This is a genomic window from Marinomonas sp. TI.3.20, from assembly GCF_038155025.1.
GTDB classification, from domain to species: domain Bacteria; phylum Pseudomonadota; class Gammaproteobacteria; order Pseudomonadales; family Marinomonadaceae; genus Marinomonas; species Marinomonas flavescens.
Genome location: NZ_JBAKAS010000012.1, coordinates 57,672 through 115,342, shown reverse-complemented (window position 1 = coordinate 115,342; position 57,671 = coordinate 57,672). Strand labels below are relative to the sequence as shown.

The following is a 57,671-nucleotide window of genomic DNA, read 5'->3' as shown; positions in this document are numbered from 1 at the left end:
CTTATATCGGGTTGTGCACTTCATTTTAATTACAGCCATTTGGCCTGGAGTCAGCGAAAGCAGTTGTGATTGAATTTTGCACTTATTAGATCTGTAAAACGTGGTTCCGTCTTCGATAAACATAGATACTCTGCTAGCGTTACGCATACTAATCCTGTTATCGATAACTTCGTTAATCTCGTCCACCAGCGTGTTATAACCTACAGTAGCACGAGTAATATCATCGATAATGTCGATTTTGTTATAGAGTATTTTGTTGAGTAGAGGAACCTTATAGTCGAATGTGTTCCCTGCGATAAGTTTGAGAATGTTGATGTTCCGGTTTAACCCGTTGATTATTTTGGTTCGAATTGAAACGAGCTCATTTCTGCTTTTGTTAGTAAGATCGCTTGAGCTGTAATGTTCGGAATGTGAATAATGAGTATCTGGCTGTAAGATGACCGTCGTAGTTGAGATGCCAATTGCATAAGAAGATGTAGTAGCAACTAAAAGTGCTACATTAAGTAGTTTTTTAATAATGCTCATTACCGAAGTCCTTTTTATTTAATTGTTGAATTTAATCGTTATTTTAGCGAGTTCAGAGCAAAATTTCCTCACATAGGGCACTACAAACTATTCGCATAACAAAGAGTTAAAGCCTTGGCTACTGGAAGGGTATGTAACGAAGAGAAAAGTCGGTGTACAACCTGCTCGATCGCTTTTTATTCCAATCAACTAAAACGCCTATTCTTAGGTCTTTAAGCACTTTCTCAAACAGCAGGGGCAATTTAGCTTTGTGTGGTAAGCGTATTTTGTATTGAGTCTTATTTGCGGGGACAGCAATCACTAGTATGTTTTCTGTGACTGTGGCGTTGATGCGCTTCGTACGGCTTTGTGTAGGCATATGTAGATAATTAATATTAATGTTAAAATTGCAATTATCTACATTATGCCCATTATATCAATTAATAACTTATTGAAGAGTTATATTGCTTGTTTGCATATCGTGAAAGGGTTGGTGGACCCTATTAGTTAGCGTGGAGTGTGTGGACTCAGCATCATCGCGTACTGTTAAGATATTTGTTAAGCGAGCTAGCGGGTCCATAATTTGTTGCATCGCCTCTTTGTGACGGGTGGGATTAACTGTTGCGAACGGCGGTCTATTCATACTCGCAATTGTTCGCTTTAGATCTAATCCCAGCACAGCTAAAGTCCGAATGTTATTTGATAGATTGGCAATGTGTTGGATCTCTGTGAAATCCAATTGATTGGTAAGCCAATGGATCAAATTTAGACGATGAAGCTCTTCAATCAGTAAGTGCGTCTGTTGATCGCATGTGTCTATAATACTTGTAAGTTCTGCAATTAGAGATCTATAGGAGTGGGTTCTTTGTTGCATTGCTAAGTTCGCCTCGTCTAATCTAATCTAACAATGATCGTTGTTGGACAATATCTTTATAACAAACCATTAAATTTTTATAACCATCATGTAATGATTCTCTAATCGATTTCATTGCAATTGAAGATGGATGTTTTAACACGAAACCTGTGACATTTAGCTTACCTTCCACTGAAATGCCGTCTTTAGTTTTTTTAAGCGAATCAATATGCAATTGCCAGCTCTGTATCAACTGAGAAATGTCTGTGCTGTCTTTGACTGCATTTTTATTATCTGATGAATTTATATTATGGCTGACATTTTTGCTAAATTTTTGTTTTGCTTTCGTCTCTACTATTTTTCTAAATCGTGAAGATTGAACAGTGCAGTCATCAGTAGAATAGATATAGTAGTTGCTAAGTGTAATATTTTCCCCCATAGCGAAAAGATTTTGAAGAGTCTGTGCAGATAGTTTAAGTTTTTGAGCAGTATCATCATTGAAATTTATAGTAATGGAAGGCGGCTTTTCTTGCTGAAAAAAGCTTTTGATGCCATCTAAAACCCCACTAGTTGCGGCATGCACTGGTAAGACAGAGCAGAAAAGAACGGATACAGCTAAAATGTTTGGTTTCAAAATTCTCTCCAAAAATCTAATGGAAAATTCATTAAAATTTAGTGTACTACTAAATTAATATGTATTTATGTCGTTGTTTTGAGTCAGTGTTTCCGAGGGGTTCTGGGTCATTTTAGTAGTTTTCTTAGTGTTCGGCCTTTTGCGCGTCCGTTTTTGTTCTTGAGGGTTCTGTAGTTCTTTAATTATCTGAAGCGCCTGTGAGTCAGATACATGGCTGAAAGAAGGTAAACGCTGCATAAATTCCATTATTGATTGTTGATCAAGCGCTTTTTGTTCCTCGGCACGTTTTTGAGCTAACGCTTCTTCTTCTTCACGTTGCTTTGCTTGTATGGCCGCTGCATTTAAAAGGTCGCGTAGTGTCTCAATAGCGTGAGATTCACTTTCTGCAATAGTAGTAATAAACGAGCTAGTGCTATGTATTGCGTCTATATTCGATAGTATTTGCTGAGTGTTGCTAATAACTAATTTTTCTGGAATTTTTCTCGTTTTCGACATTGTTAGTTCCTTTAATTATATGGATCTGGTGTATTTGAGTAGACGACTCTAAATCAGTGGTGAATGTTATTTCATGACTACTTAATGATTTATATGAGACTGTTTGCCCATCTATACTTAGTTCATTCTTATTAACTAGATGTGTAACGAATGAGTCTAGGTCCAAGCGACTGGGGTCGATAAGGGCTACACCAGAGTTATTGCTATTAATTTCACTACATAAACTAATACAGCTATTAGTACCTCGAAGTATTTCTGTAGATAAGGCGCCAGAAACGGCAAAAAGTGCTCTAGATGAGTTTATAGAGAATATCTCCTTAAGGTCTGCAGGGCTGATGGTAAAAGCCATTCGGTCTAAGGGTGACAAAATTAGGACGGGGTGGGATGCGTATTTAGTCATTTGCTGAGCGTCACAGTCCATGTGAAAGGGTCTGTGTGAACGCCCCAAAAAGAGAGTGAATATCCCTGATCTATGTACTTCTTAATGAGATTGTCACGTTCAGCCATGTCATCAACTATTTTAAACGACAATGTTTGTCCGGCTTGAACTTTATTAAACCATGATTTGTCGCTAGGAAAGGGGCGGGGCGCATCACCTAGCGCGGCAGGTCGGTACAGTCTCGCTAATAAGTTTTGTGCATTCACTTTACTGTCAAGACCTTGAATATCTAATTTCCAATCGCCATTTGTCTGCATCGCATAGAAATCGCGTAGATTCTGACGAGTGCGTTTAATTTTTACGTAGAAATAAATGTTCTTTGGTGATTCCTGGAACCACTTACCAATAGATTGTGTTGCACCAAATGCCGGTTCTATTGAGCAAAACCCACATATGGCGGATACCAAACCCACTGTCATCACTGTTTTAGTAAAATGCATAACCGATACCGTGTTGTCACGAACTAAATAGTCGCTTCAAAAATTTGTTTTTCAATGAGATAATACCATTAATAAATCTAATTGCGATATCGCATTTAGTACACTTATGGCATTTGGGGCGAAAGGCGTGATAGGAAACGGGATAAAATTGATGGCTACTCGAGTAGACACCTCATATGTCACTCGTAAGAGCAGTAGAATGACAGCCGCAGGTTATAGAGCTCTGTGGGACCTTCTTGGTTTTGGTATGGCTGGCTATTTTTCTGCACTCATAATGCTGTGGATGTTTTATAAAACAACATTCCATGAATATGTAATGATGTTGAATGTACATCCATCGTTTGCGATGGCGGCGTCGGGGGTAGCAGTCCTTGCATGCGGAATAATCATATACGTTAAATTTCTTATAATTCGGCTTTTATGGTCGGATGGTGTCAAAAGTGCAATAAAGATATTTTGGCTGTGTAAAAACCCAATATATTACTACAGCTCCTATGTCGTTTTGGTCTTTGCCGCGATCTTCGTCAAGATCAAGCCATTTGCGAAAGCTTTAAAAAACTTCCTCACAATTTGTTTCATCCTCGCCTTTATAGCTCTACCAAATACAACAAATACCTATGCAGATGCCTCGTTTTCAACAGCACAAAAGACTTATCTAGAAGGTAAGGTACGGGCGTTGACAGCTAATGATGCTACCGTCACATTTATGACATATATATTTGGTAGTGCGATAGAGCACATAAAAGCAAACGTTCTCTCTCTGAATTACATCACGGCATCAAAAGGCGCGACAGCTGACCTGAGTGGTGGAGGGTTGCTGGATTTAGATTACAAGGATCTATTGACGCCCCCTAGTAACAAATCAGACATTTTATCCAAAGACGATGGTAGTGGCACTCCAGATGGCCCTCTTGGAATAACATCGTTATACATTGGTCAATGCTTAATGATACTGCTGGTATTTGCTAGTGCCTACCGGCTAACTGTCATGTATGCCATTGAGTCCGTCGATTCGATTGGTGACCCGCGCTCACAAACAGCCATGTTTAAGCGAATGGGTGTATCGGGTGTATCTGCATCATTGTCTTCGCTAATAGCTACACCAATTTATAAGGGTTATACAATTCTTACCCTATTCCTTTTTCATGTTGTTCTAATCGGCGTGGCATTTTCAAATGCGTTTTTGATGAATTACTTTGAAAATGCTATAGCGAATACGTCCCCCACACCATATGTTACGGACAATGGAGACCTGTTGTATTCCAATATGGCAGAGAAAATGCTGTGTGTTCAGGCTGCAAAATACTCCTCACAAATTACGATTCAGACTGGTATAGAGCCTCATATTACGGATGATAAAGCGCAAATCGTTCTTGATTATGGTGTTTGTGGATTATTAAACATTAACTCAGAGGAAGACCTGATAGGTCCTGATAAATTAGGTCGAGCCGTCTACGCTAACAATGGTTGGGATACGACTAAAGTTACACAAGTAAGGACGTATGTAGTAGACAAATACATTGGTATTCTTTCGGATTTTCAAAATGCAATAAAGTTAATTGTTGATAAATACGCGAAAGTTTCTCAAACCTACCAGTTTGATGATTTCATAGCCGCATGTAATCAAATACAGAGAACAGGTGTTGCAGAAGGCGGTGAAATTAAATGGGACGAGTGGAAGAAGTTCGACAAAGATGGTACGTGGACAAAGTCCTGTACGATGACAGATACCTCTATTTCGGACGTTGCCACGGCTAAAGCAAATTATCGAAAAGCCATGGTCAAGCTGCGAGAGCAAGTAGTGCAGCTAATGGCGGACAAATTAAAATTAACTACTGATAAAGATGGTAAAAGGGATATCGTAGAGTTTAATGATTCAAGTTCTAGCGAATCTCCAGTCGATATAGATGACCCAAGTACATATCAATATTACTCGCTAGGATGGGTGGAGTTTCCTTTCCATATGGCCTATAGGAACTATATTTCACGTAGAACGGCCAACTGGTTAAAATTTTCCCTTGATAACCCAACTGAAGATATATCAGGTGTGAACGATTATGCGCTTGTGGATGCGGTAAAAACCGATGCTATCAAAGTCTATATAGAGAACCTTCAGTCCAAAAAGAATTCTTTAAACAGCCTGAGCGGCTCATTAGATAAGGCAAATGCCCTTTTGGGGAATGAAGGTTTTAGTTGGTCAAGATTAACGAATCTAGATGCGGCAGCTTCTAACGCAATAGCGATACTGATAGCTGATTTTTTCATGGTCGATCCTGGTGAGAGTGTCATAGCGGAGTATGCTGACGCGGGGAATACTATAATTAATATCTGGATTGGTCTTCACGCTGCAATGGGTGGTGTTAGCGGCGCTTTGGATTCCGGTGGCGGTATTATGTCGGCTGTTACAGGGTATTTGGGTGGTGCAATTACAGGGAATGCTAATAAATCTGATTTAAAAACAGCATTAAAAAACCGTGCGGGTAATGAGCCTAAATCGAAAGGCGGAATGCTTAAGTCTGCAATGAGTACTGTTGCTAAAGTAGGTTTGAAATTTGTGGGAGGCCCGATCGTTGGTGCGATAATCGGTTCTCTTGTGGGTGCTTTTCAAGCCTACAAAACGATGTTGAAACCTTTGCTCGAGGCGGTAATTCCATTTGCAATTTTTTGTGCTTATGTATTGCCATTACTTCATATGTTTTATTTCTCCTCCTGTGCTCTTAAATGGCTTTTACAGGTAGTAAAAATGTCAATTCTATCATCAGTTGCAGCTATCAAAGTTTGGGCAAATGATGGACGTGATTTATTCTCAACGGGCGTGAAAGATATTCTAATGGGGGCAGTAGCTACCGCAGTTATACCCATGATAATTATGGGCCTCTTCATAATGATCGATGGATTAATGACCCCGCTGACCGTCTTCTATCAACAAATGGCATATAAGGTCGTAAACGTGACCTTTGCAGATACGGCACAAGGTCCGCTCTATATTGTTGTCATGGTTGGCACAATAGTTGTTCCTGTCGTTTATATGATGCTTTATTTGTTCTCTTTTCCTGGTTTGATTCAAGATGCAATTATCCAATACATGAGTTTAAACCTTGGGTTTGCTGGCAGTAGTCATGGTATGAACTCATTGGGTAGTGCCATGGGTGCAGTGAAATCAATGAAACCTAACTTAACTGGAGGCGGAGGAGGTGGAGAAGGTGGTGGTGAATCCGGTTCCGGTGGTGGGCGCGGTACGGCCAAAGGGCTAATGGATAGTATTAGTGCAGCTCAAGCATCCCCAGAAAATGCTGCTACTAAAAGTGCCGCTGCTGCAAAAGGTTCCGCGCACAACGCCGCCGCTCGAAGTGCGGCGAGCAAAGGGGCTGCTGGTTTGGGTCGTGCTTTTAAAAACATAACAGGTTCAAATAAAAAGATATGATAAAAATGAAAAATACAATTTGTTTTATCTCCGTATTTGCTGCCCTTGTTACGGGGTGTGCAAGCAGAGAAGAATATTATGCTCAGCCAAATGAAGAGGCAGAGCTCTTCAAAGTGGTGGATGTCGTAACCCCGACGCGCGTCATCGTTAAGCGTTACAAAAAATACGCGGTTGATCTGGCGTATTTTTACCCAAGCACAGTGGAGTGTTCAAAAGTTCCTGAAGCTTGTGCTGAAATCAAATCGCTTGTACTTGATAAAAACGTGTGGGTAGAGCGTGTCTATGATCGTTTTGGTTTGCCAATGCATACATTATGGCTAGCTGATTTGGGCGTTAAACCAAAGCAACCAATTAACATCGGTCTTATAGAAGATGGAGGGTATTCTCGAATGGTAGATTTTCATAATTTACCTAATGGTAAGTCTGAACTGGTTTCTAAAGCCTATGACTATGGCTTCAACAAATACCGTTTAAACCATAGTTTGGAACAAGCCCCGCAATGGAAGCGTGATTTATTTGTAGGAGAACTTAAAAAATGATCGGCCTATTGAGTAAGTTCACACCACGACGTATCTCTGAATTTGACCAAGATAAATTCATTCACGGTGTGGAGTCACAGAAGCTGAAGCCGCTGGGCCAAAATGAGTCATCAGAGGGCTTCGAATCTCCAGACGGCGCCGCCGGTGAGCTGTATTTAAAGGGAGGGCAAGTCGCAATAATGGCGAAATTTGTTCTTTTAACACACGATTATGATAAGCACAAAGTTAAATCGATTGTGCAGCAGCTTTTATCTAAAGTTGATGATAAAGAAGAAAAAGGATTGGCCAAGAAATTAAAGGAGCAAGCTGAAGAAAGGCTGCGTAAAGAAGGTAAGACGTTCACTAAAGAGGCAGTAATTCACCTGGTTATCTACAAAAGCAGGGGTGAAAAATACCTGTATGTTGATGCCGATTACAACAGTGATCTCTATGAAACTGTAACAAACCTATTTCCTATAATAGGCATAGAAGGTGTCGAAAAAGATGAAGTGGTTGAATTCGATGATGTTAACCCTCTGTTCTCTAATGCTTATACTGAAATTCTAAAAGACTCCAGTCTACTCGACGATTTTAAAGTTGTGTCACCTATCAAAATGGATGACACAGTGAAGATTGATATCGGTGGAGATTGCGTACTCGTTGAAGCTGATAATGACGGTGATAGTAAGGAAAAGGCTACATTGGTCGACTTTGATCTTATAGATAGAGACGACGTGAAAATACACCTTGATCGTAAGCGAGCTACGGTCTGTCAGTTCAAATTTTCACTAAACGACATTCAGTTTAAATTCTGTCACAGTGAAAAGCATGTGTTTAGTGGATGTAAACTACATAAAACCACTGGCGCTAAAGTCGATGTAGGGGACCCTAATGACCAACTAATATTGTCTGCATATGCCATGCGAGCCATGCACTTAGCATCTCAAAGCATGATTGATCTAGTATGATTAAAACGTTAGGCGTGGAGGTGTCGACCTTAAAAACTTACCGATTAGCGCAAAGTCTAATTCTATGCGAGAAAGGTCCAATAATTTCGTATTAGTAAATAAGATTCTCATTAGTGATTTTGAGTCGTCTGATGCTGAATTGATAAATTCGGCATCTAACTTACCTTTAGCTAAAATTGTGTTTCGTAATGAATTTAGCCCAGTTTTTATTTTGCTAAATTGAGTGAATGCACAGCAATTAGCAACCGTCTTGCTTAGCTCTTGCATCGCCATTTTATGAGCAAGAGCAGTTCCTTTCACTACCTTATCGCCTAATTCACTTATTTCTAGGCTAGGTGCAACCTTTGCGTCATAGACTAAGTAATTAGGAATAGCCTCGACAAATGTTGATTTTTTACCGGTACGGCCAATCATGTAAGATAAGTGTCTTGCTCGAGTAATGGCCACAAAGGCTAAGTTAGCTTCTTCTATATCGTTAGAATTGTGGCTATTAATGGGAAATGATCCGTTATACATGCCTGGTACAAAGACAACGTCAAACTGTTTCCCTTTTGATGCGTGAATAGTCATGATCGTTAAGCGGTCTACGTTAGCTGACTGGGCATTCAGGCCATTAAGCATAACCTCGTTTAAAATATCCTCTGTAGTGCTTCCAGTGCAAGCCATGATGCCTTTGCCTAGCAGTTCGAGGTTATGAAGTCGTGAGTCGCTTTTAGCATCAGTGTAAATAACAGGATCTTTACCTTCTATAGCGAAATAATTACCGTAGATTGAAGGTGTAGTGATAATTTTCACTACCTCTTCTTTGTTCTTCGCGCTGCCTAATTTATCAATAACAGATTCGATTTCTATACGGCGAGAAATGTCTTTGATCGATTCAAGAACATCAGATAGCAAGGTCTCGTTCGATATCTCTGCCACATTCACACCAAATGCCTCAAAAACATATTGCAGTCCGGAAGTGAATGCAGGTTTGGACTTTGTATTAGCTGCCTCTATAAGGCCAAGAGCCATCATTACTTCATGTCTCTGGAAGAAGCTTTTATTGTTAACCGCATGAACTGGGATGCCGCGAGGCTCAAGGTGGGTTTGAATTGATTCGATCTGATTGTTGGTTCGGCATAGGATGGCCATTTTACTTAATTCCACGCCAAGGCTTTTCAGAGCGAGTATTTCTGCAGCAATTCGCTGGGATTCTTCGTCGTCGTTTTCTGCTTCGATGTATCTAAGTGCATTGGTATCATCAATACCGCAAGCCTGTGATTTGTATTCTTTTTGAATCTTAGCTGATTCTTTAACGATGTAGCTGCTAGCCTCCACGATAGTAGATACAGACCTAAAGTTAGTAGAGAGAAAGTAAGTATCTACATTGTCAAATCGTTCATTAAATCGGATGAAATACTCAGATGTTGCACCCCTAAAACGAAAAATGCTTTGACTATCATCGCCCACGATACTTATATGTTTTTCTGCCGCTAAAAGTCTGATGAACTGTTCTTGAACGGCATTAATATCCTGGAATTCATCGACATAGAAATGTTCAATCTTTGATTTGAAGTAAGTGAGAATATCTTCATTGTTATCAAGGATAAGATTGCACTGTGCGATGATGTCATCAAAATCATAGCATCCACTGTTAACAATCTCAGCAAGCATTGATTCATATACAATGCCAATATCGTTGGCGAATGATATTGCGCTGCTTACGTCTTGGCCAGCTGATTTCCACTCAAAGACATGATTAGATATCTCCTCAAGACATATGAGGTCTTCTTCAAGTTTACCGGCTTCTACCAGTTGTTTGACGACAGATAGCAACATTTTGCGCTGTACTTTTTTGGTAACGATTCGTGGTTTATTTTTTGGAACATAAGCGCCGTCTGGGAACATCTCAAAGGACTCACGAAGTATGCGAGTACACATCTTATGAATATTCGTAATATAGATACGTTCGGCTACCGAGGCCGGCAACTTACTTGCGATACGATCGGCAAGTTCGCTCGCAGACTCATTGGTGAAAGAGGATACCCAAATTTTACTTGGATCTGATACGGTGGAAGTTGCTCGGGCAATGCGTTCAGCTAAGACCTCAGTTTTACCAGAGCCTGCATTTGCAATGATGCGCACGTGATTGGTGAAGGGCGCTTCAATGGCTTTGATTTGTTCTTCTACATACTTCACGAGCTTCCCCAAACTAGGTTATTAAGCGAATAAATATCATTGCGGCATATTTTATAATTATACATATAAGTATGATTATAATAAAGGAATGGCCTTGTTCTCTTGCCTTAAGAGCAATAATGCCACAATGAAGGGTCCACCAGCTTAAGTGCGGATATTTAACACTATTAACTAACCCGTAGGTTGAAGGCTGTAAGCCTAAGAAACAAAAAAGCCCTGCATGTTTTACAAGCAGGGCTTTCTGTCGCTATTTCAGTCTATTCATTTAATGGTTTAGCAACATTCACGCGTCTGGCTAAGATTGATACGTCAGTGCATTGAGATCTCAAGTCTTTTCCTGAGCCCCGTAAAGAAAAATCTAATTCTAGCGAGTCTTTATCCCAAACTTTCCCCTTTTTGTCTTCTAGGAGGTAGTTGGGCTTTACATGTTCAACGATCCTGCCGGTCCCGTTGTCATGTTTCTCATAAAGATACGTGTATGTGTTTTTTCCAAGAAAGAGAAAATATTTTCCAAGTTTAATTGGCGACCCTTCACAATTCACAAGCATTGACGTGCTGTTCATAAATACCTGATTGCCTTCTATATAAACAGGATTGTTATTGATTTTTAGCAATGGGTACCAACCTTCAGTGTTCCCGAAATGCCAGTAAGCAACCATCGGTGAAGGCTTGTGACTGCAACCGGTTAAAATCAAGCAGCAGATAGTGACCAATCTAATATTTTTAAGCATGCGCTTCATTACCTAGCATTTAAACCTCTAATGGCTTTAATGTGATTTTATGAGTTAAATGAATTATCATTATTATATGTATTGTTGCCATTCTACTAATTATAGTTGTTCCATAAAAGGGTAAAGATGACTGGATTCATTAAGTTAAAAATATCTCGAGGGGGTCGAGCATGACTAATCTTTCTTCTCTCAGCTTATTGGGAAGAAGTGCCTATCCTATAGACATCAAGCTAGATGCTTTTATTCAGGCTAATCGTAAGGCGGTTATTGATCTACTGACATCAACACAGAAAGTCGAAGACTATCGGTTCAGAGTAAAAAGCCGCTATGTAGATTTGATGCTGCTCTATAAGGAAAAAACAGGGGAGGATCTTTCTGCCCTCGTCCGCGAAAAACTAGCTGATACGTTAGATAGTACTCTTGCTGACCTTATTCCAGTTCGTACGAATAATTATGTAAGTATTGAAGAAAGATTGAAGCAATTTTATTTAGACATACCTGGGGCTGATATCAATTCCTCTATACAGATTATTCGGTATGCTCGTTCAGAAAAAGTCAGTTTACGAACGATTCGAGACGACCAGTGGTTTACTAAGGATGCACTCACAAAAATATGCCAATGTACGGGGCTAAACTATGAATGGCTGTATGGAGATACAGAGTATGCTCCTTGTTCGCTTTTCATACGTTCTACCGGCATGTCTTCAGATATTCTTAAATCTGGAGACAATATATTTGAAGGGCAAATTATCTCTTCGAAGCTTTATATTTTTAAAGCCTTTGAAGAGCAAAAGGTGATCCTTTTGCAAGTGGCGGATGTCGCTAACGAAGTAGCTAACCCTGTGGTCATCAAAGTGCTCGGTAAAGTTGACTATGAAGATATCCCGTCCATCGCAGCTAGATCTGCTGCAAAGCACGTCCCCGTATTAATAGCAGAGCCTAAATACCAGCACTATGACCTGTATCGAACAGGTAATGAGCCTTTATCTATCCTCTTTAAGGGTGCGTCAGTATTTCCATATTCTGATAACACGGCAAAACAGGTCTTTTCTTCATGAATGTTAAAACAGGTTATTACTTGCGCGCTCTTCTAGTGTTGATGGTGTTTGTTCAGCATGTAATCTTCATTGCCTCAGCTGATAGCTACTCCGATCCAGCTATACTGATATCTACTATTGCACGAGGCGATTACGCGGTGGGAATGCTTTTCTCACTATCTGGGTATGTGATTTATAAGACTTGGTCATCTACTGATAACCTTGATGTTGTAGAGTTGGGGAGGCGCCTAATCAGGCTAATAGTTCCGATGTTTGTGTCTTTCCTGCTGGTGTACCTTCTTCACGCGTTTGGTGCAGGAGCCTACGAAATTACGTTGAGTAGCCTTGGCTTTAAAGGCGGACTGATTGAGCCGGTAGGGATGAGGCTCGATGTTTCCTTTTGGTACGTTATTGAGAGCTTCTTCTCAATCCTTTTCAATTTGAATAACAATAATCTTGTGTTGGTCGCTTGGGTGCTGCCTTTTGAAATTCTGTTTAGTGTGGTCTTTTTTTGCATGCTCAAAATCTATCAAAGATTGCCGAAAGCACAAACAGCTAGCCTATTAGCAATGTTGCTTTTTATTGTGGCTATGGATGTTTATTTTGGTGCTTTAAAGGGCTTGCCAGCGGCATTTAGTATTGGTGCTGTTATAGCTATTCTTGAAAAGAATAAAGGGCTGAAATTGTTCTCTCCGGTGTGGGTAGGTATTGCGATGGCTGCTTTCTTGCAAAGTCAGAAAATAGCGACCTACGGTGACCTGTGGCTACCTCAGTTAATAAACTCTGGTTACTCACGTTATGTCTTCAGTGTGACTGAGGGGCATTATTTTTTCTATAGTCTTATGATGCCTTTATATGCCTTTCTTTGCTCTTTGCTTATTTCTAAGAAGCCAGCTGGCGGTATGTTTCGATGGATGTATTGGATTGGAGAGCGTAGCTACTCTTTCCACCTGATGGGTCAAGTGTCAATAATGATTGTGGCTGTCGCTTTTAATTTTTACATGATGGATGGGAGTTCGTTGTTAGCTGGTAACGACGTTGCCTTCTTCTTAGTGTCTTTCTGTTTGCTGTTGGTGCTTGTGCAAGTTTTCTATTACGGCGTTGAGAAAAAAACGCACATTACAAGAGCTCAAATGCTTACACTCTGTCAGAAGGTTTTAGGCCTGCTTCCATTTAGTAAAGTAGAGTTGGTTTCAGCGAAAAATAGTGATTCAAAAAATCAGGGTCAGCGTGTGGTGCTTCACGGAGGTGAGTTAAATGAATAGCGGTTTGATATTGACGTCAAAAAAGAAAAAGCTGACCGTCTACACAAATATAGTTTCAACACATTTGAGCAGGATAGATAAAGCTCTTGAGGATGACGCTCGTGAATACAACGCAATCTTAAATTTTGCTAATCGAGAAGTAGAATTGCCGGATTTAAAAATGATATTCCCTGTTAAATTTGAGAGTACTTTGCTGAATGTTGTGTGGTATTTATCACAGAAAACAAAAATCAGTGACAGCTGTGTCGAAGCGATCGCGGATAAGGTTTTAGGTAAAGAGATGTTGTTAGAAGGTCTTGAAAGGTATGAGCATAAGGAGGCGGTTAAAAAGGTTAGACGTAAAGGCTTAGTGCTTGCTGTGGATGCCATCATGATTGCTGCAGCGGGGTTAGTTGTTACATCGAAGTGGTGGATGTCATGAGTGAAGCTCCTCAAAAGAATACTAAGAAAAATCGTCAGCTATTAGAAAGGCTAAAAAAAAGGTTTATCTATATAGCGTGGAATGGTGAAGCTCGCCAGTTTTTACATTATTACGACAGAGGCGCATTGTCAGATAATAAAAACCTGGTTGAGTCTTTTGTTGCGGAACGTTTTAACTGTGAGCTAAAAGACATTATAACGTATCGTGAGCGCTTCTTACCGAATCCCTGCTATGGTAAACCTTCAGTTGTGCAGCCTGTGTTAGATATTGACGAGGTGAAGCAGTTAGTGGACAAGGGTGTGCTAGTAATGAGCGGAGAAGTTAAGGCCGATGACCCTATAGATGCTTTAATGTACCTTAGAGGAGTGAAGGTTAAAAAAGTAAAATACAAAAAACGTTTTGATCTTAGAAAGTTTGCGCACGGTGAGTTTTTGATCAATCTTGGTCGCGAAGAAATTATTACAATGGCCGGTAGTCTTGTTGAACGCATGGAGGCACATAACGATGACGTTTTAGAACTGATTAACTTCGTGTCGCAAAAGCTAGCTGGTGGTATTAATGATAAAACAACTTCTAGTTCTTAAGGCGATGCCTAAGTCAACCAGCTTGTAAAGAGAGGTTTTCGTTCTAGCGTATTGGAGACGGTACCGGTTAACCCGTTAATTCACTTAGCTACGTTGGTTATGTTCCTTGATAAATCAGGGGATATAGCCAATCCCTAACCGTTTGGGCAAATCTATCTAGATTATTTTAACTATTTCCCGCCTCTTCTTATTCCTCTAGGGAATAAGACTGTCGTAAATCCTAGGTTTATCGTAACCTACTAATCTTGGCGTCTTTTTTTCAGTCTCTTGACACTTAACTATCAAAATGAACCCAGACTCCTAGTTTTATGAGTCTTAATATGCTTCAACAATGTAGAAAAATAGTATTTATTGCAGATTGTCTTGCATAATCTTGAACCTTTCAGGCGAACTGTGGTCGTATTTTCATCATTGGCTAATGATGGTCAATAGGCTTAACTGTTGATTAATTCAATAAGACCTAATATATTAATTCAAGTAAATATTCAACGAATGGCCTAATTTTTTAACAATTAGTCGTATATTAATACTTAGTAAGTAGACAAATTAATTAAGGCATTTTATCTCTGATAATTATGAATGAGTTAATTTATGTAATTTAGGCCAATAAATTAACTTATTTGCCTGCTTCTAGCATTTGCTGAAGTCAAAACCAAGAGATGCGAGCATGTATCGTTATGCATACTTGATAAATCGGTTAATTATCAATATGAGAGGTGGCTGATAGCCAAAACATTATGAATAAAATAGATGATTTAGAGCAACAGCGAAAACTAGGTTATGAAATTGCCCCTTTTGCTAATAAAGCACTTAAGACCATTGGTGAAATTGTGCAGAAGGGCTTAGATGTAGAGAGCGGAAATACAGCCGCAAGTGAAATGGGGGCTGAAATGGCCGCTAATTACTTCCAGACAATACATCTTGACCTATTAAATTCACTAAAAGTAGAAGAGGCCAAGGCAACTATCAACACTTACAGTGAAATGGGTTTGATTGATAACTTAGAATATTCAGAAGAACTGTTGTCATCCTTTTTACAAGGATTTGCGAGCCAATTTGGTAATAACATTAAAGCTTTAGATATGTTTGGCAAGCTAAGTTCTGTGCGTCCTGCGTCTACATCAGAAAAAGCAGCCGCAAATAAAGACTACTTACATAATGATTTCGTGATTACCGTTAAACGAAAGAACGGTGAAGAAAATCATATTTCCTGGTCTGGTCAAGGTCGACGTGCTCGAGTGCTGTCTGAAATACTCAAAGATCCTATGTGGGTTACGACCGGTAACATCAAAAAATATATCTCTGAACATGACATGGTTGAAGGTCAGCTTCCAGATGGTGAGCAGTGGCAAATTTGGACTAAAGATGCGTTCAATGCAGCTCATAAGAGTGCAGTGAGCATCGCTGAATAAAACCGACTAAACGTAATAGAAGCCCGTATATGGATGACATGTGCGGGTTTTTTTGTGGGAGAAAGAAAGAAAACGTGATAATTTAATGGGCATATCTCAATTAACTAAAATTTATTAATTAATCTATATAATGGTTTGTGTCACTCATGGTAACAAAGCAAGTTAGGGCTGTAGCGTCCATAATACGAGACATGGAAGAGATTCATGGTCGCGTTCCAACCTATGATGAAATTCTAGATGAGGTGTATGCTCGAAGGGGTGAAACAGCTTCCTGTAGTGCGTCAACAGTTCGTAAGGCAAAAATATATTTAGAACAAACTGAAATGTATCCAGATATAAACAATTCGAGGGCTATGGCAAAGATTGGTCGAGCGGCTATCTCTCAGTATCTAGATGAAATTAAGTTTGGACAGATGGGGGCTGTTCTGGTGACCCATAAAGCCGTTCAAGGAGAGCTCTATAGAGGCATCCTGCAAGAAACGCTGCAAGATCTTGAGTCGCTTCAGGTGTGTGAGGAGGGTAAGATAAAAGCCGCCTTGGAAGCGTTAGAGATTAAAATAAGAAGTGTGCTATTGGAAGGCGACCAAGGCGATAAAAGGCATGATTAGTCTGTGCCTATTTTGAAGCGTTAGAGTTCTGCTTAATCGGTGCTTCTTGTATGTCTAGAAGCTGGATATCTGCAATTATAGTTGAGAATGCCGGTACTCCATTCCGTGCTTGGCTTCCGTACATGCTCCAGCTTGGCAAGTATACCTTTCTTCTTTCTCCCGCTTTCATATCAAGTATTATGAGTGCAAGGCCGTTGGGTAGTCTGTCTACCTGTGAAATAATTCTTTGGTCTTGTAGCTCATCAATCTTCTTTTGCATTTGGGTCTTGGCTGTAATTTGAAAGACGACTGAGTCATTTGGTTTTGGGCGTTTCATTGCCCATTCTTCAGGTTGAAGAGTTTCAATATAAAATATGCCGCTTTTGGTTTGGCTGATAAGCGGCATATCGGTCAAGCTGTTCAAAAAATCCATTTCTCTTTTACGGGCGGAATCGTCTGCCATAGCATGTTGACTCTGGATCTTTTTCATTGCTTCTAGGGTCTCTTTATTCTTAAGATAATTCGTGAAGCTTTTAACGACAAGATCAATGTTGATGAGCTCTCCATTTTTCGCCGCGTTAATCATGAGTCTTTGAGCCTCTTGTGCTGCGCCAATCCCTATATTTTCATTAGCATTGTATGCATAAGATTGAGTCGCAATAGATAAAGCAATAAGTGAGCAGATTTTTTTAATCATAATACTTTGATAGGCTCTCTATAATTTCTGTGGTGTAGCGATCTCTCTCACTCTCTGTAGAAATCGTTTTATAAGCTGAGCAATGCAGGTGCAAGGTACCTTTCATTCGATTGTGTCTCTTGTCATGCAGCTTGGTTTGAAATACCCACGCAAGGGCGCTACCTATGCGACGTGGATAAAGATCGAATACTTTCTCGATAGCGGCATAAGGGATCGGTAATTCGGGCTTTGCGTTTTGAGCGGTAATTATCTTTTCTGCTAGTTCTACAAGATTTTTTCTCATAATTCTTCCTTCTTATTTCCAGTCTTGCGATATATCTTCATAATTTGGGATTTCATCTAACACGGGTGAGTCAACCATTGTGTCAAAAACGTAGGACCCTATTGATTGGTCAGTTTGGTCACCCTGTCGTTCGTTGTTTATATCAAGGTCGTCTAGAAACTGTGAATGTAAATGCAGCTTCTCCATGATGTGCGTGTAATCTAGTGCGCAAAGCATCAGGCTTTCTGAGTCCTGAGATAGGCTCGCAGCATCATTGATGATTGCTATGACGCTATTAATGCTCCCTTTAGCGTGTTTCAGAGAGTCTTGATCGACGAAGTCTGCAACGGTAAGTTCAGCTTTGTGTTGATCAATACTTTTAATCTCCTGGGGTATAGTGGAGCTTGCTATCTGGGGCTGTGGTTCTTCCTTTAATACAGGTTCTTGTTTTAATAATTTCTCAATAGCCGGTTTCTTTATGTTTTTATCTGGTGTCTCTTTCAGAAGCTGAGAACATGCAGAAAGTAAACTCGCCGTGCCGTACTTTTTATCCAGCTCGACAAGGGGTTTTAGCCCTATCTTACCTTGAGAGAACAGAGTCTTAATTTCGTCACAGAGGCCATGGATGTATATTAAGTTGTAAATAATGGCTCTCTTGATTCCGAAATTATTTTCTAATGTCTTAGTTTCTACAGTCGGCGCCAATGTAGCCAACTGTTCTGCAATACAAAGTAATTCTTTTGGTGTTTTGGCTTGTGTGATCATTATGACTTCCGTTGCTTACTCAATGTGAAACTATTTTCACATGAAGCCTTCCTTGGCTGCTTAAACCCCCGCCTTAATAGCTATAGTTCTAACTAATGTTAAAGGCCAACGGCCTACTACCGGCGAATGATAGGACTTCTTGCTGCAAGTTTTGACTCAGCAATATCAGTCGGGTCGACAGTAGGGTTTTCTATTGAAAAGTGAATTCTAGAGTTAATTTCGTTTATAGTCTTGTGGGTGCCATCCCCCATTTGCTTGGCCTCAAGCGTTGTCATTGGTTTCATTAATTCACGGCAATACTCTTGGAATAAGATGTTGTCGTCTATTTCTTCGTAGGTGTCATGTAGGTTCTTCTGGAATCCTACGACTTGTTTTGTTTTTGTGGATAGTAGTTTGTTTATGTGATCTAACGCCATTGCCTTGTTAGAGTCTGATAAGTTACCGTAATTGTGTGTCGCTATTGAGCTTAGTGCTTGTGCGATCGAGTTGTAGGCGCTCACTTTTAGCTGCTCCCTTGCGGAGCTAGATAAAGTTGAAAGCATATTGCTTGTCGTTAGGTCTGTGTGCTCTTTTAATGCCTCGAAAGCGAGCTCAAAAAGCTGCTTATTCTCCTGTTTTAACGCGGCTTCTGAGTACATGACTGGACCTATTAAAGTCGGGTGACTGGCTAGTTCGGTCGTTGTTACATTTCTCAATAGGTCTGTGAGCTTATCTTGATTATATTTGGTGTGGTTCAATACGAGTTCGACATTTTGTTTCTTTGCCTTCTCCACATACTTACCTATATCAAGGCCGGTAGTCATAAGCTTTAAATTTTCAGATTTGTCTATTTCATTAGAAGGAAATTCTAGATCAAATGTTAAGAAGTCCTTTAGCTCTTCCGCGCTTTTAGCCAGAATTTCACTGTATTGCTGTATCGTGTTGCTGGGCGCTAGTAAATTTTCATTTTTGAATTGCTCTAGTACTTCGTCATCCCTAGAGCTTAAGCGCTTCAGTGTGTTGCTCATTAGTGTCAGACCTTCAAGGGTATCAACTAATGCTTTCGATTCTGGCGTATCCAAACGGCTTAATGATACTAATTCCTCATGCGTTGTTACTCCTGTTCCTGAAGCATTCAGAGCGTTGCGTAATTGTTCGCCAAGATTTACGCCATTCCATTCGTGGCTAGCCATGAAATAACTGATTCCTGGCATGTTTAGTTCTACGCCATCTTCAGTGATTAAGTGTAAATCAGGTGTCAGGGGTTTAGATTCTGCCGATAGTTTTGCTAGCTGCTTGTGCCTTCTAAAAAGGTCTATTTTCTCGCGGGTTTGTGGGATAAACCCTACACCGTCAGAGCTAATGTTCTCTTTTTCAAATGTCATTGTCGTTTAACTCAGTCAATTTACGTGACTGCTCCCTCTTGATGTTGATTGTCTTTTAATCATTATATTGATAAATGAGTTAATTATCATTATTCACTTATCTTCATTAGTGTAATTAATTGCCTGTATACCTAGAAAATATTCATTAAACCCCATTAAATAGGCGATTAATGAATAATCAATTAATTAATAAAGCTAATTGTATTAAGTGATTAGATTAATTAGAATTGTTATTTGGCTATTTTTGTCTTTTACAAACTTAAGGTGGATCAAAATGAGTGACAAAGAGTTAGAGCAAGACTTAAACGCAACAGCAGGCGCAGACGCAACACCAGACGAGAAAGTAGATGTAGCTGAAGTGGTTGTAGAGCAAGATTCCGTTGATAAACCGGTAGATGACTCCAAAGCAAGTGAAGCAGAGTCAGTTGAGTCTACAAATGAGCCTGAAGTTACAGAGCCTGACGACGAGCTGAAGCCGCTAGCGGATGAGAAAAATGAAAAGTCTGATGGTAAAAAATCCAAGCCAAAGAAAATAACGTCTGGCGATCCCAAAAAGTCCGGTATGGCGATTGCTAAAAGTTTATTTGGTAAGGCCACAAAATTTACTCAGGAAGTCTATAAAGATTCTACGCTTGAGGCTCATGCATTTGCGCAGCGTCGATTTTTAGGTGATGTAGCTAAGGTCACGCTGGTCGTTGATGAGGCTAATTTTGAAGAGGCTCGCCAAGCTACTGAAAAGTATGGTGACGAAGTAGAAGTGTTTGTAGCCGGTACTCAGCCAGCTAAAGGCATCTTATTAAGTATGGTTGCGGATAAGAAGTCACCTAAAACGGCTGCTATGCATACAGTTTCCACCTTTGACGAGCTAGATGCTGTCGTCAATGCAACTTCAACATTCTATAAAGCTATGTCCGAATTGACAGCGTAGTTCAAGTAAGGGGTGTATCAATGTTAATTGCTCCCCTATGTCTGTTTAAGCCGTTTAACAGGGATTTTTCGCGGCAAAATTAAAAGGTTTATAAATGAGCGTAATACCTATTGCGCCTTCATATGAGCTGTTACTAGCGTATAGGAAGGTGTTTAAAAATTTGCTGAGGAGTAGCGACAAAAAATTAGATGTTGAGTCGCGGCATAAGAGATCTAGCGCTTTAAATAGCGAGCATTTACTAATCGAAGCAGGGATCTTTGAAGAAGTATCGGCGCTAGGTGGAGACCTTAATTCTATGTTCGAAAATGTTAAGGCAAACTCTATTAATACAAAACATAAGTTTGTATCAGAGTTTCAGCAAGCCTTTAATAAAGCTCGAGAGGTATCTTGCCAAGAGCAATTTTCATCTTGGGTTAATTACCGACTTACTATTTCTGTTAGAAAATATGGCAGATGGAAAGATGCTGGTGGCTTCAAGCGATGGTTTTATCAGGGGCGTAGGCCCTATCAGTTTGATCAAATAAGATTGTCGGATACCTTCGAAATCTGCTCCATTGATACGATGAGTTCTTCGCTGATTGGTCCGTGGGCTAGTCAAAGCCATATGTTGCTAAACTGTGAACGAAAGATTTTTAATATGATCCTAGACTCTGGTTATATCGGGTTTCTGGAGAAAAACATGCGCAATGTGCCTTTCGCCACAATCGAAGCATTTTATGACGTAATAAATAACGTCATTGAGTCTGGCGAGTTGGATATGGATAGCGAACCGGCTTGTGAAAATCTTCCTAAGTACTGCTTAGAAACTGTCGGCGCTAATGGTGCAAAAGTTTTTGTATTTTGGACAGGGCGCGGTAGAACTCCAAGAATGTTTGATGAAGAATTTCGGCAAAAGGGTCGTGACAAGCTGGTGGTAACTCGTAAGCAAATTGAGCTACTTAATAGCGGTGCATTGATGCCCTCGGGTAATATTAGGGGATCAACATTGAAGAAATATCATATTACACAATAACCTTACCTGACTAACAATAATGCGCCTTACTGTTTAGCAATATGGCGCTTTATTTTGGAGAAGCCTATGAATTGTAAGTCGTTTAGGTCAAAAGCGTTTGGGATATTGGCCGTGTTAGCGAGCTTTACGGCTCATGCGGGGAGCTTGGATAAAACTAGCCCTGATTTTTTGAAATATGAATCCTACATAAAAGAAGTAGCGCCTGGCCTAAGCCTCGTTGATGTGGTGACCATGCCAAAGACAAAGTCAGTAATTCTAGTGACGGATAGAGGGTCTGTAATAAATATGTCCAGAAAAGGTGACATTGTTTATTCGGGAGATTTGCTGAAATGGGTTAATGATGGTTATAAAAATCTAACCCAACAAGCTTTGGTAGACCGCATTAGAGCGCAACCTAATTCAGCCGGTATCTTTTACCCTGCTAAAGGCAAAACAACGGCAACAGTTGATATATTTTTTGACGTGGATTGTACTTTCTGCAGAGCGGAACATGATGATATTGATATGTTGAATACTTATGGTATTTCGGTCAGATATCATGCCTACCCTGGAGCTGGACCGGAGAGCCCAAGTGCGGCAATTATGGCAAAAATGTGGTGTGAACCGGATGCAAAGAAACGGATAGATTATTACATTAAAACAAACGAAGTTTTAAGCGGATATCACAACGAAGCTGCGTGTAAGAAAGTTATATCGGATCAGTATTTTATGGGTAGAACTATTGATATCAAAGCTACACCAGCAATAACGTTTCCGAATGGGAGGGTTGTCTTTTCTTATTTAACTCCAAAGCAAGTGCTTCAGTACGCAGTTGCAAAATAGTCTAAAATCTTAAGCTTGCAATACTGAGATAACGTCTTGGATACTGAAGTTGTGGTGAAAATGAGCAAGAGTTTCTATTATCTTGGCCCTTATCAGTAATGCGGTGTTCAAAGTTAAGTCTATGTATTGTGAGTGATTTAAAGAATTCTCCATTCTATTAATGAATAGCCTAAACTGGCCATTGTTGACATCAAGAACCAAAGATCGCAAAGAGTCGCGTGATTTCTTCATTGTCACGTCTATCCTTGTGTAATTGAGATCTTTCCCCTGTTTCTCTATGTACCGTTTTAGGCTTCGAGATAAAAGAAGTGCCTCGCTAAGGTTCAGCGTGATGCTGAAGCTTTGTGATGGCGTTTTGTAGGTATTACAGGTGATAGACGTAATACCTGATCCCTTTTTAATTAACGCACTAAAATTCCATGTGGCAGACGCAGTCGCTACCGTACACGGCAATATAGATTCTACTCGTTGGTAATCATTCTTCGGTACATTTGCACTATCTGGAACTAATGTGTTCATACTGATCCTTATGAGTACGCATACCAGTTCATTGAGTTATCTAGTCGTACCACTTTTTTAGCGCCGCGCTTTACTTTTGAGATCAATTCGATTCTCCCTTCATTCATGGTTACCGGTAGCCTTTCCATTATCGTGTTGAAAACAGATCGATCATCCCAGTTTAGGACTATGATAGGGCTAGAATTGTATATCTTTTTTGCCCACTCTGATGGTGCTTTTACCGCTATATCATCGTCAGATTCATTAACGGTGAAATAAGATATATTTGTCGCCACGGTTGGTGGGGAGTAAAAACGCATACAAAATCTAGTGTTAGGGTGCTTCCTATCCCATGATTCTAGGACGGCAAGTTCTGCGGCTTTACTATCCTTGCTAAAATCAATTTTCGCTTTTAGCTCATTGAGAGTTCCGGCCACCGGTTGACTAGGTTTAGCGCAGTGCCAGTTAGTTTTTAGTCTTGATACGGTCTTACTCGGGTCGCTGAAATAGTAGGGTCTTACTATTAGCTCGTAGTTGTCGTGTGGCCCTAAGATCTCGCTATCCCTTAATAGCTCCGTTCTTCTCATGTATTTTGCGACCGAATCGATTTTAATTTGATTATAGTGTTGCGCAAGTTTCTCGAAACGCTTTTTATTTAAATTCGCCTGAATTAAGGCTTTGTAAGTTTTGTCCCGTAAGTTAGTAGGTACGCAAAGATGGCCTGTGTTACGAGGCAATGAATTCGTACTGCGGTGCCCAAATACCTCTAAAGGCCATAGTTCTTTACCAGCCTTAGAAAAGCTAATTTCTTGAGGGTTGTAACTAGTGCCGCTTAAAACAGGAGTCGATTTACCGGTATGCTCGGGGTCTGTGTTTGTCTCGCAGTACACAGCGTCGATAAATTGAATTTGTGACCGAGACGCGTTGGATAATAAGTCGCAAATAGCAGCTCTGTCTGCTTTTATGTCAGAATATAACTGATTTAGTTCTTGTAGAAGACTGGCCGCATTACGGCTATGGCTGTCCTGCAAATTCGTTTTCTTTTCCATTTCTGATCTCCCCATAATCTAAATCTGGTTTAAAGTTATTTAGTTTGGTAGACATGATATTGAAACCAAAAACTCGCACAGAGGCGAGTATTCAGAATATTACATAACCACGTTAACTGCTCGCGGCTTCAGCCGACGACCTTCCAAGATAACAGCATAAACTGAAAGTCTTATTTTTTGACTACGTCCACTATCTGAGCTGGTTTCTAGAACTCCATCGAAAGACAATATCGTTCCTTTAATAGTTACTGGGTTTGGGCTATTTTGAATCTTGATAAGGGTAAAGTTTTTCCCTGTCTATTTTTAATGCACATTAAGTGCAACGTCCCAGAAAGGTAAAGGTATTGAGGTTCTTCCGCGCTATTTAGGCAGATAATCTCTTTTTTGATAGCGTCTAAAAATGTTTGGATGTCGGCCTGGTTCTTGAATCCCTTTGTTGTAATTCTTTCATTCTCAAAGTAAACGAAATAGGCTGATCCTGTTGCATACTGCTCAACCGCCTCTTTGAATTTAGCATTAACCTGTTTAGAAGCCTCTAAATGGGCTATATCGATGTTTTTCAATGGTATGGAAAAGGCCCATTCCTGCAGGTTATTTGCTAGACCCACCTTTTCTGGCTTTGTATGGCCAAGACCATAGCGATCAAACATATCTACAACTTTTTGCTTTGTTTTAGTGTCGCCACGTGGGGTATGCAAGCGAAATTCTATTGGGCTTTTAATGTACCCAGCACTAAAGCAATTGTTCAATATCTGTTCTTCTGAAATCACAAGAGACGTATCAGTGATTTCTGATTCTCGAAAGTGTTTCATGTATTTGGTATTAATGCCGTCGATAGGGTTTTCTAAAAAATATTGCGGTAAATTTGAATATATCCACGCGGCATGAGCTTTTTCAACTGTTTCTATGTAGTTGAAGAAAACATTCATCTGTCTGTTTTCTTCTACTCGCTCATCAAGCATTTTCATAAGAGGTCTAATAAACATCCCTGTTCGAGTAGTGACTTTACCAGAACGTAAATGCTGCATAAACGAGATTACATGAATGTCAGCATCAGAAAGAGCGTCTTTCGCCTTGGCTTTCTTGACGATAGTGTTCAGACCCATCAACAACATGTCTGGTGCATCTGCTTGCTTTATTTTACCGGTTAAAACCGCATAATTAAGAGCAAAGTGTACATCGGAGAGAGTTGTTTTTTCATCAAAGCTAGTAATCACGTTCTATTCCTAATCAAATTCATGTGTCTATGGTATAAATTTAAAGTATTCTTTCGTTAAAAGACGACGCTTGTTGTGGGGATTGTCAGCATGCTACGGTCTGAGAACTCAAAGACGGCATCTTTCACCGTTAGTTCTATACATCTAGCAGGAACGGAAAAGGCACTAAGTCCTTTTTTCCGTTCTTCAAACACAGCGGACATTGAGGTAGAGCGTGAAGCCGCTAAGTTCTCAAGTAATTGACGTCCCCATTTCTGATAGTTTTGCTTTTTATTTAAAGCCTCTCTGATTTGTTGCAATGCATCCACGGCTATATTCCTAAGAAAGTTTTTCAAGTATGTATAGCCATTATCTCAACCCTGTTATGCCTTGAGTTCCTCAATCAGCCCTTTATCTATCATTACGAAATGGTTAAAGGTGAAACCTTAGTAACATATGATGATCCAAAAAAAAGGTTACTTCGTTACGCAAAATAACCTTTCGTTGAATTTTACTCATAGGCTTAAACAGCCAAATAAGCTTGCTTAAAACTGTTGGTTGGCGATAGCTTCAGGCGATCAATGACTAAATCCCATACCTCACGACAAGCTGCCATCAATGAATCATTATTATTTATGACGGCATTTGCTTGTTCTCGTGTCACCGATATTGATTTCTTGTTTTCTAATGGCTTTCTCTTGCTAGCATCAACCCAAATAATTAAGTCGGGTTCGGCTTTAACCACCAGCGCTTCAAGCTCGACTTTATGTCTTATGCCGCATAGAGTTGGATACATGGAAAATAATTTCTCTCCGAGTTTAGACGGGGTTGGTGTGTTGAATTTATAAATAGCATTAAACAAATACTCGCGGTAGTTATCTCGATCTTCGTAGGCTTCCTCCACGCTGTTGTAAGAAAATTCACCGGAACGAATCATTTCGTCAAACAAAAAATGCTCGAGAGCGAAATAGGATGTAGACGCATATTTAAGGCCGAATGCATTTTCAATAAACTTGGCAATTGAGTCTTTCCCGTGCTCCTTATTTCCTAAGATTATTATTTTCATGTTGTTCACTTTAAGCCCTCTTTTTTGTCGCTTGTACGCGAGACTTGGCAATTATCATGTATTCAGAAAATTTATCGTTAATATCCGGCTCGCTTTTACCTAACTCAACAAGTTCTTGTATGGCTTCGCCTAACTTGCGATTAGCGATGTTGATCTTTGTTGCGTTCGTACGAATGTCTTTAATCATCATAAGAATTAGTACCTCGTTTATTTGCGCTTTCTCTTCATATAGCCATTTTTAACGTACATGGAAGCCGCTAAGATCCCCAAGAAAACTCCTAGAGCAAATATGCCAATAGAGAGGTTAAGGGTTAAGTGGTATTGCGTAGAGTGTTCCGCTTGTTTGATCAGGTGGATACCGGCATATTTGAAAAGAACAGAGATAACCAGCAATACCAAACTTGCTACTTTCAATTTCTTAGCAGTTTTAAGAGTACTACCTGGCTTGATATCCATAGGATTATTCTGATTGGTCATGGTTGTTGCCTAAATGTGTAATGTGGGAATAGCTATATGTTAATTGTTTTGGAGGTTATAGATTTAAAATCTGAACGTTTAACACTATTACTCACATAGAGGTTAAAGGAGAATCCTTACAGATCCATACGGTAGGTGGTGTAAAAAAACCGCTTACTCCCTATTAGGTCATAAGCGGTCCTTTCAGTTAGTGAGACGGAAATTGTTGTTATCCAGTACAGCATATAATTTATTTATTATAGCTAAATAGCATTAATTGGCATAGGTCTATTAGGATGGATAATATGTTTGATCGCCGCCTCTCAATGTAAGTGATTGGCGGTATCTGTCTGTATCCGCGCGACAGACAATGATCAAACGACGTACAATGTTAGTCACGACCAAGGTCAAGCTCAAGATCAGGTACGTACATAGTGTTTATGTAGTCCTTCCATTCATCTCCGTACTTTTCCTTCATTCCAGCGACGTAGCCCTTTTGACAGCGCAAGCAAACGTCAGTATATCCATATACGTTATAGGTATGCCGAGCGGGGATTTCATGACCGCACATTGTTGTACCACCATAGGATATATGTTTTTTCGTTTCTTCTTTGTTGGCTTTAAGCCAAGAATAAAAAGCTGGCATAGTATTTCCTCGCGTTAATGAAAGTTGATGTTGCTATTATCGCTTAGGTGACTCACGAGGATAGAACCATTTGCCCATCATTCTATAACTTCGTAACGTGTGTTAAAGGCGGCAGTCTTGGCAAGGGTAGGGCGTTAGACAAAGCAAAAAAAAGCCCCTTAAAGAGGCTTATTTAGATCAATTGCTGGTGGCGTTGATGATTAAGGGGGGGAGCCACTTATATATGAACTTGCGGTCTTGGCCAGCACGTTCTCCTGTCCAGTATCCGTGCCAATGTGCGCGTCGAATGTGCGGTGTTGGCGTTTTATGTGTGCCGCCCTGATCTTGGCTGGCAGTTTTGGCGATTTCTTCAGCGATTTTCTCGCCTATACGCCAAGTTTTTGCTTTTTGTGGGGGAAATAGCTTCCAATCCCCTTTTACTTTTTTTGGGCTGGGGCGTTGTGGTAATTCGTTTTCGATGCGGGTGATGTCCGGTTCTTCGCTGCAAAGATAGAGAAGGAGACTTATGCAATGTTGAGCGATTTTGCTTTGATGTTCAATCATCTGCTCAATTGGTAAGTTCTGTTTGTTGAAATTGCCTTGCTTAGCTGCTTCACTTAGAGCGCGATCAATGGCTTCTGTGACCGTATGTTGACCAAGGTGCAGAATGATAGGGTAAAGGGCTTCTTCGCTGTCTATGAGTAATCTGAGTTCGGATCTATGTGTGTTGATGTCGTATTCTAAGTGAGCAAAGAAGCCGTGCTCATCAAGTCCTGGAGTTTCGATGTAGACGCCCCATTCTGGCAACCGGTAAAGCACATCGACTGGGATATCATTTTTAACGACCGTGGTGCTGATGCTCTCGTAGACTGAGGGTTCGAATTTGTATATCCCTTGCGTATAACGCCACGCTATCAGTGCCGCCAGTTTAGCCACATCGCCTAGTCTTTCCGGTGCCATTGCCCCGCCTTCCGATACGATGGAATAGGTTGCCGCCATCGGTAAGAAACACCAGCTAGGCCAATCTGGTAAGTCCTTGCCTTTGCTTTTCCTGAAAATATTTACCTGTCTCCAAGCATTCGGGTACATTTTTCCCGCCGCTGCGAGGTGGTATTGTGGTCTCATTTGCACACCTATCTAATCGTGTATTTGTGGTTAGCCCATTTGCGTAGGCAAAAAAGCTCGCACTGAGGCGAACTTTTTAGAAAATTGAATATCCGACAGTAAAAGCGACAGTTAAAAGAACGATTAGAGTTAATCCAAAATGCTCGTTAAGCTGTCTCTCAATACGTGTTTCTATCCAGTTAGCCATGCGGCGACTCCTTTCAAAACATCTAGTTTAACAACGCCTCCGAGGACTAGAGCCATCATAGTCCAGCGCAACAAAAATTCCAACTTGGCTTTACGGGTTGCGAATTTTACTTGTTTTGTTTGCTCCTTTGTCAGTTCAGTTTCAGCCTTAAGTTTTGCAACTTGGGCGGTTTCAAGTCGAGAAAGGAGGTGTTTTTTCATAGTCATAATAACCTCCAATAATGTAAAGCAATCAACGAGAGTGCTTAATTAACAAGGCTATTATCTCTCATCCTAGTAAGTGTCTTGGGCTAGATTTGCTCTCTTTCTATTACAACAACCCCACCGTGTTAAAGCCGTAGTGCTTGAGCCTGAATTGTGCTTTGTGGCATAAATTCTAGGCAAAAAAAACACCCTCAAACTAGGGTGTTTTCTCTGGGCAGGTAACTTGCGTTGATTAATCGATCCGGTTTGAGTTCTTGGCATTCTCAAATCTGATTGAGTGCGTTGGATCTTCGATGTTGATGTCGCTGTATACGCGAGAGAACACTTCTCCATCCCAAAGCTCCAGGTAGGTTAAAATGCCGCCGTTATCTTGAGAGGTATAATCGGAGTAGCCATTGAGTTTGATGCTTACGCCGTCCGAAGAAATGGACATTTCCCCTTTAATTTCACCAAAGGCATCAGGCGCTTTCTCTTTTAGAGTGAAAGGGATTGGGCAGTCAAGATCATTGACAACGCTGGCGATGTTTTGGAAATCGCTCTCAAGAAAGCATACGTAAGGGGCTTCGTAGCCCTCTGCAGCGGCTAACGCTTCCGCCATGTTAATGTGCTGGCCATCTTCGAATTGCTCTTGAGTGACCGTAACATCACAGGGGAAAAAGTCGGCTTCACCGTTCGCGTTATAACAGGCAACGTTAAATTTTATGTTCATGATGGTCGTGTTCCTTTTTTAAAGAAAGTGCTTTGCGCGGTCTGCCCAGCTTCACTTTATAATTATCAACAATCTCAGTTACATCGGCACTGTCATAAAGTAGATTATTCTTTCTTAATCTTGAATACAGTGTGCCTACTTTCATTTTCTTGCTTTCCGCGATCTCAGTGATAGAAACTTTCTGAGAGTTATAAATTAGAATGGTTGAGGCCTTTTTCCCTTTTTGTATTCTATTTCCTGTTATTTTAAACTCAGAGAGAGGATTTTTTTCTATGGTTTTTATGGTTTCATTAACGCGAATTTTAGAGCGATTAATTATTCTAGATAATTCAATTGGCAGCTCCCCTCGCAACGCTCTAATAAATCTTTCAAGTTCAAAACATGCTTGAAAATTTGGATATCTATCAGCTGTATAAACCCATTTTTCAATGATATGTTTTGGTTTTTTATGCAAATCCGACAACAATTTTAGTGTTAGTTTTTTATTTTTTTTGACAGCCAGTCTATATGCCATCTGCATTTCTTGTCTTTCGATCATTGAAATAGTTGGTGTTCCTTCTTTAGACATATTCCCCTCCCGATTTCAAGGTGGCCTGTTAATTGTTATTGCATTAAATGCATCAATGTTATGAAAAACAGTATCTTCTGTTCTTGTCTGTTAGTTCTAAGTGCAAATATTTTCAAGTGTTGGCTCCAAGTTCTTCACCCCTTAGTTATGGCTATTATCGATCTTCTGGTTTGGTTTTAGTGCTTTGGCAGTGCAATGGAACCCTCTTCACTATTAAAGCGTTTTGATGAATTCTAGGGCTTCGTCTTCGGTGTCAAACGTGCCCAGTAACTTGTCCCACTTATTCTGATAGCTAGATTGGTCAGGGTTAATGAAGTTATGGTTTTCTTCTAGAAGCTCACACTCATTCGTCTCAAGATCCTTTTGAAGATAAATCCCATCTTTAATGTAAGTGAGGGTAAACCTTTCGGTTATGGCGTTTTCAGCGGCTTTAATAATTACACTCATGTCGAAGAATGGATAGTCATCGCAATCGATATCGCCACCACTATCCACCGTCGTTATCCAACATCCAAGGTCGCTACGGTAATCGCCATCGGTCAATTGCACAGTAAATGTCTGTGTTTCGTCTGCAACATCAGTAGCAACAACATCAACACTTACATCAGTCGCGCTGGTTTCATCCCCGCCACTATCTATATCTAGAATCTCTACCGAAGTAATGACCATTTTGCTTTCAGGGGAACCGGTAGCCACGGCATCGATCACCTCTTCAGTGATTTCAGCCGTTAATTTACACACTAAAAAGGTTTTGAGTGGGGTGGTTCTGAGCTCGTCGATACACATATCACTATTGTATCGGTCTTTAAAATCTACGTTGTGCAGAGTGAAAAACTCAAACATGCCATCGACAACTTTTTTAGCAATGTCATAGCTGTATTGAGGGTAACCGCCATGATTATTGCTCAAATAACCATGGACTCTAAAATCAAGGTCAATAGACGCGGTGCGACTAATGAAGCTCTTAAATGCCTTAATTGCTTTGGTTTCATGAGTGGACATATCGGACATGTTCAAATTCCTTATTGTTCGTAGTTGATAACTTCAGTCTTGAAATGTAGAAGACAGAAAATATTTTCATGCTATCGAGCCGAGAATAGCCCCTTCTAGGGGGGCATTCAATTGACTACTGGCGAGGGATGAATTGAAAAAACTCGGTCAGGGATATTGTAATAGGCCACCAGCCAAATTTATGTTTCCGAGTGGCGCCAGCACGTTGGGCGTTGTGATAATTTCACTAAAGCGAGTGGTGCTAGATGAAAACGTGTCGCCTGGTGTGCGCTTAATGCCTTCAGCAGAGACTTTAAATGTATGCTTCATGATGTAATCCTTGTTAGCATGTTTATTAAATGTTGCATCCATTTTCACACATAATCTTTAGCTGGTGGCCCCATGTGTACTCATCACCTATTAACCATAATACGGTTAAAGGCGTATCGCCTTCGGAAGTCCTTAAGTATTTTAAACAGAAAAAAACTCAAAAAAAAACACCCGAAAGGGTGCTTAAAGATGGGTTTTGGTGTTCTTATCGGTTAGCTCTGCGTGAAAATATTTTCAAGTTTAGCTCGAAGATCTTCGCCTCTTCGTGTTAACCAAATTCGTCTATTAAGACCGCATTCAGCATAAGTAAGAAGGTTTAAGCCATCTCTGTTCCGATATTGGCTACCGGTGGAAAGCTTAGTAAATATTCCTAGTGCTTTTCTGTAGCTAGCCGTTCTTGGGTCATCTGTGTTTGCTAAGTCTAGAAGCGAGAGAGAAGGGGCGCTTGTGTTCGCAACGACTAAAAAAATTTCAAGCTGGTTGATGGTGCTTATGCCGTATTCTTTAGCCACGGCAAGGAGTTTAACGATGTTATGCACTTTCATTTGAGCCACTAAGCAATTGAATTATTTAATATAATAGAGAATAAGGATCAAAAAAGCACCCTTGTATCAGAGTGCTTCGTCCGAGTTTTTTGACCCTAAAAGCCAAAATAACTAGCTAGTGTAATTTTCATCGTTTAACGCTCCCTGTTTGCGTATCAAAGTCTTTAAAATCAGAATACTCAGCCTCTATAATGTCATGCTGAAGGATTATAGCTATCCGCTCATCAGTGGCATTTTCAATTATATAACTTCGCTCATAGCTACAATTGTTTTGTGTCGTTACGTATTGGCCAGTGGAAAGCCCCAATGCTATATCTTCAGCGCTGAGCGATGAATCTAGCGGTAAAATCGTTTGTGTTGCGCTCCCAGATTTAATGTCAAACTGTATTGTCATGGCATAGTCTGGATTAAAGTCAAAATCAACCTCGTCGGACAGCTTAATTAATGAGTGCTGAATTCGTTGTCGTACAAGCTGAACCTGCTTTTCGGACAAAACCTCGCCAGCTTCCACATCAGTCAATTCGCTGCAATCTTCTTCGCTCCAGCCATCACGGTCATGCAAGCACCAAACATTTCGGTTAAGAGACTCAATACCCTCGTTGGGATCAACGCTTACCATCAAGCTTTCACCGTCTTCATCACTAATGCCCCCGATACTACCGCCACAGTGTCGAGAAACGGTTTCTGCAATTTCTAACATGAAGCTTTTTTGATGTTTCAGCTGGTCAAATTGCCCTAGTAACTCAGGGTGTATTAAAAGAGCTGTAACGATCTCACTTAATTCGTTGGTTGTAATTTTTTTGCCCATGAGGTTGTTTCTCGGTTGGTTTAAAGTCCTTGTATTATGCGGGTTGTCTTTCTTCTTTGATCTTATACGAGCTCTGATACTATCAACCAGAACATTGGTTAAAGGCTTGCCTTGAGAGTCATTAAAAAAAAGAAAGCCAAAAAAGCGCCAGTATTGGCGCTTTTGGTTTCCCCTGGTGTTTGTCTGGCCAGCACTCTGCAGCGGCCGCTAAGGACGGGTGACGTGCGCTTGCTCAGTTTGAAAGCTGATGTCGATTAATTTAGCAGCCTTAACGATCGCTTTATGCAGCTTTAACGCTTCTGGCGTCGATAACTCCATGATGTAGGCGCTTTGCATTTCAACCGGCGCTAGAGTTGAATCACAGTGTTGAAAATACACCGCTTGCTTTGTTTTCTTGTTGTAGTAGTAATCTAGAATGTCTGCATAGAAAGGGATGTCCATGAGCAACTTAGCAAATTGCTTTGCAACGATAAGCTCCTCGAACCCTGTCAAATCAACATCTAGCTGTGCAGCGGTCGCATAATATAGAGTCATATCTTGAGATATATTTTCAAAGTCGCTAATGCCTTTGGCGCGGGTATGTGAAACGCGTGTTACCACGGTTTTATGCTCACCCTTAGCGTCGTCTGTTTTGTAGTCCTTTATTGTAAAGTCTGCTAGATAAGGTGCTGTGGTGCCTAGAGGTTTGGAGCTGTGAAAGGTGATCGTGCGGCCTTCTTCATCAATAGCGAGGGTATAAAAATTTATACCGAAAATAGGGTGATGATTGGTGGTTTGGTAGACGTTTTTCAGAATAACGCCTTTCACGCGCTGGCCAATGGGTTCGGTGCGGTGTTCGTTAAGTCTTGGGGTTTTCTCTTGGTCGCGCTGGTAAAAGCTGTACATGGACGCGGCATACCCGAGTTCCTTCACTGTGGCGAAGCCATCGGTGGCAATAGCCTTCATAACAGTAAGGTAGTCGTTCGTTGGTTCCACTTCCTTAAAATGTGCGATGGTGTCGTCAATTTGCTCGGAAAACGCTCGGCCACGTTCCAAAAATAGAAGCAAATCGCTGCTGGTGGAAAAATAAATACCACTCAAAATGTTTGATGTTGCCACTTGACCTTCATCTGTCGCTTTTGATTTCGAGACGTAACCATTGACTGCACAGAATGCGAAAGTCAGCGTTAAGAAGCGCTTAAGGTCAACATAAGCCGGAACGCTGCTACCGGAGAATTGATCGTCTTCAGGGTCACTATCGAAGTCTGAAACAAGAAGATATAGGTCGTTAAATAGCTTTTCCGCGCCTGCGTCGCCAAGATAGTCATCCATGCATGAAGTACCTACGCGTAGCATCTCGCCTTGCTCGTTGCGGACAATGATGAGTTCATGACGATCGCGGTGGGTGTGGCAGTGATCGCAGCAGTTTTCAGAAAGATCAAAGCCAAACGTGGAGGAATCGACACCAGGCATGCCATAAAAAAGTGGGGTGGAATGGTCAGTAAAATTGGTTCTGCCAATGTATTCGAAGCCTTTAAACGCTGGCAGGGTGCCAGAGATAGAAATGGTGTATTTCGGCTCTATTAGGAGGGCAGCGTCAAATTCCTCCTGAGTGCATTTGTCTGCCTTTTTGACATTGATTGCGTTGCCTTGCTTAAACCAGCAAAACAAGCCTTCTGAACTCTTCGAAACGGCTAGCGGCGCTAGATTGCGAGCGGCAAGCTTTTTGTTTAATGAATAAAGTACGCTATCGAAGTTGGTTAAGCGCGATTCAGTGATTGAACCGGTAAAGTTAATGCTTTTAAACAGCGGTGAATTAGACATGGTGCGAATTCCATAAGCGGTTAAGATGGTGCCATTATGTATCTTACTTACCCTCACTTATGGTTATACGAACTGCCTTCCTATAAGCCCTAACACCGGTTAAAGGCTTCGCCTTGCATATCCTCTGTTGAAAAATGAAGGTCAAAAAAAGCGCCAGTATTGGCGCTAATGGTAACGTCTGTTGTTAAGCGGTAGCAACGAAGCCGCGCCCCAGAAAGAAGGGCGTTAATGCTCTTATTTAGGTCGTTGGCTGTCTTCTAAGGCATCTCTTGTAAAAATTCAGAATTAGGCTCAACAGATCGTTTCAACTTAAATACAGACAAAAAGTATGCAGCTATTTTTTCGGCGGAGAATTCGCAGAAACGAGAGTCGCTGACATGTAGATTATGATCAAAATAACGACACTCTTTTTCGCCATATTTGCGAGTGAAGGCGATCATAGCGTAGTCGCGAAGTTCCATACTGAGTTGTTTATTCGGCGCATTAAGTTCTATGAAAAGATTATTATCGCCAGCAACCGTGCGGAGATAATTTTTTTTTGAGAATTTCCATTCAAGCTCTTCATTTTGCTCTGCTTGGCTTTCGTCAGGCTGTAATGCAGGTGCATTGCACCCGAACGCCTCGTGAACGGTCTTTGCGCCATTGATTGCTAGTAGGTCGTGTATGGCGACAATTACGGGAACCTCTAAATTCATAAAATCCATAAACTATTTTCCTGCTCGATATTTGCTCATCTGTGATGAAATTATTTTCATGAGTTCCAAAGCGCCCCGTGAGACGCTTAATGGAGGATAATTACGCCGTTTTTTGCAAAAAACCAAGTGACAGCAAGCGGTTATATGTCACCTCATACCGTTCTGATTTTGATAGTGTGCTATCAGTAAATCGATTCTCAATGGCAAAAAATTCCTCATTGCCTAGAATATCATAGACAATGTTATTAGCTGTGTCAGGATGAATATGAGTGCATATGCTGACGGTATCGCTATGGTCATCAAAACAAAAAGAGCTATATGCCGTAAATAGGAATTTTCGAACTGATTTAATCCCAAAGGATTTGACGGCCTTGTTGATAATTAAGTCACCAAGTTCATGAGCAGTAACGGCGTAATTAGAACGTAATTGCTCGGTTGCCTGTCCTATATAGTTTACGCGGCATTCTGGTATTGCTTTTGAATGCCACTCATAGTCTGTGGAGTAATGAACTCCCTCGTCAGAGAAGCCAATAACGACGCCGGCAAATTCAGTCTGGTCAGTTGTTCGTGTACAATATATATGATCGCCTAGCTCGATGTCTGTTGGTTTATCTGGTCCTGTTTTAGCAAGCGTAAAAAGCTTATAGGACTTGGTTAGCCAGTTGATGCCACCTGTAAAATAGCCGTCGAAATCAGAAAGGCTTTCTATCGAATAAGTGATGTAAGTGTTGTGCAATTTCGCCAGACGTTGCACCTCGTTTTCTACCGTTTCTTTTAATGCCTCGTCCGTACTGAATTGAGTTAAATCATAAACTTTAGTTTTTAACTTCTCACTGTCATTATTAAAACGATCGCCCGTCGTAAAAGAGATTTCAAGCAAAGAATAACGAGGGCGAGATGAGTTTTTTTCGCACGGACCAGAAAGATTAATATGGCTACCTTCATTATTGACTTCGTTGATTTTTCTTAGATCAGAAGGGGTGCCATCTAGCCCCCAATCAAAGGTATAGCCGAGCGGTTTAAGCGCTTGTTCAAGCTCTTGGCACTCTTGGTACCCAATGCCTTCATCTTCGCCGCTATAGGCTAGAACGATTTCTCGGACGGTTTCAGGAAGGGTGTCTATGTGCTCGAACAGATCCACGTCTAGTTCATTGGCATTAAGTTGATTAGACATCGTATGTACCTCGGTTAAATAAAGTCCTTGTATTATGCGGGTTGTGTTGCTCTCTTTGATCTTCTTCGAGCTCTGATACTATCAACCCAAACATCGGTTAAAGGCTTGCCTTAAGAGAGGGGGCGGCTAAAATTATGGAAATTGAAATTTCCATAATAACTCTCCTTGAGTCGCTAATGATTAAGAGTGAATAAACGTATTTTTTAAAAGCCGACAGGTTTAAGGGTAGGGAAAAAGAAAAACCACCAGCACTTTAGATGCTGGTGGTCGCAGAGAGTTAGGATGCTGGTGGTCGGAGAGGGTTAGATTGCTATCGCGAGTTGTACATTGTGCTGAGTCGTAGGCTTTTCTGGGTCTTGTTTGGTAATCATGTTTTTAACGTCTCCTCTTAGTCCTATCTTTCCTACACGATCGCAAATTCCAAAGTACTTAGCGGCTTGCTCCGGTTTAATTTGAAGCTCTTCCGCTGCTTCGTCTTCACTGTTTAACCAGCCTTTTAAACGTCCTATTTCAACGTTCAGCGCTACGACAAACTCTGGATGAAAATGTATGTGAACAGAGCCTTTATTATAAACGCGAGCCTTGTACAGCGTTTGCTCTTTACCGCTACTGTCTAAAAAGGTGATTTCCTTAGCTTTGCCAGCCTCCCAAGGCTCTTGGTTTGTTACGCTCTTGCAATCTGTGGTATTGAAACCAAGGTTGTTTGCAAGGCGTATGAAGTCGCCCAACAAATTAGCGGTGGCATAGTTTAGGCCGTTCCCTTGTATTCCCTCGTGATAATTAGAGTGTGAGAAGCCTCCGCCCACACCATCAATAACAATGCGACGATCAAGGCCAATCTTTTTTCCGTATTCTTCGCGCCATATACTTTTTAAGTAGTGGATGTTCATGTGCTTAACCTTCCACCCTTTTTCCTGAAAAACCTTTTTATTGGATTTATAAAGGATAATGTTGTCGGGATCGGCGATTTTGTCGAACATTTCACAAATTTGCTCATCAATGAAGCGACTCGCATTCTTAATCACCCAAGAGGTAACGGCGTAAATATTTGACTCGGTAAACTCTATATTTGCGTTATTTATAACGGTTTCTCTAATGTTCTCTCGCTTCGAGCTGCATAGCCGTTGATTAATAGGCTCGTAAAAGTCGAATAGCTGTTTCCAGAAAAAAGGCGGTAGTTCTTGTATCTTGGTCGATATTGAGTCAATCACCGTTTTTTTGTTTACGCCAACTGATTCGAGCAAGTTGATATTGATAGCCGCTAGCGATTTGCATAGGTCTAAGATCTTTTGTTTTTCTACGTTATAGCTCTTTGTCAGATTAACAATTGGGTTAGCTTCAATTTGCGGTGTGTTATTGGTTTCGTCGCTTTGATCGATCGAGTCACCTACGTTTTCGCTGCTTGTTGTAACGCTTGCGATAAGATCGGAAACGGCTTGATTAAGCGGGTCTGTGGTGCTGGTGCCACCTCTTGCGTCAGCTTTCAATACTGATGAGTGATCTAAGATGATTCTAACTACATCAACCTCAACTCTTGCTCGTCTGAATGCCTCGGCGTTATCAAAAGAGAATGACCCAATGACCTTAACGCTCTTATCTGTTTCTTTTGGTTCTTCGTTGCGTCTTTGTCTTTTTATTTGCTTTAGACGCGAATTTCTACAGCCTCGAATCTTCAGCGCTTCTAAGATTTTTTTGTTTTTGTACCATCTTTTTGGCACGACAAAATAAAGCACTTGAGAAGTTGATTCATTGATGATCTTTGTCATCCATTCTTTGAATTGAGAGTAAGGAGGATTTGAAAAAGTTACGTTAGCTGTTTTGTTGAAAAGAGGCTCATTAAGGAAGTTTGTGCCGACGATGAAAATGTCATCGTTCATTTGATCTATGAGTGCTCGACTCAACTCAATAGCGTATTTTTTGCCTTTGGTAAGTTGGCTTAATACGTTGCCATCCCCCGCGCCACAATCCAAAACACTTAGGTGTTCAGCAGCATTTTCGTCTGGAAAGTAAGGGGATGCGAATAAGGCTTCCATATCCTTCTTAACACATTCAATCATCGATGGTGAGGTTGGATAGAACTCAAAATCTTCTCTTTGATATTTAAGGTTTTCTATAGAAATTGTCTTAATGTTAGTAGATGGCATGATGAATCCCCTTGATTCCTCGGCTAATTAAAGTCCTTGTATTATGAGTGAAATCGATGTCATCGAGATTGGCACATGCCCTTTGTTCTATTAGATTTACGACAGTTAAAGACGACAGTCTGATGGACCTTGTTTGTGCCTGTGGTTATGTAAAAAGTTCTGCGTTTCTTGCACCATTAAATATGTCAGCTTATCCTTCTAGCCCTGAATATGATTTGAATAACATGGGAATATATTAGAGCAATTATGGCTGGAAAATTTAAAGTGTTTGTCGTTGGTGCACTGTTTGGAGGAGCTGTCTTGTACGGTTACCAATATGTAAAAATAAACGACATTGGAGAGTTTGGTAATGTTAATTCTGGGGCGATAAGAGCCGTTGCAAGTGATCTTACTCATAAAGCTGAAGGGCAGCTAACTGAGCTAATTCCTTCAAAAAGTGTTACTCATTTAATTCGCGGATGGTTTTCTGCACTTTCTAAGACGGGTACGCAACAATCAAATACAAGTGACCACAGCAACGCTAACGCTTCATCTTCACAAACAACCTCCTTACGGAATATTAATGATCGTGATGGCTTCATGGAAATCGATTTGCCGTATTACTCTCTCATGCTAGATTGTTCTGATCGTAGTGCGAGTTTGCTTTGGACAAAAGTTCACGTTGATACCGGTAATGTGCCACGTGAACGAAGCTTTCATTTATCCGATAAAGTCCCTCCTGAGTGTCGTAGCAAGTCAACCAGCACTTATAAAGGGACTTATAACGGTGAATCTTATCATCGTGGTCACGAATTACGCGCAGGGCTGTTTGATTTTAATAAACAGGCGATGCATGATTCTTTCTATATGGTTAATATGACCCCTCAAAACGGATATTTGAACGCTCACGGCGCCTGGAGAGAAACAGAGGTTTATACTGAATGTGAGCGAGACAATCCGGCTTTTGTAAGTAATAAACTAAGCTATTATGTGTTGGCCGGTCCTATATGGGGGAATAATCCATTAGATGATATCTTTCTAGCTTCGCACGGGGTCAGAACGCCTAGCGCATATTTTAAAGTCTTCGTTGTTTACAATAACACTACCGGTGAAGCGCATACCCACTCATGGTTAATGCCAAACGCTCCAGTGTCCGGCGCGGAACGATATTTTGTTAGTCCGAAAGAGATAGCTGATAAAATTGGTATTCCAAAATTCACACAATTATTAAAAAAATATAATGTGAATATGTCAGAAAAGGCGGTGTCTATGCCGTTACGATCTAATTGCCATCGATCGTAACGATACTAAAATTGCTCCTGTATGTCCCCCGTTTGCCAGTGGGGGGGCTACTAGCTTGCAAGTTGTCTATAAATAGCATCATTAAGTCGGGCTTGTACGTGAATAGGGCTAATCTTATAGATAGCCTCATCTAGTGAGTCCGCAAACTTCTTGCCAGTCTTTGCCACGATTTGCCCGTCGCTATTAAATGATAATATACCTGCGACTACTGAGGCGCTAAAGAGGTCATAAATACTATGTATCCGTCCGGTGCTGAGTGCAAAGCTTTGCGTCATGTTTGATGGCTCATTTAAAAACTCAATCCGGAAAGGGGTACCGAATGTGTGTCCGTTGCTATCGACAGCAGGGACTAATTCCTCAAAGGCGTAATCTGAGCTTTCACCTTTTTTTGTCATCTCTATTCCAATAAGGTTACATGCTTCGCAAATAGATTTGATTCCATTTGTGAGATTGTTACAGAAAAAACTTATGACAAGATTAGGCCAGCTTAATATTTGCAGCGCTTCTATCTGATCAAGTAAATCGACGCTAGGCTTCATGAGCATAAAATTCCCTTTCGACACTGGGAGGCCATGTAGCTCTAAATTTTGAGTTATTTCGGTAAACTCCGTATCGGTTATAACAAGTGTGTTACAGGCTTTGGAAAGGCTGGTGGATAATATTTCCGTAAGCAAAGTTGACCCAAGTGAGTCAGATTCAACATGAAGAGATAAACAAGAACCACGCTGAATGCCGCGAATGCCAATTAAAGTATCAAGGCTTTTAATTCCTGTCGTTAGGGACGGGGCATGTTGGGTATCGAAGAACATTAGTAATCCATATAAGAGTGTCTTTAAGAATATTAGCAGTAATGGGTCTAAGTGTTTAGACGTAAGTTTTTCCATTACTGGAGTTTATCTTCTATCTAAATTAAAATTAATACATTGAATAAGCCCTAGGGGAGGCCCTATGTACTTAAGAAAAGACGTATTTGAGCGAACAACATCTCATTACCGTAAATCCAATCAAAAAGCCTTTCGTAAGGTTTTTGGGAGAGGAAAGGGCAGATATTTTGTAGACCCAGAACTGATAGGAAATCCGGATTATCGTATAGCAGCGCTTTTACCGACAGGTGGAACAGTGTTGGTAAGAGTGAGCGATCGAAACGTTCAGGGCTGCAAAGACCCTCAATACATGCTTTATTACAGTGATCGCAGTCCGTTTAAAGAGGGAGACTTAGACTACTTGGTAAAGAAGCCAACTGGTAGTGCTCCAAAGGGATACACGTTCCATACACGAACCATTTCAGGAACTGTAGTTCTAAGACGTAATTTACATTAAGGGATTAGGTTTGATGAAGGAAGAAAGTATGAAGGAAACAACGATTTTAAATGATCCGAAAGGCAGTTTTCTACGATATCTGACAATTAGGCGCTATGCGCTGTTACTTCTATTAAGGATTGGCCAGCTAATATTTTGGCCTTTCACCTTGCTGTATTACTCAGTAGCTGGGTGTTTTTATATTTACGCATACGTTTTTAGTTGGTTGGTAATGCTGCTGTGTGGAAGTAAGTCGCCCGTGAATAATAAACGCTACCTCTTCTTCCCTTTGACGTTAGTTATGTATGTGCCGCTTCCAATCATTCTCCTTGCAGTACTAATTTTTTAGGAAAATCTTTAATGAATCCGGATAATATGTCACCACAAGAAGCAGCTATGCTTGCTAATTACCAAGCGAATGCTCAGAAAGAAGCTCAAAGAGAAGCCGAATCACATAATGCATCGGAATACATGAAAACTGCTATCCCAGTAGCTCAAGGCTATGTGTCTATCAATGATTCAATGGAGGCGCATAAAAGAATATTTCGTGCCATTGTATTTCCATTGCTCTTAGTAATCGTAATTTTTAAATATGAGTCCGATTTCTTTGCGCCTATGAAGCCGGTGAGCTATTGGTTGATGACAGATCCAATGATGATCGTGACAACTCCTCCTTGGGATACCAAAGAGCACTTGGCAGGAATATACGGTGACCATGGAGCGATAGTAATAAAAGACTACTGGCATCTAGTTAGTAATCCCGCCGAATACTGGGATAAGGTACCAGCAAAGTATTGGGACCGTTTTATTCACCATCATAGAAGTAAATTCTTTAATTTATTCTACTCAGAAAAAGGCCGCATATAGCGGCCTTTTTATCGTTCTGGCGAGAGCTAGACAATCACCTTTGAGTTTTAATTTGATTCATCATAGGCATTTCAGATGCGATCTTGCCATGCTGTCTTGAAAGCTCAAGCGTATGTTCTGCCGTCGGATTCAATTTATCAATTTTATTATGATCTCTAACTGTATTCATAATCTCTGTGACTGTGTCATTTTTATTAGGTAATACAGCTTCTGTGAAAGTAGCTAGTTTGATGGCTTGATCTATAGGGATTCGTGCGTCTGAAAGAACCTCGTCAGCAAAATCAACAAAAACATCTTTCTGTTTGGCCGTTGATAAGTGGTCTTTTAAAAGCTGGTTCAATAAGGGTGTATCCGCCATAGTGGCATTCATAATAGCTGCGTTGACAAGAGAAAATGATGTAAATTTGTCCGTATTTAAAAGCTGGGATCTTGAGTTTTCGTAAATGACTTTTTTTAATTCAGAGCTTGCGTCTGGATCTTGCAAAATATCAATGACTTGATTTTCCAAAGGGATATCCAGCGAATAGCCTTTAGGAATGGCATCTTCTAGGGAAGTAAATTTTGCTGAAGTTGGTGAATACGTGTCCGAAGTTAGAACACCTGCAAGATGTACAGGATTAGTTAAATCATCGGGAGACAATTTCTGTAATAAATTAGTAGGAATGAATTCATTTGGTTGTATATTGCGATCTATGTTTTGTTTTACAAATTCTAAAGCCGGTAACGGGATCTGACCGTCTTTAATTTTACCTAACTCATTAGACGCCAGACGAATTGCATTTAAATATGATGCAGGATGGTCTTTCGCTAAATTAAGTGCTTTATGTAGGTTTTCAATAGAGCTTGATACATCGGTGCTTGATCGTTTTGAAAATGCTCTATCTTGCATCGTATCCAAATTAGACAGTATTGTGCTTATTGATATGGTGCTAGCTTCTTTGTTGTTTGCTATGTCTCTAGCTATAGCGGAATAGGCACGAAGCTGGGACAGATTAGTATCACTCACGTATTCAAGGTCTGCACCTGGTCTTTCAGGATCATCGGCGTGGAAATCAAAGCGAATCTCTCTTAATACGTCACTTGCGCGATTGTGTAATTTAAGTAATAGCTCTTCACTTTTCTCTAAAGGTAAATTAGAACCTAAGCGCTCGACTAAACCTGGCGATAAATCTAAATTAACATCATTTGAATTTATCTCTGCCAAAGCGGCAATAAGCTTAGTGGCATTGTCGGACTTCATAGATAAGTCATGTCTTCCTTCACCACCGTTCAAAAAATAGTGAAGAGCATTGACAGAGGTGTTTCTTGAAATAGGTTCAGGGCGCTCATGAGGGTATTCAGAGGCAATATACGTTAAAGCCTGATCAACTTGACCATTCTCAATCAGGTCATCTATCACGTTTGTGCGATGCTCTAAATATTGCTGCTTTAGCTGTTCAATACCTGTCGCTAAAAGGTCATGCGCCTCAGATAATAGGGGATCAGTGCTTTTCCGTAATTCATGGGTTATGTCTCCAAAATCTATATAAGGCTCATAGGCTGATTGCTCATGTAGATCCATAGAGCCTTTATTAGCTTCATAAAAATCAATTTTATTTTTTGACACATGACTAAGTAGTGCTAATTTTTGTTTAATGTCATCACTGCTGGACGAGTGGAATAAGTGATTGCTAGCGAAATCAACTAACTCAAAACCAGTCATACTATTAAATAGCTCTGCAACATGGCCTTTGCTGTCTAGACGTCTAGCTAAAGCATGTTTTACGTCAGACGTAAGATTATCAAGGTTATTTGATTCTAAATAATCAATTAAGTCAGATTGTGTAACATTAGGATTGTTGATGGCATCAAGCACGTTCTCTACAGCTAAATCAGAATTTAGCAATGTCTCTTTTGCAGATAGTGGGTCAATTTGTTTTAGGCCAGTACTCTGTTCTACAAGACGATCGTCAACATTAAGGCGATTGAGTAAAGAGGAAACAGAACTCTTTAAAGGCGAGTTTTGGTTGGTATTTACTATTTTTGCTGTCAGAGCTGAAAGCTCACTGATGGAGTCTGCATCTAAATTTGGGTTTTGAGAATAAACGCCGATAAAATTTTCAACATGTTTGGCTAACTTAGAAGGGTAATCCTCTAATCCGAAGCTTTCTCTTAGAAGGTTAGGGCTTTGATTAATAGCAGCAAAGAAATGCTCTGCGATCATTGGGCTGATCTTGCTGGCCGCTCTGACTAAGCTAGGGTGTGCAATAGATTGTTCGATTGCACTTTGGTCTAGGTCATTATTAAACAAATCGACTGATTTTAAAGCTGAAGTTTGTACGTTTTCAATTTTTTGTGCCAACCCCTCTAAAATAGCATTCGCCTGGTCATTGGTTAAATTTAGAGAATCACTCGTAGGGATTAACGAGCTAAGTGCCATTTTACCAGTAAGCATACTGGGGTGAACCGTTTGCTCTGATAGAAAGTAATTATTATTGATTCCATGTAAAAAAGTTTCTGCTGCCAGTTGAGTATTGCTTTGCTGTATTGACTGCTCTAGTTTTTTTGAAATTAGCCCGATGCCATATTGTGATGCTTTTTCGAGGAATTCACCGCTTTGAATCAAATCAAGACCTGTCCTAGCAGACTTTGTAATTGAATTAAGGTCTTTGTTGTTAAAATCGCTAAGTGAGCTTTCAAGTAAGTTCTGACGCCCTTGCAGGGAAGCTAACATTTTGTTGATGACAAATGAAGAATCGTAATCTTTATTCCCCGACACCATTTCTACAATAGCAGCGTTGGTTGCTTGAACAAGAATGGTTTGTTCAGTAGCAAATTGCTGAGCTATATGAGGATCATCTAAAGACCTGATACGACCGCTGTACAGGGCCGCTTTATTTTGCATAGACAGTGTATTTTCCCGTTCGTTTAGTTCATAGGCTACATCGCCTACCATTTCAAATTTTGGTGCGGAACTGTGCTGGTTTTCTGTAATTCTGATAAGTGGATGGGAATGGGTCGCTGTTGCTTGATTGGCGACAACGATTTTGTCTTCGTGAATGAGTGCAGAAAGGCCGTTGGCATAGACTTCAGTTAAACTTAGGTTTGAAGAGGTATAAAAATGATCCATAATTAAATTCCTTAATGAGGCTTAATACAATAATTATATTATATCCATTAAGCCATTTAAGGAAGATGCAAATAATCTGTTATATTGGGTTCGTGCAGGTCTTAAATGCATACGATTATTATGGTTTAGAAGGCCATGTTTTCCGCTAGCAATAAACCATGTCGTAGACACTCTTCACATACAGTTGATGAGGTGTTCTTTTTGCCACCATGTATCCAAACATTCGAATCATTTTGTATTTTCTCGTAGGGCTTGGCTCTATTGGAAAAACCATTGCATAAAGGCGTTGGGAAGCCGTTTGGACGAGTTGTTAAATGGACAGCGTTATATGCTCGTTCTTTACTATCCTGTTCAAAAGGTATGAACATGCATGAGTAGATAGGTAGATCGAATTCGTTTATTGCCGAAGCGAACATGTGAGCTAATAAACTGTAAGGGTAAGACGAAATGTCGTTTTTCAGCTGAGCGCCTTCATCTATAGTCTGTTCGCAGATAGCAGTTGTTTGCTCTGCATTATCAAGTGCCCTACGTATAGATTCTAGGGTATAAGTTCGATCTACAAGATATTTAGGGTTAGCTGAAAGCTCCATTAGGTAGCTATGATGTAATTTAAGGGCTAAATAATTGTTTCTGCCTAAAAATTCAATATCAGAGTCACTTAATTTAGATAAATCACCCATATCTCTAAATATTTTCATAAGCATGTCGTGAAACGTGGCAACGTTCCTCGCAAACTGCATAAATGAAAGCTTAGAATAATCTGTTTCTCTGTTACTAAGAGAAGGGTCCGCTAAAGGCTCTTTTATAGAAGCTTCATAAAAATTGTGTCGCGTACCAATTTTGATGGATAGCGGTATTTCATTAAGCGAGAGTAGTGTTGCGATATGTGAGGTGGGGCAGTTATGCAAAAGTTTGCTCCTTATTTGCTTTGTGCATTATTTAGTATAAGTGCACTTACTTTAAATAGTGTATTTCCAAATTTGCCAAAATTCAAAGAATGACCTCAAATTATTTGGGCTCTCCCCCAAGAAGTGCACATCGTAAAAAGAGCCCTACGCCTATCCAATTTATTGGTTTTATTGGGTTCTAAGAGAGTAGCGCTTTGCTGGAATAAACTTTAGAAAATGTGCTAATTTATAGAAAGTATAGATTTCAATCATTAAGTTATTATCCAAGGTGTATTAAGGTAGAAGTAATGAAATCCAAAGAAATGATTTCGAGAGCCTGGGCGGTGACGAATAACAAAAAGGTTATCGCTGTTGTCTCTATGAAGGCGTCTGCGACTGTGGATTTTGAAGAGTATAGTAAAACTGTTTTAGACTGTTTGTCTCTCGTAGGTGCGGTTTGTACCGGTGCGCTATATAAGATAGGTGCGAATACCTTTTTCTTAAATGATGAAGACAGAACTATATCTGAGGAAGGGTCGATCGATTGTGTTTGTGGCGGGGCATGGGCGGCTATAAGCAACAATGAGGTTATAAGTGTATTTCCGATGAGAGTCCCATCTTTTGTGGATTTTGAGAAATATAGAAATGCTGCAAAGGACTGTTTGTCAATGGTAGGTAGAGTTCAGGCAGGGGAGTTGGTGAAAACAGAATGTGGAATTTTCTTTAATAAGAGAAAAAACCATAAAAATAGAAACGGTGGGGATCGGTCAGAGACCGTCTCCATGTTGGTTTACTGATATAAGGTGTTTGTCTATGTCTTGGTTTATGCTTGTTTTTTGTTTCTTTATATTAATAGCTATAACTGTTCTATTGCGTTGGGATGAGGTGGATGAGGCGAAAATTGAAGTGCTATTTGAACCACCAAAAGAGGCTCATAAGCACGACCCAGTGTACTTTTACGAGCCTGACAATGACTACCATTAACGACCGGTAATATTCCTTGTTCTTCTAATATTAAATTCCTTCCATAAGTCCGGTGATCATAATATCAGTCCTTCTGCATCGACTCGGAGATAAACTCTCTTAGAGTTTTCTAGATTTTCACAACCACCAACTAATTGTCACTATTCAGTAAGGATATGCCGATCTTGTGCACAATTAGTTCGTAATTCTTTTATTTCCCATGCTTTTATCATTAATTACATTAAGTAAACTAATTGATTGAATCGCATTAGGTGTTTAAAATACCGTATAATGAGATTCATCGTAATATGCTCTATTTTACGTGAAGCACCTATATAAGAAGATCTCGCATTGCCTTATTGCAGAGTGAGTGACAATTTCTAATGCTGTTAGGGAATATATTATTGAACACTATCACTCGTGAGTTATATACCCCTCGTTTTCCTTTTTACGTTATATGTTTACCCGATAGTGGGCCCTCAGATATCCCCATAGATTTTAAAAAGAAGTTTTGTGCAGGATTCGGCTCTGTGGAAGAGGCTGTCGCTAAACGAGATGAGGCGGAACAATTTCAAAGATTCGTTAGTAAACCTCATTCTCTAAAGCTATATAATTATCAATCCATTCTGAGCTCAGATAGTGAGGCGCTTTGGAATGAAGTGTATTGGATTGATTCTGTTGTTCATAATCAATATTGCACCCTGTCATTAGTGTACTTTATTGACTACGTATTTGGCCGGAAAAAGAATTTTTGTATGTCACAAGGCATTGAAGCTTCACAGCTATCTCAGTGGCTGGGCAGGGGAGGTTCTGTAGGCCAGCAGTGTTTTGTAACCTATATGGATGAGCAATGGTGGCTAATAGCAGGGAAGCGCCGAAAACTGATACTTCCACCAGCTATATTTGAATAACGGCCTATAAAGAATCGTTGGCCAACAACATTAATGTGTAATCAGAAACCCGTAGAGCCACGTGGTTTCTTTCATTTTTAGTTCGTAGTGATCTTGATTACCAATCAGAGAATCACCCCATCTGATCCCTTTCCTGTTTTTTTTCTTTCAAACTTTCAACCGTTATTTTTTTTCTTTTTATTTCTTTTTATTGTTTATTCTTTTCATACTGAGAGACGGGTTAAATGGAAAGATAAGATTCATTCAGTAATGTTTCGATGTGAAGTCAAGGGGGAGGGGGAAGGGAGGAGCTCTTTATAAAAGTATTAAGTAGTAAATTTACTACGAACTAAAATTAGATAATGATGGGAATAGTTTGTGTTTTAAGAAGGGTTAATGATGGTTGAGGATAGCACTGACTTTGAGGGCTTCTGGTAGATTATCTAATTAGTATAATGCAATTAAATCATATACGTCCATTAAATATTTGTTTGCTGCGGGCTCTCCTCCTTGAGTGCGCTAGAAATCTTTAGTGATCTTTATCTCTCATTTATAGTACGAACATAACTGAAGTTGGTCTTGCGAGCCGCTTCTATTGCCGCTTGTTTTTCTGCTTCTATTTTTTTTTCTTTTTCCTCTGGCGTTAAGGCGCACTTTTTACCAAACTTTGGTCTCGGTAAGGTCCATGCCGGAGTGCTGTAATCATAGTTATTGTAATACCAGGAGCTTTTAAGAGTAGCTACGCACCATTTATTAAGATTTACATTGAAATGCGATGCAAAGGCGAACATAAGTTCGATATTTATTGACGCTGACATATTCCACTTGCTGACGTTTTGATTAAACGAGGAGGCTTTGTAAAACATTTTTTTGAAATATTTACCCGCGACTGTATTCCAACTACTGATATTTTGATTAAAATTTAGTGCACCCTCAAAAGTGGATATGAACGATACAACGTTGTGTGTGTCCCAGCTTCTGATATCCCCATTAAAGGCCCATTGATTTTGGAACGCATAATTAAGTACCTTTACGTTTGATGTGCATGCATGAGGTGTATCTAGATATCTGTCTAGATCGCCGTGCTTATTCCAGTAAGCAACTTCCAATGCCGCTGCATCTCGTCCCGAATAGACGACTTGATACGTCTGGCCATTAAATTCTCCTATGGTGCCATCTGGCATCCCTGTACATACAACAGTTATTCCATTGGGTGCAAGCTTGAAGCCTGGGTTCGACGAAGTAACTGCCTCTGCGGACAAAGGCGTCCATGCAATAGCAATTAAGACGGCTACATAGAAGTAAGCCTTTAAGGTTTTATTTAGTTTCTTCATATTTAGTTTTGGGACACTTCGGTCCTCGCTCCTTTGATTGTAATAACTGAATTGCAAATATATCTTAGATAAATAATATCATTAATTGTATTATTCTTTGCAATTCAATAAAATCATTACGACAGTTAGAGCTGTTATCTGTCCCATGAAGAGAAGCTATACGGCTGAACACGGTGCTTAAGTGCAAAGTTCTCTGCCCAGAGCAAATGCACGGCCATCCTGTCCGGTCCTTTGAGGCCCCTATATCTTTTCTCTAGTTAAAAAGTTTCTATTTAAAGGTGAAGTATGAATATTAAATCTATGATTGCTGTTGGTGTATTAGCCTTGATTGCTGTCGCGGTTGTTATCAGATATATAATCCCTATGGTTACATGGCTTATTGCTCCTACATTAGTAGTCATTGTTGCTGTTGCCTTGTTCATCCACCATAGAAATAGAAGCCAAAAGAATTAATTCTGAAATACTTACATTCAAGCTTTATGAGGATTTAAATGAGAAACGTAGCATTAGGTAACTTACTTCAGGGTCGTTTTAAAGAGGCTTTGCTTACAGCCACTATCAAAGATTTTATAGCGTTATTTCTGCTTGTTGTCTGCATTACATTTGTTATTCATATGCTTACTGGTGGTGGAAGCGGTGGTGAAAAGTCTAAAGGCTTACTTCATCAGGTAGCACCAACGCATGAAAGCAAGTTAGAAGCCCCAAGTAATGAAGCAATGTCGGGGCCACTACAATCTACTTCTGATGACGATAAAGTAAGTCCTAAGCCTGAGGCCAAATAAGCTTCTCCTAAGAGGGTATTTTCAGAAATGTCTCGGAGAATAAGGTTTGCTTTACAACCCTACAATTGAACCACTACAAGTGTTTTCGAATTCGTTCCTCGTGCCAGTAGCGGCTTTCTTCGTTATCGCTTTAGCTCTACTAGTCTGCTTGCACCTATTTTTAAAAAAGATATCTGAAAGCAAAATTAGACCTAAATCTAACAAACAAAAATGGCGGCTCAAAGCAGCTCGGAAAAAACATAAAGGCATCTTGAAAGCATCCCCTAGTGATCGGAATAACAAGCTAGAAAATGCATTGAATGAAATGGATGGATTTGAATTTGAACTGTATGCAATGGAGTTATTAAGGATAAATCTAAAGCCTAATTATATTTCTAGCCCAAAGCTAACAGCTGATTACGGACTCGACGGTGTTATGGTTGAGGGCAAGCACGTGCTTTTATTGCAATCTAAGCATTACATGAGAAGCCAGTTGTCCGCCAAAGCCATCACTGATTTAGCTGATATAAGAGACAGGGTCATAGCAAGAAAGCGCAAGAACAAATTCCATAAAATGATTGGCATCCCACGTCATTTATTGGCGAATGCTCAGCATATTGTCCCTGTAGTCATTACTACTGGCGCTATAAGTAGCAGAGTTTATGATTTAGCGAAATCAAGGGATGTGATAATTATCTCTAAAAAGCATTTGCTTACTGATTTAAGGAGAAAGTTCATTTCAGAGCTGCCATCCTGGCAGCAATAACACATACTGTGATATGCATAGAAGATACGCTTTCAAAAAAAACAGCATGCTAAGATGCTGTTTTTTTTGATCTTTTATTTCGAAACCGGCTCTTTGTTTTCTTCCTTTAGAATTTTATCTAAATCAGGAAGCTCAACGCCTTCATGTGTTAAATTTGGTGCGAGAAGAGCCATTGTTGACGAAGCCTGTCCTTTGTTTTCCAGAGCATCATTAATCCCAATTAAAAATGCATTAACGTTTATATCCGCTTTTTGTAATGATCGCGCTCTTGATGCGCTTACGTAGCCAAGTGAGTACGAGCGTACAAGCTTCTTCTCTAGTGCTATACGAGCGTTATAGGTCTTAGCATCTACTTCTTCAGTTTTGGCTGAACCACCAGCTACCTTTTTATCTAGATCTTTATCAGGCTCTATTGCTTGGTTAGCCTTAGGACTACTGATGGTGCTTAAGTTCTTTTCTAAGCTTATAGCCTGGCCTGAAGGGGCAGTCAAAGTTGTTTTTGTTTCCTGCGAAATCGCAGCGTTTGGTAACATCAGTCCTATTGATGCCAAGACCGGTGCGAAAAATAAAAACTGTGACTTATGTGGATGTTTCACGTCTACTAACCTCGTTGACTCAAGTATAAGAATCCATAATATAGCAATTAATACCATTAAGTGCATTAAGCGAATTAATACAATGATGCACTAGTGCACTTAATGCAGGATTATGAATTATATTATTACCTACAAGTCTGGTGCTGAAATGAAGATCAATAACATATTGGTTAATTTATTGTGAGAGGGCGTTCTAAAAGGCATGAGTGTTTGAGGTTGTTGATGATATCAAGGCGGTTGTTTATGCTATCTACGCTCAACAAAGCGCTCAGATAAGGCATGTCGTTGAAGTTGAAATCCGAAAGATTAACTCGAAACTCTCTAATCCGCTGGGGTATTTCAAAGGGTAGTAGAAAGATATCCTTGCTTAATTCTTCTTGATCGGCGGTTATAAGAATCGCAGACGCCATTAAATCAGGGCTGAAATTTCCTTGCCTATCCAGCCAAAGAGCTAAACCTTGGTGTATCTTATCTAGACATAAACCGATGTAAAAATCTGTCTTATAACAGCTGACTGACTGCATTGGTATTTTATTGTATTGAACTACCCAGATAGCCTTCTCTTTGGCTTGGGTAAGGCAAACTGGAAGGTCGTAATGATTATTAAGACTCCATAGGTTTTTTACCTCTTCGCACGTGTATTTCTTTGCTATATTTAAGTTTTTTGTGAGTATACTACTGTCTTGATAAAACGAGAGGGAGCCATCTTGAGAGTCTAGTAAGTTAGCGATGACATATAGATCAGACATTCTTGATCCCTTATTTATTTGTTAGTGAAAGCCTTATCCTGAAGCTTTCAGTGTTTATACAATAGAAGATTCTGTCTGTCCATATAGTGCATAAGTCACAACGGAAATAGTGAAAATATTTTCAGATTTTACTGGGATTAACGGCGATATCTTGTGAGTGACGCAAGTAACAATTGCTCACGTTTATATAGCTCGCTAGTGTTTAGTTACATTAAAGTTTGATCTTTATAGCCTCCTAAAATGTCGGTTTTACAGGCCTAGTTACATTAAAGTTTGATATAGAATTGGCGTTTATATCTACTCAAAACTAAGAAGCCACGGGGCTTTCAGTGCTTCTATCAAAAATTAATGTTGCTTGTCAAACCATAATGTCGCTGGATAGCTAAGCTACGCTCCTGCCTGAAATCCGCCTAAATCTGCTTGCTTAGAATACCGCTCCACTGTTCCAATAGATTGCCCCGTAATTGAGCTTATGTATTTCAAAGACTTGCCTTTCTCTACCTGGTCAACCACAAGCCCCATTCGTACAGAGTGTCCAGAAATGCGCTTAATTTTATCCATTGGTAAGCCTATATTAAGAGCTAAATCTCGTAACCAACTATCAACGATCGCCGCGCCAAGGTGTGCTATCGATTTTGGTGTGCCGGTAATATAGGCCTCACCATTCCTATTGACTCGAGGGAATAATTTAGTGTCTGGATTGCATAGTGGTTCTCTTATCATCAATGCCAAATGGTTTTTAATGGCTTCAAATGGGCATGCTGGTCCGAGGTCTGTCTTCATTAAAGAGCCTCTGAAATCATGTGTGCGCTTCCCATTTTTTAAGACAACTCGCTGGTAATCAATGCGGTCGTCGTGAACTGTTAGATCTTTTATTCTAATTCCGTATTTGCCTAGGGCTTCAGACTCACGACAGCCTGTGACAGCCAAAAAAGACAATAGAGCCCTATCTCGTGACACTACTAACTTGCTAGCAGAATGAATGTAATCAGACTTCAGCATTGCCTCAATATCTATCCAGCGTAAAGGGTAGGCCTGGCCCTGTTTACGGCCAGACTTGTTGGCTCTTTCAGGGTTTAGCTGTAGAAGCTTCAAAAATTCTGTAATGCGCTTCTGGTCTTGTTCCTTAAATATGAGGCCATGTTTAAACTCAAGCATTTTGTATAACCCCCATATTCGAGACTTAAGGGTTGCTACCGCAATCGAGTGGCCATCTAAAAGTAACCCCGATCCTTTTTCATAAACTGTTCTGGTTCCTTCAGCCTGTTCTGCAAGGAAATTAATGATTTCTATGTAGCTTATCGTAGATAGGCTTCCGGAAAATCCCTTGGAACTTAACCACCGAGTAAAAATGCGATAGTGGCTTTCGTATTGCTTGTTTGTATCAGTAAGGGTTTCTGCACCTTTTAGTGCGCGAATGGCCACCTCAGATAATTGGCCAGACCGGTATTGATCGGTAAGAAGCGTATTCTTTTCTGATGGTTGCGATGTGGTGGTTAACTCTAATTTTTTCATTTAAGGAAATCTTCGCTGCTAAGTGAGCTGCTTGAGTAAGGTGAAGTGCCAAGTTTTGGCGAGAAATGAATAAAATCTGAATTCACCTAACTTACGACAGTACAAGACAAATAACATTACTATGTAAAATAACAATTTTACGAAGTAATACAACAGATTCATTAAACCCTTTATTTATGGGGCTTTCAAGAATTCCCGAGACAAATTTACAAGAATTACACCAACCTGTTGAGACAGATTTTATGTCTTGGTTTTATTGAGCTGGAGGTGCGCTCAGCAAGCTGCCCTTATTTTTGCTCTAAATAGGGTAAGTCGATGCACGAAAATGTTATTAAAGATAATTAATGTAGATTTGTTACGTTATTATCATATGGTTTTTTCGATTGGCCTACTGTTGATCTTAATTGGGTCTCTCTTAGCAATTTTCCGCTGTGGTCAGGATAAGACAAAAATTTGCTGTAGCACGACTGTAGTGGGTTTGTTATTGGTGCATTAAAAGGATAAAATGGGGTAATGCTATTAAAGCAGTTGCATCATTTAATTTTGGAGGGTCTAAAACGATGTCTAATAATGGAAAATATATAAAGGTGCGTGATTTGTTAGGTGATCCAATACTTGGCCCTATATTTAAGTCAAATCATCTAGCTGAGAGCAAATGCCTATCCTATATCACTATCACTACTCTCCGGCTTATTTTGAATTACATGGATAACCACGCTGGCGGCATTCGGCCAACATACAGTGCAGTTTCCAAGATGGCCAAGGAAAAAGGGGTAAGTGATAATCTAAGTAGTGCCACTATAAAGCAGTGCTTTATGTACCTAGATGTTCATAAGAATGTAAAGGAATCGCCGGTTAAGACTAGTATTTTAGAGCATGCTGTTAAGCGTTTTATAGAACCATGCATACTTGTCGACGATAACGGCGACCACACTGATTATGAGAAACTCAAATACCGAATTACCATGGTATTAATGCCATTGCTTGCTCTGGAGTACCAGCATAATACGACCCCAAGCATTTCGGAGCAAATAGTGCCCCTTTCGCAAACCATGAACCAAACAACGTTTGGCATTGCGGAGCTTGTTAGTTTAATGCTTTTCGATGAAGATGCGGATTTTGAAAAGACTACTATGCAACTTATCGCACAGAAAAAAATTGGTAGGAGTTTATCTTATCAATCAATCTCTAAAATTAAAAATGCAGTCGAATGGATGCGTAGCAATTATCAATGCGAGGTGTTCGATTTCTCTAGAATTGCAGATTTGTCTAGCTCAATGGCGCCGATATTTAAAGCAATGTTCGTTAAGGGGGTGTGCTGTAAAGAGAGCCTGAACGCTTTGATTATTACTACGTTTCGATCTATTTTAGTGTCCAGTAAGGTAATGAATAACAGAGTAGTCCGCTATATATAGGCGGGGAGGATGTATGCTACCTAGAATTATCAAGCACGTATCATTCATTGCAGTTGTTGCCGGCCTTGCAGGTTGTTCAACTTTATTTCCGGTGGAAAAAGCTAATGTAGAGCAATACAGTTCGATAGGATCTTTGATTGGTGGTGAATTTGATACACCTCAATATGTTCAGTTTCGGGATAATAAGCTTTATTCTTGGGCGCCTAACAACAAAACTAACCTTACTTTTTCTAAAGAGACTGTAGGGAGTTTTTGTACGCACAAAGGTGGAGTCCTGCAACGTATAGACGATCAGAATGCCGATGATATAGTTTCAAATAGTATTGGTACCTATTCATGCAGCATCAATGGAGAAGTGGTCTGGAGCGTTTCGATAACCATACACAATCCGCATTTCTCGAACCCGTATGTGAGGTCAGTTGTCGTGAAGGAGATTGATACTAAAAATTATCTCTTAAGACGTCAATCAGCTGCTATATCGGATACCATTTCATCTATTTCTCGTAATGAGACACGGTTAAGATTTGAGAAACTTGCCATCAAAAGAAAACGGGTTGGCCAGAAGGTCTGTTCTCTAGACAACAGAATGGGGGTTGTTATGTCTAATTTAGATAAGGATCACCTAAGAATACAGTCTTTTGGATTTACAACAAACGTCGAACAAGGTGTATTTTTCTCTGATGCTGTTGCTACTGGGGTTATAGTTCCCGCAAAGAAAATGTTGATAGCAAATAATGATGAGTGGGCAGGATGTTCCTGGTGATGTAGTCACGTTATACCGGCTTGTGACTGAAGTCATTAGAGCCGGTATGACGATCGCCAATTGGTTGGTGTTATATATGATGTTCAATACATTGTTCTATCGTGTCGAATACGTCCTCTCTTCCTTTTAGCCCTGTGTCGATCTTCATGAGTCTGGCCGTGTTCACAAATACATTTTTATCGCCTTTAATCAGCATATGGCCAGCACACTGTAAACTGTTATTTTTGTGGCATGTAAAGCTGTTTGCATTAAGTATTTCTGTCATTCTCTCCCTTCCTAGCCAGCCTTTTAGTGTATCTTTCCGGAATGGGCAATTCTTACAGGTTTTTCTCATATTCGGCAGTTTCATCGAGCTAAATTCCATTCCATTATATTTTACACATTATAGGCAGAACTTTATTTATTATGCTTTCTTAGATAGTTAGATTCTTTCAAAAAACCCATGAGTTAAAGATTTATCTTATTTCTTTTATCACACCTACTAAGTAGGTGCGAGCTAATTTATGCAAGAGTATTGTTAATAAGTTATGTTGGGGTTAAGTTATAATGACACGATCTCCGCATGCTCAAGGTGAGATAATGGTATAAATAGCGGTATTGTATTACGAACATCATGAGCAGCCCATCCCTGCCTTTCCATTCTACTACGAAAGAAAAACGAATTAGAAGAAACGTAATCTTTTTTCTCTTTAAGTTTATATATAATTCCATGAAGCTTAATAATGCTATCTTTTTTTAGTGACGTGATGTTTTTCTTATGATTCTTTTTAGTGTCATCAATTTCTAGCATTTTATTACGCCACAGATTAGCATTCAGCTTAGCTTTAGGCTTAGCTCTATTAGCGGCTTTTATAAGGCTAATTGGACAGCTGAAGTTATCTTTAATTTCTGACTCGGGTGTTTCATGAAAGTACCATATACTCGAAGTACGTTTTAGACTAAATAGCGTAATGGTGTGTTCACCCGATTGTGATACAAAGTATATCCATATTGATGAAGGTCTGTCTGACGTTTTTATTATCTCACCCTGACTAAAGGTAGACTTTATATAAGTGCGCGCTTCTTTAATACTGACAGCGTTGTTGATTTGTATCCAGTTCATACGTTACCTCGTTATTAGTGAGTCATCGATTGCTAGTGAATTTAGGCGCAGATTACAGGGCTTTAGGGGCGAACAATCATCCAGTAGCTGTATTATGGACCATAGTTTTTTAGAATTATCGAGTAATCACTAATCTACTATTGCATAAACCACATAGTTAAAGAGGGACTCTTTGTAAGGTTTTTTTAATTATGTTTGAAAGGTGTGGGGTAATACAATATTATTGAAATTTAACTCTATTGGGCTGTTATTATGTATAAAGTTATTTTAGCAACGGTTTATGTTGGGATGAGTAGTGTAGTACTAGCTACTAATGTTGATAAATGCACACCTAACGTTAATACTATGATAAAAGGGTTTAATACTGGGCGTATAGCTAACGAAGTAAAGGCAAATCATGTTTTAAGTCAAGTAGATGGATATCGCAGAAAACACTCTGACTGCGAAACTCTTTCTTATATTTATCAGAATATTATTAACTCGAAAAGCTAATGTGATAAATCATTATACAAGGGCGGTTCTAGTATTATTATTGTTTCCTAGTCAGTGCGATTTAGTTTTATTCTATTTTATCTCGCTTTCTCTCTTGAAACTCTAGTCCTACTGTCCTTCCTGTCATTAGCTAATGCTTTTAATAGGTGCCTGTTCGCTTTACATAAAGCGGCAGGTTTCCTGGATTCCATCTTCAAAGTAAAGTATTTGGCAATAAGTTTATATTCTAGAGAATCTGGCTTGTATTTTTTAAATGCGTTTGTCACATGTTCTTGAGCTTGAGTGCAGCTGTACACTTCTGCGTTAGAGGTATTTGCAAGCAAAATTAATATAGGTAGAGATATAATAATCATCCCGCGCTTTATACG

At 40.0% G+C, this 57,671-nt stretch carries 60 protein-coding genes (1 of these 60 only partly in view); 23 read left to right on the top strand and 37 right to left on the bottom strand.

The features are described from left to right. The 4 genes from V6259_RS13075 to V6259_RS13060 form a co-directional block, all read right to left on the bottom strand. On the bottom strand, nt 1-525 hold the 5' portion of the coding sequence (locus V6259_RS13075; protein ID WP_341584896.1) for a hypothetical protein. It extends 192 nt beyond the left edge of the window; only the first 525 of its 717 coding nucleotides appear in the window; it begins with the start codon at nt 523-525; the stop codon falls past the left edge of the window. 875 nt (nt 526-1,400) lie between these two features. Then, a complete protein-coding gene (locus V6259_RS13070; RefSeq protein WP_341584895.1) occupies nt 1,401-1,991 on the bottom strand; it encodes a hypothetical protein in 591 nt (196 codons plus the stop codon). A 54-nt stretch (nt 1,992-2,045) separates the two neighbouring features. Beyond that, complete coding sequence (locus V6259_RS13065) at nt 2,046-2,486, bottom strand: hypothetical protein (RefSeq protein ID WP_341584894.1); 441 nt, start codon at nt 2,484-2,486, stop codon at nt 2,046-2,048. 396 nt (nt 2,487-2,882) lie between these two features. Continuing rightward, nucleotides 2,883-3,365 (bottom strand): hypothetical protein, encoded by a 483-nt coding sequence (locus V6259_RS13060; protein ID WP_341584893.1) that lies wholly within the window; start codon nt 3,363-3,365, stop codon nt 2,883-2,885. Nucleotides 3,366-3,564: 199 nt separating this feature from the next. Between V6259_RS13060 and V6259_RS13055 the strand changes: the two genes are divergently transcribed. From V6259_RS13055 to V6259_RS13045, 3 genes are read left to right on the top strand one after another with little or no spacing between them, the layout of a single operon-like run. Continuing rightward, nucleotides 3,565-6,789: a hypothetical protein gene (locus V6259_RS13055; protein WP_341584892.1), complete on the top strand. Its 3,225-nt coding sequence runs from the start codon at nt 3,565-3,567 to the stop codon at nt 6,787-6,789. A gap of 5 nt (nt 6,790-6,794) precedes the next feature. Continuing rightward, complete coding sequence (locus tag V6259_RS13050) at nt 6,795-7,328, top strand: hypothetical protein (protein ID WP_341584891.1); 534 nt, start codon at nt 6,795-6,797, stop codon at nt 7,326-7,328. Next, the gene (locus V6259_RS13045) at nt 7,325-8,275 is read left to right on the top strand and encodes a hypothetical protein (protein ID WP_341584890.1); all 951 of its coding nucleotides are present in this window, start codon (nt 7,325-7,327) and stop codon (nt 8,273-8,275) included. The genes V6259_RS13050 and V6259_RS13045 overlap by 4 nt, the downstream gene beginning before the upstream one ends. On the opposite strand, the gene V6259_RS13040 is transcribed toward V6259_RS13045, so the two are convergent. After that, complete coding sequence (locus V6259_RS13040) at nt 8,276-10,456, bottom strand: ATP-dependent helicase (RefSeq protein WP_341584889.1); 2,181 nt, start codon at nt 10,454-10,456, stop codon at nt 8,276-8,278. 257 nt (nt 10,457-10,713) lie between these two features. Next, the gene (locus V6259_RS13035; protein ID WP_341584888.1) at nt 10,714-11,187 is read right to left on the bottom strand and encodes a hypothetical protein; all 474 of its coding nucleotides are present in this window, start codon (nt 11,185-11,187) and stop codon (nt 10,714-10,716) included. Between the two features lie 170 nt (nt 11,188-11,357). Between V6259_RS13035 and V6259_RS13030 the strand changes: the two genes are divergently transcribed. The 6 genes from V6259_RS13030 (at nt 11,358) to V6259_RS13005 (ending at nt 16,514) form a co-directional block, all read left to right on the top strand. After that, entirely contained in the window at nt 11,358-12,245 is an 888-nt protein-coding gene (locus V6259_RS13030) for a hypothetical protein (RefSeq protein ID WP_341584887.1), read from the top strand. Next, nucleotides 12,242-13,489, top strand: a complete 1,248-nt coding sequence (locus tag V6259_RS13025; RefSeq protein ID WP_341584886.1) for an acyltransferase family protein — start codon at nt 12,242-12,244, stop codon at nt 13,487-13,489. The genes V6259_RS13030 and V6259_RS13025 overlap by 4 nt, the downstream gene beginning before the upstream one ends. Beyond that, a complete protein-coding gene (locus V6259_RS13020; RefSeq protein WP_341584885.1) occupies nt 13,482-13,910 on the top strand; it encodes a hypothetical protein in 429 nt (142 codons plus the stop codon). The genes V6259_RS13025 and V6259_RS13020 overlap by 8 nt, the downstream gene beginning before the upstream one ends. After that, nucleotides 13,907-14,494 carry a hypothetical protein gene (locus V6259_RS13015; RefSeq protein WP_341584884.1) on the top strand — a complete coding sequence of 196 codons (588 nt, stop codon included), beginning with the start codon at nt 13,907-13,909 and terminating at the stop codon, nt 14,492-14,494. The genes V6259_RS13020 and V6259_RS13015 overlap by 4 nt, the downstream gene beginning before the upstream one ends. A gap of 737 nt (nt 14,495-15,231) precedes the next feature. Further along, nucleotides 15,232-15,906 (top strand): hypothetical protein, encoded by a 675-nt coding sequence (locus tag V6259_RS13010; protein ID WP_341584883.1) that lies wholly within the window; start codon nt 15,232-15,234, stop codon nt 15,904-15,906. Between the two features lie 146 nt (nt 15,907-16,052). After that, entirely contained in the window at nt 16,053-16,514 is a 462-nt protein-coding gene (locus tag V6259_RS13005) for a hypothetical protein (protein ID WP_341584882.1), read from the top strand. 7 nt (nt 16,515-16,521) lie between these two features. Here V6259_RS13005 and V6259_RS13000 read toward each other — a convergent pair whose 3' ends face one another. From V6259_RS13000 to V6259_RS12985, 4 genes are all read right to left on the bottom strand, one after another. Beyond that, a complete protein-coding gene (locus V6259_RS13000) occupies nt 16,522-17,190 on the bottom strand; it encodes an FKBP-type peptidyl-prolyl cis-trans isomerase (protein WP_341584881.1) in 669 nt (222 codons plus the stop codon). After that, the gene (locus V6259_RS12995; protein WP_341584880.1) at nt 17,183-17,473 is read right to left on the bottom strand and encodes a hypothetical protein; all 291 of its coding nucleotides are present in this window, start codon (nt 17,471-17,473) and stop codon (nt 17,183-17,185) included. Before V6259_RS12995 ends, V6259_RS13000 begins: the two co-directional genes overlap by 8 nt. A gap of 12 nt (nt 17,474-17,485) precedes the next feature. Continuing rightward, nucleotides 17,486-18,217: a hypothetical protein gene (locus V6259_RS12990; protein ID WP_341584879.1), complete on the bottom strand. Its 732-nt coding sequence runs from the start codon at nt 18,215-18,217 to the stop codon at nt 17,486-17,488. Between the two features lie 116 nt (nt 18,218-18,333). Next, nucleotides 18,334-19,581 (bottom strand): hypothetical protein, encoded by a 1,248-nt coding sequence (locus V6259_RS12985; RefSeq protein ID WP_341584878.1) that lies wholly within the window; start codon nt 19,579-19,581, stop codon nt 18,334-18,336. Between the two features lie 274 nt (nt 19,582-19,855). Between V6259_RS12985 and V6259_RS12980 the strand changes: the two genes are divergently transcribed. The 3 genes from V6259_RS12980 (at nt 19,856) to V6259_RS12970 (ending at nt 22,343) form a co-directional block, all read left to right on the top strand. Then, nucleotides 19,856-20,509, top strand: coding sequence for a hypothetical protein (locus V6259_RS12980; protein ID WP_341584877.1), 654 nt, complete (start codon nt 19,856-19,858; stop codon nt 20,507-20,509). Between the two features lie 94 nt (nt 20,510-20,603). Then, complete coding sequence (locus V6259_RS12975) at nt 20,604-21,521, top strand: hypothetical protein (RefSeq protein ID WP_341584876.1); 918 nt, start codon at nt 20,604-20,606, stop codon at nt 21,519-21,521. 66 nt (nt 21,522-21,587) lie between these two features. Next, nucleotides 21,588-22,343: a thioredoxin fold domain-containing protein gene (locus tag V6259_RS12970; protein ID WP_341584875.1), complete on the top strand. Its 756-nt coding sequence runs from the start codon at nt 21,588-21,590 to the stop codon at nt 22,341-22,343. Between the two features lie 527 nt (nt 22,344-22,870). Here the strand turns inward: V6259_RS12970 and V6259_RS12965 are convergent. From V6259_RS12965 to V6259_RS12875, 19 genes are all read right to left on the bottom strand, one after another. After that, the gene (locus tag V6259_RS12965) at nt 22,871-23,890 is read right to left on the bottom strand and encodes a hypothetical protein (protein WP_341584874.1); all 1,020 of its coding nucleotides are present in this window, start codon (nt 23,888-23,890) and stop codon (nt 22,871-22,873) included. A gap of 245 nt (nt 23,891-24,135) precedes the next feature. Then, complete coding sequence (locus V6259_RS12960) at nt 24,136-25,107, bottom strand: hypothetical protein (protein WP_341584873.1); 972 nt, start codon at nt 25,105-25,107, stop codon at nt 24,136-24,138. A gap of 56 nt (nt 25,108-25,163) precedes the next feature. After that, nucleotides 25,164-25,415, bottom strand: coding sequence for a hypothetical protein (locus V6259_RS12955; protein ID WP_341584872.1), 252 nt, complete (start codon nt 25,413-25,415; stop codon nt 25,164-25,166). Nucleotides 25,416-25,609: 194 nt separating this feature from the next. Beyond that, nucleotides 25,610-26,152, bottom strand: coding sequence for a hypothetical protein (locus tag V6259_RS12950; protein WP_341584871.1), 543 nt, complete (start codon nt 26,150-26,152; stop codon nt 25,610-25,612). Nucleotides 26,153-26,162: 10 nt separating this feature from the next. Next, nucleotides 26,163-26,342 (bottom strand): hypothetical protein, encoded by a 180-nt coding sequence (locus V6259_RS12945; protein ID WP_341584870.1) that lies wholly within the window; start codon nt 26,340-26,342, stop codon nt 26,163-26,165. A gap of 17 nt (nt 26,343-26,359) precedes the next feature. Next, a complete protein-coding gene (locus V6259_RS12940) occupies nt 26,360-26,629 on the bottom strand; it encodes a hypothetical protein (protein WP_341584869.1) in 270 nt (89 codons plus the stop codon). Nucleotides 26,630-26,999: 370 nt separating this feature from the next. After that, the gene (locus V6259_RS12935; RefSeq protein ID WP_341584868.1) at nt 27,000-27,254 is read right to left on the bottom strand and encodes a hypothetical protein; all 255 of its coding nucleotides are present in this window, start codon (nt 27,252-27,254) and stop codon (nt 27,000-27,002) included. A 177-nt stretch (nt 27,255-27,431) separates the two neighbouring features. Continuing rightward, nucleotides 27,432-28,358, bottom strand: coding sequence for an AcrVA2 family anti-CRISPR protein (locus V6259_RS12930; RefSeq protein ID WP_341584867.1), 927 nt, complete (start codon nt 28,356-28,358; stop codon nt 27,432-27,434). A gap of 171 nt (nt 28,359-28,529) precedes the next feature. Next, nucleotides 28,530-28,751: a hypothetical protein gene (locus V6259_RS12925; protein ID WP_341584866.1), complete on the bottom strand. Its 222-nt coding sequence runs from the start codon at nt 28,749-28,751 to the stop codon at nt 28,530-28,532. A 229-nt stretch (nt 28,752-28,980) separates the two neighbouring features. Beyond that, entirely contained in the window at nt 28,981-29,457 is a 477-nt protein-coding gene (locus V6259_RS12920; protein WP_341584865.1) for a hypothetical protein, read from the bottom strand. Then, on the bottom strand, nt 29,441-30,025 hold the full coding sequence (locus V6259_RS12915; protein WP_341584864.1) for a hypothetical protein: 585 nt from the start codon (nt 30,023-30,025) through the stop codon (nt 29,441-29,443). The genes V6259_RS12920 and V6259_RS12915 overlap by 17 nt, the downstream gene beginning before the upstream one ends. 213 nt (nt 30,026-30,238) lie before the next feature. Continuing rightward, complete coding sequence (locus tag V6259_RS12910; RefSeq protein ID WP_341584863.1) at nt 30,239-31,036, bottom strand: hypothetical protein; 798 nt, start codon at nt 31,034-31,036, stop codon at nt 30,239-30,241. Nucleotides 31,037-31,183: 147 nt separating this feature from the next. Further along, nucleotides 31,184-31,345: a hypothetical protein gene (locus V6259_RS12905; RefSeq protein WP_341584862.1), complete on the bottom strand. Its 162-nt coding sequence runs from the start codon at nt 31,343-31,345 to the stop codon at nt 31,184-31,186. A 212-nt stretch (nt 31,346-31,557) separates the two neighbouring features. Next, nucleotides 31,558-31,890 (bottom strand): hypothetical protein, encoded by a 333-nt coding sequence (locus V6259_RS12900; protein WP_341584861.1) that lies wholly within the window; start codon nt 31,888-31,890, stop codon nt 31,558-31,560. 127 nt (nt 31,891-32,017) lie between these two features. Continuing rightward, complete coding sequence (locus V6259_RS12895) at nt 32,018-32,698, bottom strand: hypothetical protein (protein WP_341584860.1); 681 nt, start codon at nt 32,696-32,698, stop codon at nt 32,018-32,020. Nucleotides 32,699-32,905: 207 nt separating this feature from the next. Beyond that, a complete protein-coding gene (locus V6259_RS12890; protein WP_341584859.1) occupies nt 32,906-34,501 on the bottom strand; it encodes a hypothetical protein in 1,596 nt (531 codons plus the stop codon). Between the two features lie 257 nt (nt 34,502-34,758). Continuing rightward, the gene (locus tag V6259_RS12885; protein ID WP_341584858.1) at nt 34,759-35,205 is read right to left on the bottom strand and encodes a hypothetical protein; all 447 of its coding nucleotides are present in this window, start codon (nt 35,203-35,205) and stop codon (nt 34,759-34,761) included. Nucleotides 35,206-35,296: 91 nt separating this feature from the next. Next, complete coding sequence (locus V6259_RS12880; RefSeq protein WP_341584857.1) at nt 35,297-36,370, bottom strand: hypothetical protein; 1,074 nt, start codon at nt 36,368-36,370, stop codon at nt 35,297-35,299. Between the two features lie 302 nt (nt 36,371-36,672). Beyond that, on the bottom strand, nt 36,673-38,514 hold the full coding sequence (locus V6259_RS12875) for a DUF4942 domain-containing protein (RefSeq protein ID WP_341584856.1): 1,842 nt from the start codon (nt 38,512-38,514) through the stop codon (nt 36,673-36,675). A gap of 246 nt (nt 38,515-38,760) precedes the next feature. Between V6259_RS12875 and V6259_RS12870 the strand changes: the two genes are divergently transcribed. Continuing rightward, entirely contained in the window at nt 38,761-39,795 is a 1,035-nt protein-coding gene (locus V6259_RS12870) for a DNA/RNA non-specific endonuclease (protein WP_341584855.1), read from the top strand. A 50-nt stretch (nt 39,796-39,845) separates the two neighbouring features. On the opposite strand, the gene V6259_RS12865 is transcribed toward V6259_RS12870, so the two are convergent. Then, nucleotides 39,846-40,604, bottom strand: a complete 759-nt coding sequence (locus tag V6259_RS12865) for a hypothetical protein (RefSeq protein ID WP_341584854.1) — start codon at nt 40,602-40,604, stop codon at nt 39,846-39,848. 139 nt (nt 40,605-40,743) lie between these two features. Between V6259_RS12865 and V6259_RS12860 the strand changes: the two genes are divergently transcribed. Next, nucleotides 40,744-41,115 (top strand): hypothetical protein, encoded by a 372-nt coding sequence (locus V6259_RS12860; RefSeq protein ID WP_341584853.1) that lies wholly within the window; start codon nt 40,744-40,746, stop codon nt 41,113-41,115. A 339-nt stretch (nt 41,116-41,454) separates the two neighbouring features. Next, the gene (locus tag V6259_RS12855; protein WP_341584852.1) at nt 41,455-41,961 is read left to right on the top strand and encodes a hypothetical protein; all 507 of its coding nucleotides are present in this window, start codon (nt 41,455-41,457) and stop codon (nt 41,959-41,961) included. A gap of 34 nt (nt 41,962-41,995) precedes the next feature. Here the strand turns inward: V6259_RS12855 and V6259_RS12850 are convergent, their stop codons facing one another. Then, a complete protein-coding gene (locus V6259_RS12850) occupies nt 41,996-45,070 on the bottom strand; it encodes a hypothetical protein (protein WP_341584851.1) in 3,075 nt (1,024 codons plus the stop codon). 125 nt (nt 45,071-45,195) lie between these two features. Next, nucleotides 45,196-45,978 (bottom strand): hypothetical protein, encoded by a 783-nt coding sequence (locus V6259_RS12845; RefSeq protein WP_341584850.1) that lies wholly within the window; start codon nt 45,976-45,978, stop codon nt 45,196-45,198. A gap of 287 nt (nt 45,979-46,265) precedes the next feature. Between V6259_RS12845 and V6259_RS12840 the strand changes: the two genes are divergently transcribed. From V6259_RS12840 to V6259_RS12830, 3 genes are all read left to right on the top strand, one after another. Then, the gene (locus V6259_RS12840) at nt 46,266-46,754 is read left to right on the top strand and encodes a hypothetical protein (protein WP_341584849.1); all 489 of its coding nucleotides are present in this window, start codon (nt 46,266-46,268) and stop codon (nt 46,752-46,754) included. Nucleotides 46,755-46,770: 16 nt separating this feature from the next. Next, the gene (locus V6259_RS12835; protein WP_341584848.1) at nt 46,771-46,941 is read left to right on the top strand and encodes a hypothetical protein; all 171 of its coding nucleotides are present in this window, start codon (nt 46,771-46,773) and stop codon (nt 46,939-46,941) included. A gap of 383 nt (nt 46,942-47,324) precedes the next feature. Further along, entirely contained in the window at nt 47,325-47,831 is a 507-nt protein-coding gene (locus V6259_RS12830; RefSeq protein WP_341584847.1) for a hypothetical protein, read from the top strand. 518 nt (nt 47,832-48,349) lie between these two features. On the opposite strand, the gene V6259_RS12825 is transcribed toward V6259_RS12830, so the two are convergent. Then, nucleotides 48,350-49,144 carry a BspA family leucine-rich repeat surface protein gene (locus V6259_RS12825; protein WP_341584846.1) on the bottom strand — a complete coding sequence of 265 codons (795 nt, stop codon included), beginning with the start codon at nt 49,142-49,144 and terminating at the stop codon, nt 48,350-48,352. Between the two features lie 285 nt (nt 49,145-49,429). Between V6259_RS12825 and V6259_RS12820 the strand changes: the two genes are divergently transcribed. From V6259_RS12820 to V6259_RS12810, 3 genes are read left to right on the top strand one after another with little or no spacing between them, the layout of a single operon-like run. After that, nucleotides 49,430-49,597 carry a hypothetical protein gene (locus V6259_RS12820; protein ID WP_341584845.1) on the top strand — a complete coding sequence of 56 codons (168 nt, stop codon included), beginning with the start codon at nt 49,430-49,432 and terminating at the stop codon, nt 49,595-49,597. A gap of 38 nt (nt 49,598-49,635) precedes the next feature. Further along, entirely contained in the window at nt 49,636-49,926 is a 291-nt protein-coding gene (locus V6259_RS12815) for a hypothetical protein (protein ID WP_341584844.1), read from the top strand. Nucleotides 49,927-49,972: 46 nt separating this feature from the next. After that, nucleotides 49,973-50,671, top strand: coding sequence for a restriction endonuclease (locus V6259_RS12810; protein WP_341584843.1), 699 nt, complete (start codon nt 49,973-49,975; stop codon nt 50,669-50,671). Nucleotides 50,672-50,745: 74 nt separating this feature from the next. Here the strand turns inward: V6259_RS12810 and V6259_RS12805 are convergent, their stop codons facing one another. The 3 genes from V6259_RS12805 to V6259_RS12795 all read right to left on the bottom strand — a co-directional run bounded on the left by V6259_RS12805 (nt 50,746) and on the right by V6259_RS12795 (nt 53,531). After that, nucleotides 50,746-51,267, bottom strand: coding sequence for a hypothetical protein (locus V6259_RS12805; RefSeq protein ID WP_341584842.1), 522 nt, complete (start codon nt 51,265-51,267; stop codon nt 50,746-50,748). Nucleotides 51,268-51,437: 170 nt separating this feature from the next. Continuing rightward, on the bottom strand, nt 51,438-52,016 hold the full coding sequence (locus V6259_RS12800; protein WP_341584841.1) for a hypothetical protein: 579 nt from the start codon (nt 52,014-52,016) through the stop codon (nt 51,438-51,440). Between the two features lie 387 nt (nt 52,017-52,403). Further along, the gene (locus V6259_RS12795) at nt 52,404-53,531 is read right to left on the bottom strand and encodes a hypothetical protein (protein ID WP_341584840.1); all 1,128 of its coding nucleotides are present in this window, start codon (nt 53,529-53,531) and stop codon (nt 52,404-52,406) included. A gap of 560 nt (nt 53,532-54,091) precedes the next feature. Between V6259_RS12795 and V6259_RS12790 the strand changes: the two genes are divergently transcribed. Further along, nucleotides 54,092-54,946 (top strand): hypothetical protein, encoded by an 855-nt coding sequence (locus V6259_RS12790; RefSeq protein ID WP_341584839.1) that lies wholly within the window; start codon nt 54,092-54,094, stop codon nt 54,944-54,946. 13 nt (nt 54,947-54,959) lie between these two features. Next, nucleotides 54,960-55,709, top strand: coding sequence for a hypothetical protein (locus V6259_RS12785; protein ID WP_341584838.1), 750 nt, complete (start codon nt 54,960-54,962; stop codon nt 55,707-55,709). A 541-nt stretch (nt 55,710-56,250) separates the two neighbouring features. Here the strand turns inward: V6259_RS12785 and V6259_RS12780 are convergent. Next, on the bottom strand, nt 56,251-56,811 hold the full coding sequence (locus V6259_RS12780) for a hypothetical protein (RefSeq protein ID WP_341584837.1): 561 nt from the start codon (nt 56,809-56,811) through the stop codon (nt 56,251-56,253). Nucleotides 56,812-57,671 lie beyond the last annotated feature (860 nt).

What these genes read in the sequence shown, in the direction of transcription:
- V6259_RS12875 (WP_341584856.1), bottom strand. Translation starts at nt 38,514, where the DNA reads ATGCCATCTACTAACATTAAGACAATTTCTATAGAAAACCTTAAATAT.
- V6259_RS12870 (WP_341584855.1), top strand. Translation starts at nt 38,761, where the DNA reads ATGGCTGGAAAATTTAAAGTGTTTGTCGTTGGTGCACTGTTTGGAGGA.
- V6259_RS13030 (WP_341584887.1), top strand. Translation starts at nt 11,358, where the DNA reads ATGACTAATCTTTCTTCTCTCAGCTTATTGGGAAGAAGTGCCTATCCT.
- V6259_RS12990 (WP_341584879.1), bottom strand. Translation starts at nt 18,217, where the DNA reads ATGATCACACAAGCCAAAACACCAAAAGAATTACTTTGTATTGCAGAA.
- V6259_RS12795 (WP_341584840.1), bottom strand. Translation starts at nt 53,531, where the DNA reads ATGAAAAAATTAGAGTTAACCACCACATCGCAACCATCAGAAAAGAAT.
- V6259_RS12850 (WP_341584851.1), bottom strand. Translation starts at nt 45,070, where the DNA reads ATGGATCATTTTTATACCTCTTCAAACCTAAGTTTAACTGAAGTCTAT.
- V6259_RS13000 (WP_341584881.1), bottom strand. Translation starts at nt 17,190, where the DNA reads ATGATTAAAAAAATCTGCTCACTTATTGCTTTATCTATTGCGACTCAA.
- V6259_RS13050 (WP_341584891.1), top strand. Translation starts at nt 6,795, where the DNA reads ATGAAAAATACAATTTGTTTTATCTCCGTATTTGCTGCCCTTGTTACG.
- V6259_RS12900 (WP_341584861.1), bottom strand. Translation starts at nt 31,890, where the DNA reads ATGAAAGTGCATAACATCGTTAAACTCCTTGCCGTGGCTAAAGAATAC.
- V6259_RS13010 (WP_341584883.1), top strand. Translation starts at nt 15,232, where the DNA reads ATGAATAAAATAGATGATTTAGAGCAACAGCGAAAACTAGGTTATGAA.
- V6259_RS13005 (WP_341584882.1), top strand. Translation starts at nt 16,053, where the DNA reads ATGGTAACAAAGCAAGTTAGGGCTGTAGCGTCCATAATACGAGACATG.
- V6259_RS12785 (WP_341584838.1), top strand. Translation starts at nt 54,960, where the DNA reads ATGCTACCTAGAATTATCAAGCACGTATCATTCATTGCAGTTGTTGCC.
- V6259_RS13025 (WP_341584886.1), top strand. Translation starts at nt 12,242, where the DNA reads ATGAATGTTAAAACAGGTTATTACTTGCGCGCTCTTCTAGTGTTGATG.
- V6259_RS13055 (WP_341584892.1), top strand. Translation starts at nt 3,565, where the DNA reads ATGACAGCCGCAGGTTATAGAGCTCTGTGGGACCTTCTTGGTTTTGGT.
- V6259_RS13060 (WP_341584893.1), bottom strand. Translation starts at nt 3,365, where the DNA reads ATGCATTTTACTAAAACAGTGATGACAGTGGGTTTGGTATCCGCCATA.
- V6259_RS12860 (WP_341584853.1), top strand. Translation starts at nt 40,744, where the DNA reads ATGTACTTAAGAAAAGACGTATTTGAGCGAACAACATCTCATTACCGT.
- V6259_RS12800 (WP_341584841.1), bottom strand. Translation starts at nt 52,016, where the DNA reads ATGTCTGATCTATATGTCATCGCTAACTTACTAGACTCTCAAGATGGC.
- V6259_RS12945 (WP_341584870.1), bottom strand. Translation starts at nt 26,342, where the DNA reads ATGATGATTAAAGACATTCGTACGAACGCAACAAAGATCAACATCGCT.
- V6259_RS12970 (WP_341584875.1), top strand. Translation starts at nt 21,588, where the DNA reads ATGAATTGTAAGTCGTTTAGGTCAAAAGCGTTTGGGATATTGGCCGTG.
- V6259_RS12790 (WP_341584839.1), top strand. Translation starts at nt 54,092, where the DNA reads ATGTCTAATAATGGAAAATATATAAAGGTGCGTGATTTGTTAGGTGAT.
- V6259_RS12965 (WP_341584874.1), bottom strand. Translation starts at nt 23,890, where the DNA reads ATGGAAAAGAAAACGAATTTGCAGGACAGCCATAGCCGTAATGCGGCC.
- V6259_RS13015 (WP_341584884.1), top strand. Translation starts at nt 13,907, where the DNA reads ATGAGTGAAGCTCCTCAAAAGAATACTAAGAAAAATCGTCAGCTATTA.
- V6259_RS13035 (WP_341584888.1), bottom strand. Translation starts at nt 11,187, where the DNA reads ATGCTTAAAAATATTAGATTGGTCACTATCTGCTGCTTGATTTTAACC.
- V6259_RS12865 (WP_341584854.1), bottom strand. Translation starts at nt 40,604, where the DNA reads ATGTTCTTCGATACCCAACATGCCCCGTCCCTAACGACAGGAATTAAA.
- V6259_RS12885 (WP_341584858.1), bottom strand. Translation starts at nt 35,205, where the DNA reads ATGGATTTTATGAATTTAGAGGTTCCCGTAATTGTCGCCATACACGAC.
- V6259_RS12825 (WP_341584846.1), bottom strand. Translation starts at nt 49,144, where the DNA reads ATGAAGAAACTAAATAAAACCTTAAAGGCTTACTTCTATGTAGCCGTC.
- V6259_RS12975 (WP_341584876.1), top strand. Translation starts at nt 20,604, where the DNA reads ATGAGCGTAATACCTATTGCGCCTTCATATGAGCTGTTACTAGCGTAT.
- V6259_RS12820 (WP_341584845.1), top strand. Translation starts at nt 49,430, where the DNA reads ATGAATATTAAATCTATGATTGCTGTTGGTGTATTAGCCTTGATTGCT.
- V6259_RS12910 (WP_341584863.1), bottom strand. Translation starts at nt 31,036, where the DNA reads ATGTCCGATATGTCCACTCATGAAACCAAAGCAATTAAGGCATTTAAG.
- V6259_RS12780 (WP_341584837.1), bottom strand. Translation starts at nt 56,811, where the DNA reads ATGAACTGGATACAAATCAACAACGCTGTCAGTATTAAAGAAGCGCGC.
- V6259_RS12905 (WP_341584862.1), bottom strand. Translation starts at nt 31,345, where the DNA reads ATGAAGCATACATTTAAAGTCTCTGCTGAAGGCATTAAGCGCACACCA.
- V6259_RS12855 (WP_341584852.1), top strand. Translation starts at nt 41,455, where the DNA reads ATGAATCCGGATAATATGTCACCACAAGAAGCAGCTATGCTTGCTAAT.
- V6259_RS12995 (WP_341584880.1), bottom strand. Translation starts at nt 17,473, where the DNA reads ATGAGAAAAAATCTTGTAGAACTAGCAGAAAAGATAATTACCGCTCAA.
- V6259_RS13045 (WP_341584890.1), top strand. Translation starts at nt 7,325, where the DNA reads ATGATCGGCCTATTGAGTAAGTTCACACCACGACGTATCTCTGAATTT.
- V6259_RS12920 (WP_341584865.1), bottom strand. Translation starts at nt 29,457, where the DNA reads ATGAACATAAAATTTAACGTTGCCTGTTATAACGCGAACGGTGAAGCC.
- V6259_RS13020 (WP_341584885.1), top strand. Translation starts at nt 13,482, where the DNA reads ATGAATAGCGGTTTGATATTGACGTCAAAAAAGAAAAAGCTGACCGTC.
- V6259_RS13065 (WP_341584894.1), bottom strand. Translation starts at nt 2,486, where the DNA reads ATGTCGAAAACGAGAAAAATTCCAGAAAAATTAGTTATTAGCAACACT.
- V6259_RS12835 (WP_341584848.1), top strand. Translation starts at nt 46,771, where the DNA reads ATGTCTTGGTTTATGCTTGTTTTTTGTTTCTTTATATTAATAGCTATA.
- V6259_RS12815 (WP_341584844.1), top strand. Translation starts at nt 49,636, where the DNA reads ATGAGAAACGTAGCATTAGGTAACTTACTTCAGGGTCGTTTTAAAGAG.
- V6259_RS12950 (WP_341584871.1), bottom strand. Translation starts at nt 26,152, where the DNA reads ATGAAAATAATAATCTTAGGAAATAAGGAGCACGGGAAAGACTCAATT.
- V6259_RS12930 (WP_341584867.1), bottom strand. Translation starts at nt 28,358, where the DNA reads ATGAGACCACAATACCACCTCGCAGCGGCGGGAAAAATGTACCCGAAT.
- V6259_RS12925 (WP_341584866.1), bottom strand. Translation starts at nt 28,751, where the DNA reads ATGACTATGAAAAAACACCTCCTTTCTCGACTTGAAACCGCCCAAGTT.
- V6259_RS12985 (WP_341584878.1), bottom strand. Translation starts at nt 19,581, where the DNA reads ATGACATTTGAAAAAGAGAACATTAGCTCTGACGGTGTAGGGTTTATC.
- V6259_RS12840 (WP_341584849.1), top strand. Translation starts at nt 46,266, where the DNA reads ATGAAATCCAAAGAAATGATTTCGAGAGCCTGGGCGGTGACGAATAAC.
- V6259_RS12890 (WP_341584859.1), bottom strand. Translation starts at nt 34,501, where the DNA reads ATGTCTAATTCACCGCTGTTTAAAAGCATTAACTTTACCGGTTCAATC.
- V6259_RS12895 (WP_341584860.1), bottom strand. Translation starts at nt 32,698, where the DNA reads ATGGGCAAAAAAATTACAACCAACGAATTAAGTGAGATCGTTACAGCT.
- V6259_RS12980 (WP_341584877.1), top strand. Translation starts at nt 19,856, where the DNA reads ATGAGTGACAAAGAGTTAGAGCAAGACTTAAACGCAACAGCAGGCGCA.
- V6259_RS12880 (WP_341584857.1), bottom strand. Translation starts at nt 36,370, where the DNA reads ATGTCTAATCAACTTAATGCCAATGAACTAGACGTGGATCTGTTCGAG.
- V6259_RS12935 (WP_341584868.1), bottom strand. Translation starts at nt 27,254, where the DNA reads ATGCCAGCTTTTTATTCTTGGCTTAAAGCCAACAAAGAAGAAACGAAA.
- V6259_RS12940 (WP_341584869.1), bottom strand. Translation starts at nt 26,629, where the DNA reads ATGACCAATCAGAATAATCCTATGGATATCAAGCCAGGTAGTACTCTT.
- V6259_RS12915 (WP_341584864.1), bottom strand. Translation starts at nt 30,025, where the DNA reads ATGTCTAAAGAAGGAACACCAACTATTTCAATGATCGAAAGACAAGAA.